The 57,671-nt window shown below is 61.0% G+C and carries 41 protein-coding genes and 1 pseudogene (2 of these 42 running past the window's edge); 10 read left to right on the forward strand and 32 right to left on the reverse strand.

The window, feature by feature from the left end; genetic code table 11:
* Positions 1-252, forward strand: the final stretch of a protein-coding gene (locus ACR0E6_RS13225) for an MmgE/PrpD family protein (protein ID WP_480584165.1). It extends 1,092 nt beyond the left edge of the window; only the last 252 of its 1,344 coding nucleotides appear in the window; its start codon lies off the left edge, out of view; it ends in the stop codon at positions 250-252.
* 288 nt (positions 253-540) lie between these two features.
* Here ACR0E6_RS13225 and ACR0E6_RS13230 read toward each other — a convergent pair whose 3' ends face one another.
* Both ACR0E6_RS13230 and ACR0E6_RS13235 read right to left on the reverse strand, forming a co-directional pair.
* On the reverse strand, positions 541-2,937 hold the full coding sequence (locus tag ACR0E6_RS13230; protein ID WP_480584167.1) for an FAD-dependent oxidoreductase: 2,397 nt from the start codon (positions 2,935-2,937) through the stop codon (positions 541-543).
* A 3-nt stretch (positions 2,938-2,940) separates the two neighbouring features.
* Positions 2,941-3,564, reverse strand: a complete 624-nt coding sequence (locus ACR0E6_RS13235; RefSeq protein ID WP_480584169.1) for a cupin domain-containing protein — start codon at positions 3,562-3,564, stop codon at positions 2,941-2,943.
* A gap of 59 nt (positions 3,565-3,623) precedes the next feature.
* Here ACR0E6_RS13235 and ACR0E6_RS13240 point away from each other — a divergent pair, with 59 nt between their 5' ends.
* Entirely contained in the window at positions 3,624-4,805 is a 1,182-nt protein-coding gene (locus ACR0E6_RS13240) for an aromatic ring-hydroxylating oxygenase subunit alpha (RefSeq protein WP_480584170.1), read from the forward strand.
* A 37-nt stretch (positions 4,806-4,842) separates the two neighbouring features.
* Here ACR0E6_RS13240 and ACR0E6_RS13245 read toward each other — a convergent pair whose 3' ends face one another.
* The 3 genes from ACR0E6_RS13245 to ACR0E6_RS13255 form a co-directional block, all read right to left on the reverse strand.
* A complete protein-coding gene (locus tag ACR0E6_RS13245; RefSeq protein ID WP_480584172.1) occupies positions 4,843-5,847 on the reverse strand; it encodes a carbohydrate kinase family protein in 1,005 nt (334 codons plus the stop codon).
* A 109-nt stretch (positions 5,848-5,956) separates the two neighbouring features.
* Positions 5,957-7,048, reverse strand: coding sequence for an aminomethyl transferase family protein (locus tag ACR0E6_RS13250; RefSeq protein WP_480584174.1), 1,092 nt, complete (start codon positions 7,046-7,048; stop codon positions 5,957-5,959).
* Positions 7,049-7,060: 12 nt separating this feature from the next.
* Complete coding sequence (locus ACR0E6_RS13255; RefSeq protein WP_480584176.1) at positions 7,061-8,566, reverse strand: trimethylamine methyltransferase family protein; 1,506 nt, start codon at positions 8,564-8,566, stop codon at positions 7,061-7,063.
* A 151-nt stretch (positions 8,567-8,717) separates the two neighbouring features.
* On the opposite strand from ACR0E6_RS13255, the gene ACR0E6_RS13260 reads away from it, so the two are divergent.
* Positions 8,718-9,590, forward strand: a complete 873-nt coding sequence (locus tag ACR0E6_RS13260; RefSeq protein ID WP_170622558.1) for a LysR substrate-binding domain-containing protein — start codon at positions 8,718-8,720, stop codon at positions 9,588-9,590.
* Positions 9,591-9,713: 123 nt separating this feature from the next.
* Here ACR0E6_RS13260 and ACR0E6_RS13265 read toward each other — a convergent pair whose 3' ends face one another.
* The 6 genes from ACR0E6_RS13265 to ACR0E6_RS13290 form a co-directional block, all read right to left on the reverse strand.
* Positions 9,714-11,384 carry a BCCT family transporter gene (locus ACR0E6_RS13265; protein ID WP_480584179.1) on the reverse strand — a complete coding sequence of 557 codons (1,671 nt, stop codon included), beginning with the start codon at positions 11,382-11,384 and terminating at the stop codon, positions 9,714-9,716.
* An 84-nt stretch (positions 11,385-11,468) separates the two neighbouring features.
* Positions 11,469-11,780: a non-heme iron oxygenase ferredoxin subunit gene (locus ACR0E6_RS13270; RefSeq protein ID WP_480584181.1), complete on the reverse strand. Its 312-nt coding sequence runs from the start codon at positions 11,778-11,780 to the stop codon at positions 11,469-11,471.
* Between the two features lie 4 nt (positions 11,781-11,784).
* The gene (locus tag ACR0E6_RS13275; RefSeq protein ID WP_480584183.1) at positions 11,785-13,086 is read right to left on the reverse strand and encodes a M24 family metallopeptidase; all 1,302 of its coding nucleotides are present in this window, start codon (positions 13,084-13,086) and stop codon (positions 11,785-11,787) included.
* Positions 13,083-13,931: a 3-methyl-2-oxobutanoate hydroxymethyltransferase gene (locus tag ACR0E6_RS13280; RefSeq protein WP_170622555.1), complete on the reverse strand. Its 849-nt coding sequence runs from the start codon at positions 13,929-13,931 to the stop codon at positions 13,083-13,085. Before ACR0E6_RS13280 ends, ACR0E6_RS13275 begins: the two co-directional genes overlap by 4 nt.
* Entirely contained in the window at positions 13,932-14,960 is a 1,029-nt protein-coding gene (locus ACR0E6_RS13285) for a fatty acid desaturase (RefSeq protein WP_480584185.1), read from the reverse strand.
* Positions 14,961-14,964: 4 nt separating this feature from the next.
* Positions 14,965-15,720: a class II aldolase and adducin N-terminal domain-containing protein gene (locus ACR0E6_RS13290; protein ID WP_480584187.1), complete on the reverse strand. Its 756-nt coding sequence runs from the start codon at positions 15,718-15,720 to the stop codon at positions 14,965-14,967.
* A 106-nt stretch (positions 15,721-15,826) separates the two neighbouring features.
* Here ACR0E6_RS13290 and ACR0E6_RS13295 point away from each other — a divergent pair, with 106 nt between their 5' ends.
* Both ACR0E6_RS13295 and ACR0E6_RS13300 read left to right on the forward strand, forming a co-directional pair.
* Entirely contained in the window at positions 15,827-16,708 is an 882-nt protein-coding gene (locus ACR0E6_RS13295; protein ID WP_480584189.1) for a LysR family transcriptional regulator, read from the forward strand.
* An 89-nt stretch (positions 16,709-16,797) separates the two neighbouring features.
* Positions 16,798-17,445 (forward strand): GntR family transcriptional regulator, encoded by a 648-nt coding sequence (locus ACR0E6_RS13300; RefSeq protein ID WP_170622551.1) that lies wholly within the window; start codon positions 16,798-16,800, stop codon positions 17,443-17,445.
* 91 nt (positions 17,446-17,536) lie between these two features.
* Here the strand turns inward: ACR0E6_RS13300 and ACR0E6_RS13305 are convergent, their stop codons facing one another.
* Positions 17,537-18,901, reverse strand: a complete 1,365-nt coding sequence (locus tag ACR0E6_RS13305) for an FAD-dependent oxidoreductase (protein WP_480584192.1) — start codon at positions 18,899-18,901, stop codon at positions 17,537-17,539.
* A 154-nt stretch (positions 18,902-19,055) separates the two neighbouring features.
* On the opposite strand from ACR0E6_RS13305, the gene ACR0E6_RS13310 reads away from it, so the two are divergent.
* Positions 19,056-20,198 carry a mandelate racemase/muconate lactonizing enzyme family protein gene (locus ACR0E6_RS13310; protein WP_170622549.1) on the forward strand — a complete coding sequence of 381 codons (1,143 nt, stop codon included), beginning with the start codon at positions 19,056-19,058 and terminating at the stop codon, positions 20,196-20,198.
* Between the two features lie 277 nt (positions 20,199-20,475).
* Here ACR0E6_RS13310 and ACR0E6_RS13315 read toward each other — a convergent pair whose 3' ends face one another.
* Positions 20,476-21,960, reverse strand: coding sequence for a caspase family protein (locus ACR0E6_RS13315; RefSeq protein ID WP_480584194.1), 1,485 nt, complete (start codon positions 21,958-21,960; stop codon positions 20,476-20,478).
* A gap of 151 nt (positions 21,961-22,111) precedes the next feature.
* On the opposite strand from ACR0E6_RS13315, the gene ACR0E6_RS13320 reads away from it, so the two are divergent.
* Positions 22,112-23,167, forward strand: coding sequence for an OmpA family protein (locus ACR0E6_RS13320; protein WP_170630601.1), 1,056 nt, complete (start codon positions 22,112-22,114; stop codon positions 23,165-23,167).
* A 28-nt stretch (positions 23,168-23,195) separates the two neighbouring features.
* Here the strand turns inward: ACR0E6_RS13320 and ACR0E6_RS13325 are convergent, their stop codons facing one another.
* From ACR0E6_RS13325 to ACR0E6_RS13340, 4 genes are all read right to left on the reverse strand, one after another.
* A complete protein-coding gene (locus tag ACR0E6_RS13325; protein WP_480584197.1) occupies positions 23,196-25,127 on the reverse strand; it encodes a caspase family protein in 1,932 nt (643 codons plus the stop codon).
* 19 nt (positions 25,128-25,146) lie between these two features.
* The gene (locus ACR0E6_RS13330) at positions 25,147-28,653 is read right to left on the reverse strand and encodes a two-partner secretion domain-containing protein (protein ID WP_480584199.1); all 3,507 of its coding nucleotides are present in this window, start codon (positions 28,651-28,653) and stop codon (positions 25,147-25,149) included.
* A 13-nt stretch (positions 28,654-28,666) separates the two neighbouring features.
* Positions 28,667-30,397, reverse strand: coding sequence for a ShlB/FhaC/HecB family hemolysin secretion/activation protein (locus ACR0E6_RS13335; protein WP_480584201.1), 1,731 nt, complete (start codon positions 30,395-30,397; stop codon positions 28,667-28,669).
* 188 nt (positions 30,398-30,585) lie between these two features.
* Complete coding sequence (locus ACR0E6_RS13340) at positions 30,586-31,425, reverse strand: M15 family metallopeptidase (protein ID WP_170630608.1); 840 nt, start codon at positions 31,423-31,425, stop codon at positions 30,586-30,588.
* Between the two features lie 166 nt (positions 31,426-31,591).
* Between ACR0E6_RS13340 and ACR0E6_RS13345 the strand changes: the two genes are divergently transcribed.
* Genes ACR0E6_RS13345 through ACR0E6_RS13355 form a run of 3 tightly spaced genes read left to right on the forward strand, consistent with a single transcriptional unit; the run spans position 31,592 to position 35,655 of the window.
* On the forward strand, positions 31,592-32,167 hold the full coding sequence (locus tag ACR0E6_RS13345) for an OmpA family protein (RefSeq protein WP_170622542.1): 576 nt from the start codon (positions 31,592-31,594) through the stop codon (positions 32,165-32,167).
* Between the two features lie 36 nt (positions 32,168-32,203).
* A complete protein-coding gene (locus tag ACR0E6_RS13350) occupies positions 32,204-34,411 on the forward strand; it encodes a protein kinase domain-containing protein (protein ID WP_480584204.1) in 2,208 nt (735 codons plus the stop codon).
* 8 nt (positions 34,412-34,419) lie between these two features.
* On the forward strand, positions 34,420-35,655 hold the full coding sequence (locus ACR0E6_RS13355; protein ID WP_480584206.1) for a hypothetical protein: 1,236 nt from the start codon (positions 34,420-34,422) through the stop codon (positions 35,653-35,655).
* Here the strand turns inward: ACR0E6_RS13355 and ACR0E6_RS13360 are convergent.
* The 15 genes and pseudogenes from ACR0E6_RS13360 to tssG all read right to left on the reverse strand — a co-directional run.
* Positions 35,652-36,374 carry a PP2C family protein-serine/threonine phosphatase gene (locus ACR0E6_RS13360; protein WP_480584208.1) on the reverse strand — a complete coding sequence of 241 codons (723 nt, stop codon included), beginning with the start codon at positions 36,372-36,374 and terminating at the stop codon, positions 35,652-35,654. The genes ACR0E6_RS13355 and ACR0E6_RS13360 overlap by 4 nt on opposite strands.
* Positions 36,371-37,057: a type VI secretion system-associated protein TagF gene (tagF, locus tag ACR0E6_RS13365; protein WP_480584210.1), complete on the reverse strand. Its 687-nt coding sequence runs from the start codon at positions 37,055-37,057 to the stop codon at positions 36,371-36,373. Before tagF ends, ACR0E6_RS13360 begins: the two co-directional genes overlap by 4 nt.
* The gene (tssM, locus tag ACR0E6_RS13370) at positions 37,057-40,629 is read right to left on the reverse strand and encodes a type VI secretion system membrane subunit TssM (RefSeq protein WP_480584211.1); all 3,573 of its coding nucleotides are present in this window, start codon (positions 40,627-40,629) and stop codon (positions 37,057-37,059) included. The genes tagF and tssM overlap by 1 nt, the downstream gene beginning before the upstream one ends.
* Positions 40,629-42,074 (reverse strand): type IVB secretion system protein IcmH/DotU, encoded by a 1,446-nt coding sequence (icmH, locus tag ACR0E6_RS13375; RefSeq protein WP_480584213.1) that lies wholly within the window; start codon positions 42,072-42,074, stop codon positions 40,629-40,631. The genes tssM and icmH overlap by 1 nt, the downstream gene beginning before the upstream one ends.
* 98 nt (positions 42,075-42,172) lie before the next feature.
* Positions 42,173-43,513, reverse strand: a complete 1,341-nt coding sequence (gene tssK, locus ACR0E6_RS13380) for a type VI secretion system baseplate subunit TssK (RefSeq protein WP_170630620.1) — start codon at positions 43,511-43,513, stop codon at positions 42,173-42,175.
* A 39-nt stretch (positions 43,514-43,552) separates the two neighbouring features.
* Positions 43,553-45,019 carry a type VI secretion system-associated FHA domain protein TagH gene (gene tagH, locus ACR0E6_RS13385; RefSeq protein WP_480584216.1) on the reverse strand — a complete coding sequence of 489 codons (1,467 nt, stop codon included), beginning with the start codon at positions 45,017-45,019 and terminating at the stop codon, positions 43,553-43,555.
* A gap of 10 nt (positions 45,020-45,029) precedes the next feature.
* Positions 45,030-45,338 carry a PAAR domain-containing protein gene (locus ACR0E6_RS13390; protein ID WP_170622533.1) on the reverse strand — a complete coding sequence of 103 codons (309 nt, stop codon included), beginning with the start codon at positions 45,336-45,338 and terminating at the stop codon, positions 45,030-45,032.
* Positions 45,339-45,340: 2 nt separating this feature from the next.
* Entirely contained in the window at positions 45,341-45,952 is a 612-nt protein-coding gene (locus ACR0E6_RS13395; RefSeq protein WP_480584218.1) for a DUF6931 family protein, read from the reverse strand.
* A gap of 12 nt (positions 45,953-45,964) precedes the next feature.
* Positions 45,965-48,097, reverse strand: a complete 2,133-nt coding sequence (locus ACR0E6_RS13400; RefSeq protein ID WP_480584220.1) for a type VI secretion system Vgr family protein — start codon at positions 48,095-48,097, stop codon at positions 45,965-45,967.
* Positions 48,098-48,131: 34 nt separating this feature from the next.
* Complete coding sequence (locus ACR0E6_RS13405) at positions 48,132-50,837, reverse strand: type VI secretion system contractile sheath domain-containing protein (protein WP_480584492.1); 2,706 nt, start codon at positions 50,835-50,837, stop codon at positions 48,132-48,134.
* 1,281 nt (positions 50,838-52,118) lie between these two features.
* Positions 52,119-52,619 (reverse strand): annotated as a pseudogene (gene tssB / locus ACR0E6_RS13410) (type VI secretion system contractile sheath small subunit); the annotation flags it as partial.
* A complete protein-coding gene (locus ACR0E6_RS13415) occupies positions 52,612-53,469 on the reverse strand; it encodes an ion transporter (protein WP_170622529.1) in 858 nt (285 codons plus the stop codon). The pseudogene tssB and the gene ACR0E6_RS13415, both read right to left, overlap by 8 nt.
* A 58-nt stretch (positions 53,470-53,527) precedes the next feature.
* Positions 53,528-54,745, reverse strand: a complete 1,218-nt coding sequence (locus ACR0E6_RS13420; RefSeq protein WP_170622528.1) for a hypothetical protein — start codon at positions 54,743-54,745, stop codon at positions 53,528-53,530.
* A gap of 61 nt (positions 54,746-54,806) precedes the next feature.
* Positions 54,807-57,524 carry a type VI secretion system ATPase TssH gene (gene tssH, locus ACR0E6_RS13425; RefSeq protein ID WP_480584222.1) on the reverse strand — a complete coding sequence of 906 codons (2,718 nt, stop codon included), beginning with the start codon at positions 57,522-57,524 and terminating at the stop codon, positions 54,807-54,809.
* Positions 57,525-57,526: 2 nt separating this feature from the next.
* On the reverse strand, positions 57,527-57,671 hold the end of the coding sequence (gene tssG / locus ACR0E6_RS13430) for a type VI secretion system baseplate subunit TssG (protein WP_480584224.1). The gene runs 926 nt beyond the window's last position; only the last 145 of its 1,071 coding nucleotides appear in the window; the start codon falls outside the window, past its right edge — the gene reads right to left on this strand; the stop codon is at positions 57,527-57,529.

Genomic DNA, 57,671 nt, shown 5'->3' on the forward strand with positions numbered 1-57,671 from the left:
GACAAACGCTGGGCTCAGGTGACGCTTATTCTGCGCGATGGCCGCCAGATCGCCGATGCACCCCGCACCCCCCGCGGTGATGCAGACATGCCGCTAAGCGACGCGGAAATTCACGAGAAATTCCACCTGCTCGCCGACCCCGTCCTTGGATCGGACCGCGCCGATGAAATGGCAGAGCTGGCGATGCAATTCGACAGTCTGGACAGCGTCCGTTTTGCTCGGCTTCTTGAGCTCTGTTGCCTGCCTGTCTGAACCACAGTCTTTCACCGTCCCGCAACGCCATTGAACCAAACCAGGCGACGGCCTCTCTGAATATCGGTTATCGCACCATCGCTAGAGCAAGAGCCGCACTACCCGGTCTGGGTCAGCCTGACGCGTGACTCTGTCAAGGAACTGAACAACGCCAACCTGTCCTTGTTGTCCGGCATGCAGGCCGAGGTCTACCTGATCACAGAAAACCGCACGCCTTTGAGTTACCTGACAAAACCACTGACCGATCAATTCGCACGCGCGTTCAGGTAAGAGGTCGCAGACATAGCTTCAGGCTTTTGCTCTGGCGTTGCTCCTGTCCCATGGGGCCTCGGACAGGACGGTCGCGTCGATCAATCGCCCGAGAAGCGAGACATGCACCAACGTCCCGGCGGCGCGTGCGTGATCTTTCAGGAAGGCAATGGCCAAAGATTGATCAACGCTGTGCCCATAGGCCGCCGAGGTGATCGAGCCGACCCGTTCACCGTTCAGAAACACCGCTTCGCCGATCAGAGCATCGGTGGTTTCACCCTGAAGCGCCAGCAGGGCGATGCGGCTTTGCGGTTGGCGGGCCAGCATGGCCGCGCGGCCCACGAAATCCTTGGCGGTGGCCGCAAACCGTTCCTGACAGACATCCTTGTGACTGGCATCGTTGGCCAATTCGTGGCCCCCACGATAGAATTTCTCGATCCGCAGACTGTCCAGCGCGCGGGTTCCGAACGGGGCCAAGCCGTAGGCCTGCCCAGCCTTCCACAGCACATCCCACAACGCACCCAATTGATCGTTGGGGGCGTGAAGCTCATAGGCCAGCTCTCCGGTAAAGCTGAGCCGCAGGGCGTGAACGGGAATACCCGCGATGGTGATCTGTTTGGTCGACAGCCACGGCAGGGCCTTGTTGCTGACATCGTCCGGGGTGACGGTCTCCAGAACCTCACGTGCTTTGGGACCGGCGAGGCACAGGATACCGATTGCATCGGTCTCGTTCCGGATTGTCACGCCCTCCATCGGCACACCGCAATGCAGGGTCAGCCAATCCCAAACCCGCCGTTCCGAGGGCGCGCCGGTGACAAAATAGAAACTCTCTGGCCCCGTGCGGGCGATGGTGGCCTCGCCTTCGATTGTGCCCTTATGGTTCAGAAGCAGTGTCAGACAGGTCCGCCCCACGCGCGGCATCCTGTTGGCGCAGACCGCGTTCAGCCAAGTTTCGGCCCCCGGCCCTTCGATCCGGAATTTGGCAAAGGCCGAAAGATCCGCAAGGCCCACATGGTTGCGGACTGCATGGCATTCCGCAGCGGTTTGCTGAAAGCTGCTGGTGCGTCGCCAGCCCATTGGCTCGGGCGCGTAAAGGCGGGGGCGTTCCCAACCTCCTGCCTCTTCGAACGTGGCCCCAAGTGCGGCGCTGCGGTCATGGGCGCCGGATCGTTTCACGTCGCGGCAGGTTTGGCGCTGGTGCTGCGGATAGGGCATGGCTTGGCGCAGCGTGTAATCCTCGGTCGCGCGCTGGCGGGCATATTCGGCGTCTGCCCAGATGCCGAACCGGCGCGGATCAAAGGCACGGGTCGAAATACCCGCGCTGCCTTCGATCATCCATTCGGCCAGCGCGCGCCCTGCCCCCGGCCCCCAGGCAATGCCCACGGTAGCCCCACACGCCAGCCAGAAATTCCGCAACCCCGGCGCAGGGCCAAGCAACATCGCGCCGTCAGGCGTATAGGTGATACCGCCATTCACCACCCGCTTGATCCCGCGATTCATCAGGGCGGGCATACGTTCGAAACAGTTTTCCAGCCACGGGGTGATACCGTCCCAGTTGGGCTCAAACAGCTCGTTCTCACTGTCCCAGGGGCAGCCATCGGGCCAGACCGATTGCGGGTCCTGCTTGTCGTAGAGACCGATCAGGGCAGACCCCTGTTCGCGCCGTGTATAGCCGCAGAAATAGTCGTCACGCGTGACGGGGATCTCATGCGTCATCGATGTAAATTCGGGCACCTCGTCGGTCACGACGTAGTGGTGCAGCATGGTGGTGATCGGCAGGTCCAGCCCGACCATCGCCCCCACCTGCCGGGCGTGATACCCCGCAGCATTGACCACATGCTGGGCGATGATCGTGCCCTGCTCGGTCTCGACCTGCCATTCGCCCGAGGGCAGCTGCGTCAGGCCTGTTACCCGGCAATTGCGCCGCACCTGCGCCCCCAACTGCCGTGCACCCTTGGCCATGGCCTGACAGGTGCCCGAGGGATCAACATGGCCGTCATCCGGCGTATGGATCGCGCCCAGAACACCCGCCGCCTCGACGTCATATAGCGGGTTCAGCCGCGCCACTTCGGCCGCGTCGATGATATGAGCCTCTTGCCCGCGCGCCAGCACCGCGTCGCGGATGTGGTTGATCCAGTCCACATGCGCGGGGCTGGTCGCCACCCGCAACGAGCCGCAATTGTGCCAACTGACGCCGACTTCGGTTTCACGCTCGATCCGTTTGTACAATTCCACGCCATAGTCATGGATCGACCCCAGCGCCTGCCCGCCGACCATGCGGCTGACCAGACCGGCGGCGTGCCAGGTCGCGCCGCTGGTCAGTTCGGATTTCTCGATCAGGATACAATCGGTCCAGCCCATATGGGCCAGGTGATACAGCACACCCGCACCGATATTGCCGCCGCCGATCACAACTACGCGCGCGTGTTCCGTCATTGCCTATCTTTTCAGTGTGACCGGCGTGTTGGCCCAGACGACCTGGGCCTCGACCTTGCCGGGATTGCGATACCTGTGTGGAATGTCGGCGGAAAAGCTGAAACTGTCGCCGGTTTTCAGGTGAAACACCTGATCGTCCAGCGTCAGTTCGATCTCGCCTCGCAGAACCATCCCGGCCTCTTCGCCTTCGTGGGTATAAAGGTCATCGCCGGTACTGCCGCCGGGTTCGTAGGTGGAAATGCCCATCGCGAGTTGCCGGTCCAGACTGGCCGACAAAAGATGGTCTGCGAACCCCATGTAATCCGTGCCCGACAGGCCCGAGTAAGTCAGCTTTCGCCGCCGGTCAGCGCGCACGATATAGGGGCGTTCCTCGGCGGGGGTGGGCATGTCGGTTTCGAAAAACCAGCCCACCGGAACGCCAAGCGCCTCGGCAATTTCCTGCAGCGCAGTAACCGAAGGGCGGGCCAGACCGCGTTCAATCTTGGACAGGAAGGACACCGATCGCCCCGACACCTCGGCCAGATCGTTCAACGTCATCTTCTGCGCCTTGCGCAATGCGCGCAGGTCTTCGCCCAGTTTGCCAAGCGAGTCTCGAGAACTTGTTTGATGATTTTTCTTGACGTTCATGAAAATTTACCGTGCATAATTTTCCTAGGCCCGCAAGAATTTTCTGAATGGAGCAGCAGATGGACGGACAATTCCCGGACACGCCAGTTTTGCAAAAGGTCAAGGAGTTGCTTGGCCCCGAAGGCTTTGCCCAGACCTTTGCCCCGATCGAAGAGGCCAGCGGGCTGCCCAATGCCGCCTATTGGTCTGACGATTGGCTGGCGCTTGAGAAAGAGCACTGTTTTCGCCGGTCCTGGGTGTTTGCGGGTGCGGCGGCCGAATTGCCCGAACCCGGCGACATGAAACCGCTGGAAATCGGAGGTGCCCCGCTGATCATTCTGCGCGATCAGGATGGGGAAATTCGGACGCTGCACAATGTCTGCCGCCATCGCGGGCTGAAACTGGTGACGGAACCTTGTAAAAGGTCAACCCTGACCTGCCCCTATCACGCATGGGTTTACGGGCTGAACGGCAAGCTGCGGGCGCGGCCGCATTTCAGCGGACCTGACGTGACCGACCGGTTCAAGGATGGTGGCGGCGACAAGCTGGATCTGGTGCCGGTGCGGTCCGAGGTCTGGAACGGTTGCATCTTCGTCAACGTCTCGGGCGATGCTGAACCGCTGCAGGAGTGGCTGGCACCGATGCTTGAACGGACGCCGGGATATGATTTCACGTCGATCCGCTGGGCCGGCAAGATCGATTTTGAGGTCGAGGCCAACTGGAAGCTGGTCTATGAAAACTACATGGAGGGCTATCACGTCTTTTCGGTACATCCCAAGCTGCTGAAATTCGCGCCCATGAACGTGCGCTGGTCCGGCGAATGGGACCGGCATGTGTTCTATAACGACTATATCTTCCCGGAACTGGGCGAAGGCCGAGGCGACCGCCTGCCCCATTATCCCGGCCTGTCGGAACAGGATGCCAAACGGGGCCTCTGGTTCCTGTGCTTCCCGCATTTCGCTGCCGAAGTCTTCCCCGATCAATTCACCGTGCTGGTCAGCTATCCGATTGCCCCGAACAAAACCCGCGAAGAGCTGCATGTCTTTCTGATCGGCGATGCCGCCACCTCGGACGACCATGCCGAAGCGCGGGCCGAACTGATGCAGATGTGGGACGATCTGAACCGCGAAGATCTGGGTATGCTGGAACTGTTGCAACAGGGCCGCCTGTCGCCGGCTTATGACGGAGGACGCCTCAGCCCGCATTGGGAAGGACCAACCCATGATTTCGGCCGCCGGGTGGTCGAGCGGATTTTGACCTGAGCCGCCGTCGCTGCCGGGCAAAACGCAATTGTCGCCCTTATGGCGGCTTTGTCGGTGCAACAAGATCGGTCAGACCTTCGGTTGCCGTATAGCCTGACAGGCACGCCACCGCCGCGCGCATCCCGAACCTGAGGCTGCTTTGAATGGGCCAATCCTCGTGCAGACCGTGAATGACACCGGCGGCAAAGGCATCCCCCGCGCCGACCGGGCTGATGATCTGGCTCACAGGGATGGGGTCCGGTTCAATCGAATACTCTGCGTCATTGCCACACCAAACGACCTGCTCCGGAGAATGCAGAACAACGGCCTTTTTCACACCGCCCGCCTTCAAAGCGCGGGCAGCCTGCATCATTGCATCGGCGGAACCGGCCACAGCCACTCCGGTCGCGTGCTCGGCCTCTTGTTCATTGGCAAACAGAACATCAATCGCGGGCAGCGTGGCTTCGACCACATCCCTGAACCTGTCCGACTTGAACGACACGAGGTCAACGCAGGTTTGAATGCCCTTTGCCCGAGCCTTTGACAAAACCTGCGCCGCAACGGTTTCGCCCCCGGGCAAAATGACGTCCAACTGATCAAGCAAGGTCAGGTAGCCAAGATACAGCAGCTTGACGCCAGACTCTGACAGATGCTCGATATTGATCGAGGATGCATCCAGATGGCTGTTGGTTCCCGGATAGTGAAAGAAGGTCCGACTGTCGCCCGGAACGTTCATCACGTGGGTCTGGGACGTGGCCGCTTGCGCCGTCCGCTGCAACCCGTCCAATGGCAACCCTGCCTCTTTGCACAGGCGCAGGACTTCGTCTCCCAACGCTCCGGCGCCTATGAGACCGATTGGCCAAATCGGGTAAGACACCTTCATCGCCTTCAAGCCCAACGCGACATTTGCCGGACCGCCTCCAAGGCCCACATGCTGCGTTTCAATGCGCGCAAGGTCCGATTTCTCGGGCCAATGCGAAATTGTGTGAACCGTGTCCAGGATCCAGTTGCCCGCACAGGCAACGCCTTGTCTTTCAACCTTCTTTTGGACGTGTTTGGGCATGAAAACCACCTGATGGAACCGGGTTCTGACGGCAACATTACCCGATCTTTGCCCAGATCATGCCTTTCAAGTGGCTTCTATCGCCTGATGCCATTGTTGGGTGGCGGTTCTAACCATGGGTTCGGGTCTTGTCGGGATCATAGACCGGGCTGGACACCAGCAAGGCCGATTTCTTCAAACCGTCGCCCGTCACTTCGAGTTTGGTGCCAATCGCAAGGCCCGGCCTGACATGCGCCAACGCAAGTGATTTTCCCATACGATGCGAGAAACACGGGCTGTTGATTACACCCACATCCTCGCCGTTCAGAAACAGTGTTTCACCGCCCGCAACCATGTCCGGGTGGTCGATATCGAGGCAAACATTGCAGACCTTTTCGTTCCCCCTGGCCGCCAACACGGCCGCCTTGCCCCGAAAGTCGCCCTTGGTTGTGCTGATCGTAAACCCCAACCCAACTTCCCAAGGCGTGTTTTCTTCGGTCATGTCGTAGCCGTAAAACAGCAGACCGGCTTCGATCCGAACCTTGTCCAGCGCAGTGAAGGAACAGGGCATCACGCCTGCATCGACCAGTTTGTCCCAGATGTCCCCAATCACTGCGCCATCCGCAAAAACCTCGTACCCGCGTTCGCCGGAATATCCGGTGCGCGAGATCCGGCAGGGATGGCCAAACAGATTTGCGATGGCGTGTTCGAAATAGGCCAGCCCGGTCAGGTCAATATCCGTATGGGCGTTCAGAATCTCCAGCGCGGCCGGACCCTGCACCGACAGGTCATGCAGATCGTCGGCAAACTCGACCTCGACGTCGCGCCCTTTGGCCGACGCCGCAAGCAAGGCCATCGTGTCGCCCGAGCCATGCACGATCATCCATTCGTCCCGGCCATTGTTCGACACGATCGCGTCGTCTGCGATCCCGCCCTGATCGGTCAGCACGCACAGATAGGCTGCCTTGCCCGGTGCAAGTTTGGACAAATCGCGCGTAGTCAGATGGTCCAGCGCCGCTTGCGCATCGGGGCCGCGCACAAAGACCTTTTTCAACGGCGACATGTCGAACATGCCTGCCCGTTCCCGTACCGCGTCATGTTCATCATTGGGGTCGGTGTCATAGGTCCAGGCGGTGCCCATGCCGTTCCAATCCTCCAACCCAGACCCAAGCGCCCTGTGTCGGGATGCCAGGGCAGATGTTCGGCTGAGCTCTTCGGTCATTTTCGGTCCTTTCTAGTGCCATTCATCCGGCATTGCCGCCTTGCGCTCGGAAACGAACGCCTCAAGCGCGGCGCGAATACCGGGTTTCATTTCAGGGTGTTGGTAGTCGTCCAGCATCTGCCGCCAGCGGGCCGAGGCGCGCTGATCCGCCGTCAACGCGCCGTTCTCGACCCAGGTCTCGTATGGGCCCGCATCCGCGATCTGCGGCTCGTAATTGGCCGAGGTGTAGTGGCGCAGCGTGTGACTGGTCGACAGGAAGTTTTTGCCCGGCCCGGTCTCGAAATAGGCATCGCGGCCAAATGCCTCGTCATCGGTATCAAACCCCTGCAACAGTTTCAGCATCGCGCCGCAGTGGTCGAGATCCATGATGAATTTCTCATAGGACATTACCAGCCCACCTTCGAGCCAGCCCGCTGCGTGCCAGACCTGATGCGCCCCCGACAACAGCGTCGCCCACATCGCGCCAACACTGTCCTGCATCGCCTGCCCGTCCGGTGCGTTTGAGGCCGTGATCTGACCGCCGCCGGACCGCACGGGCACGCCAAGCCTGCGGCCCAGCTGGCCAAGCGCCATTGTGGTCATGTTGGCCTCGGGCGAGCCGAAGGTCAGCGCACCGCTGCGCAGGTTCATTGTCGAGTGAAACGAGCCGAACACCACCGGGCAACCGGGCCGGACAAGCTGCGCCAGCGCAATCCCCACCATCGCCTCGGCCAAGGTCTGCGCCGCCACAGCCGCGGGGGAAAGCGGCCCCATGGCTCCGGCGAAGATCGCTGGTGAAACACAGACGCACTGGTTCGCCTCGGCATAGACGCGCAACGCGCCGGACATGGTGTGGTCGTAGATCAGCGGCGAGTTCACGTTGATATTGGCCTGCATCACCGCATGGCGATCCACCACGTCGCGCCCAAAGACCAGCCGCGCCATTTCGATACTGTCCTGGGCGCGCTCTGGTGCGGTGACCGATCCCATGAACGGTTTGGTCGAAAGGGTCAGATGCGCCAGCATCATGTCCAGATGACGCTTGTTGACCGGCACATCCGTCGGCTCGACCACTGTCCCGCCGGAATGGTGCAAAGCCTGAGAGCGATAGGCAAGCTTCACGAAGTTCCGGAAATCCTGCAGCGTGGCATAACGCCGACCGCTCGCCAGATCGCTGACGAAAGGTGAGCCATAGCCGGGCATCAGCACCACATTGTCACCGCCCAATGTGACGGTGTGCTTTGGGTCGCGGCCATGCAGCAGGAATTCTTCGGGGGCGGTGGCACACAGCGCGCGTGCATGACCCGGCTTGAACCGCACCCGCTCACCTTCCACCCGGGCACCCGCCTCGGAGAAGTAGGTCAGCGCCGTCTGGTCGCCGCGAAACTCGACCCCGATCCTGTCCAGAATCCAGTCTGCCTGATCCTCGATCCGGGCAAGCGCGGCTTCGTTCAGCAATGCGTATGGCGGAATCTTGCGTCCCTGAAACGGCTGAACCTGGGGCGGCGCGCTATGGCGCGACAGACGCCCGCGACGCATCCTGCCGCGATCGCCTGACAAACCCGATGGGTTCAACCTGCCCAACGACATCCCTCCGACCAGTAAGAACAGAACAAGCTATGCATGGCGATCAGGCTTTGAAAATCGAGTTTTTCTTTCCCATGCGTTCAAGAATTTTGTACGAAAAACTATGCGCACCCTGTTCCGTCATCACGATCTTCTCAGGCAGTTTGTCGAAATAGCCCGCTACCCAAGTTTCTCTGACGCCGCCGAGGCGCTCAACATGACCAAGGGGGCCATCAGTTATCAGATCAAAACGCTGGAAGGTGATCTGGGCATGGCCTTGTTTCGGCGCACGCCGCGCGGGGTGGTTTTGACCGGCGAAGGGCTAAAGGTCCTGGCCGCCTGTCAGACGCATTACGAGGGGATCGAGGCCGGATTGCTTGCCCTGAAGGGCACAACATCGAAAACCCTGACTGTGGGCGTTTCGACCTATTTCGCGGCACGCTGGCTGTCGCCCCGGCTGATGTCCTTCATGCAAAGCCATCAGGACGTCCAGCTGCGAATTCAACCCATGGTGCAGTTCTCGGGGCAAGAGTTGCAGGATGTCGATCTGGCCATTCGCTGGGGCAACGGAAACTGGCAGGACGGCGTGGTCACGCCTTTCATGCCCATCCGATCGTTCCCAGTTGGCAATGCGGAAGCCGCGCAACTGGTCGCTCAACTGGGCATCGGGAACGCAATCTCGCGTTTGACACTGCTGCGGGATCGCGACGACAGCAACGCCTGGTCCGAGTGGTTGACCCTGGCGGGCCTGCCCCTGCAAACCCGGCGGGACGCGCTGATCGTGCCGGACCCGAACGTGCGGGCGCAGGCTGTGATCGACGGTCAGGGCATCGCCTTGATGGATGATCTTGTCAGCGACGAACTGGGCACTGGCAGATTGGCCCGGCTGTCAGATATTGTGCTGTCCGACTACGGCTATTTCCTGTTCAGACCGCATCACGTTGTTGAGACCGAAACGGCGCGGCTGTTTTCCGATTGGTTGCAGGGTCAGACCTGAGGGGGCGTTTGCACTGGCTGGGATGAGAAGGCCATTCTCTGGCACCAAACGTTCGGACTATTGCCGCCCTTTAGCCGGGAAAAATGGGCCACCGAAACCGGCGGCCCATATCTTTATGCCGCGTTATTCGGCGGCAACTTCGTCGTTTACGGTGCTTTTCACACCTGCGGCCTGGCGTTTGCCGTCCTTGTAGATCGCCTTCAGGACCGAGATGCCCATCAGAACCATCACAAGGCTGAACGGAAGTGCTCCGATCACCATGGCCGTCTGGATCGCCGACAAGCCGCCCGCGATGATCAGACCGCCGACAACCAGCGCCATGGCAACACCCCAGAACAGGATATGCGGGCGGGCTTTCGGGCCTTCGTCACCGGCTGCGTTGATCGTGTTGATGATCAGAACGCCCGAGTCCGCCGTAGTGACCAGATAGGTCAGCAGCAGGACCATGACGACCAGGGACATGACCCAGGCCATACCCTCGCTCAGCATCACGCCCAGCATGGCGAACAGCTGATCCGCCTGACCGGCATCCAGAATGGCGCGGTTGGCGTCGCCGTTCAGTTCCAGATCAATGGCGGTGCCGCCAACCATCGAGAACCAGACAAAGCACATCAGGCCAGGGATGAACATCGCGCCAATCACGTATTCGCGCACGGTACGGCCGCGCGAAACGCGGGCAAGGAACAGGCCCACAAACGGCGCGAATGCGATCCACCACGCCCAGTAGAAGATGTTCCAGCCACCCTGCCAGCTGGCCAGCTGATCGGCCACCGAGCCTTCGACGCCATCGCTGCTCCAGACGTTGAACAAGATCCATGGCAAGTTGGTGATATAGTCGAAAATCCCGACAACCAGCGCCTGCAGACCAAAGAAGGTCGAGCCGAAGATCAGGAAGAAGGCCAACAGGAAGAAGCTGAGGCCCATGTTCAGGTTCGACAGCCACTTGATGCCTTTTCCCACACCGGACAGCGCCGACAGGGTCGAGGCGCCCATGATCACGAACAGCGAGAAGATGATCGCCGCCTTGGACACGGTGCGCGTTCCTTCGGCATCAACGGTATAAAGCCATTCGCCAAAGCCGATCCGGTACAGGCCGGACACGAACTGATCGACGCCAAAGCCCAGCGTTTGCGCCATACCCAGAATGGTTGCGACAACCGCCACAACGTCAACCAGGTGGCCCAGCGGACCGGACAGCGCCTTGCCAAAGATCGGGGTCAGACCCGACCGGATGGTCAGCGGCAGGCCGCGACGGTACGAGAAATAGCCCAGCGACAGGCCGACAACCGCGTAAGAGGCCCAAGCCGCCACGCCCCAATGGGTAAATGACCAGATATAGGCGTCACGGACGTTGCCCAGCGTTTCGCCTTCGGTCAGGCCCATGATGGTCGAGGGGTTGGATTTGAAGTGATAGATGGGCTCGGCTGTTGCAAAGGTCAGCATCCCGATACCGATCCCGGCACCGAACATCATCGAAAACCATGAGAAGTTCGAGAACTCGGGCTTGTCATCGTCCAGGCCCAGTTTCAGCCGCCCGGATGTGGGCCAGACCGCCAGCGCCAGACAGGTCAGCACGTAGAACGCCATGGCGTAGACGTACCAGTAGTTGAACGTGGACAGAATGAACGAGTTTATCCCACCAAGAAAGGCGGCAGCATTATCAGGGAAGGCCACAGCCCAGATGATAATGATGCCCACGATCAATTTGGCCGAGACGGTTACGTCCTTTGTAAACCCTCGATAAAAGCCGCTATCTGCGACCTTAATGGGCAGATCCATTAGGGGTGGTTTCATGTTTCTCCTCCTGTAGACTTAGTTTTCTTAGTTGCTGGCTGATGGACCCGCCGCATGGAAGCGACAGGTCATCAGCCGCGCGCGTCATCCGAGCTGCACAAAAACGTGACCGTTTTCGATTTTGACGGGATAGGTTTTCAGGTCTTCGGTACAGGGCGCGGACAGCGCCTTGCCGGTGCAGATGTCGAACCGTCCGCCATGCAGCGGGCACTCGATCACGCAGTCGATGACCAGACCGTCCTCAAGGTGCTGTTCTTCGTGGGTGCAGTGCCCATCGGTGGCAAAGAAGCCTTTTTCGGTGTTGTAGATCGCATAGGTCTGACCGCCGTGATCCCAGCGGATCAGGTCTTCCTCGTCGATGTCATCGGTGCTGCACGCTTCAATCCAGTTGCTCATGTGCCTAGACCTCTTTCGTCATCAGTTCTTCTTCAAAGGGATACCGCGACAGGGTTATGGGTCCGCTTTCCGTGACCAACACCATGTCTTCGAGTTTCACGCCCTCGACCCCGCCAACCTCGCCGATATAGCTTTCGACGCAGATCACCATGCCGGGCTCAAGCTCGCCGTCATAAAATTCCGGGTGATCGGGGGAATGCAGGATCACCGGCCATTCATCGGCCATACCCAGACCGTGCATCATGCAAGGGTAAGGCTGATCGCCAAAGCCCGCAGGCGGCAGGTGGCGGTTCAGCGCGATGTCGGAATAGGCCGCACCGCTTTGCACCAGCTTGGTGTTCTCCATCACCTCGGTATGGGCCATGGTATACAGGCTTTTCTGATAGTCAGACGGCCGCCCCGGCCCGCAGCGGAAGGCGCGTGAAATATCGGCGCCGTAGCTGAACGGCCCGACCATGCCGCAATCGAACACCACCAGATCACCGGCGCGGATCATGCGAGATGAGGCCTCTTGCTGCCACGGATTGGTCCGCTCGCCCGAGGCCAGCAGGCGGTAATCCAGCCATTCACCGCCTCCTTCGATCAGGGCCGACCACATATGCGCCCACAGTTCCTGCTCCATCACGCCGTTGCGCAGGTTGTCACGCATCCGGGTCATGCCATCCTCGGCCACCGCGATGGTCAGGTTCATCGCCAGAATTTCCTCGGGCGATTTGATCTTGCGGGCATGGGCCAGAACCGGGGCGACATCCGACACGATATGGCCCTTGTTGACCAAGGCCTGCTCGGCATGGAATCCGGCGCGTTCAATGGCGATTTTCCGTTTGCCTGGGCCGCAATGTTTCTGGATCAGATCATCCATCTGATCGGCCCATTTGCGTGTCCATTCGTCATGGCGCGGGCCTGCGAACATATAAGACAGCGGCAACAGATCGTCGCGGATCTCGTCAATGGTTTCCAGCGTGCTGCCGGTGTTCCGGCCCGGTTCCGAGTCGAAATACACCACCGGCCCCTCGGCGGGCATGAACAGATACCCGGCCTGAATATGCATCTGAAACAGGGTGCAGTTGCGCACGCCGGTGGCGTAGCGGATCGACAGCGGCTCGACCAGAATGATCGCATCAAGGCCTTGCGCCCTGATCTGTTCGCGCAGCCGGTTCTGGCGATACCGGCGCATCCGGGGCACGTCGATCATCCCTTCGGTATCGACGGCCTGCATCGGGGGGGTGATCCAGGCGGCTTGTTCAAGCGTCAGCGGCTGGGGCTTGGCGGCGAAGGCCTGGCTATAGTCGGTGGCGTCGTTCATTGATGGGTCGGCGTCCATTTATCGAGGGCTTCGAGGAATTTCTCTTTCTCGCCCGCATGCATTGAGATGTTGGTTTGCGGATAGGGGAAGTTGCCCGCCGTGACTTCGCGGTGGTATTCACCCAAGGCGGCCACGCGTTCTTCGTGGATCTGCTTGTGCAGACGGCCCACCTGTCCAAAGGCATAGGCGTGTTTCGGCGGCTTGTCCTCTTCGCTGGCCTCGCCACAGATATCCGCCACAAAGGAAAAGATCGCGTCGCCCGCCATGCCGGAGCCCAGCGAGAAGGTGACGACCGAGGTTTTGTCGTTCACCGCTTCCAGCACTTCCTCGGCCAGACATTCGACCTCGACCGCGAAGACGCCGACATCTTCCATGCGCTTCAGTGTGTTCCAGACCTGTATCGCCTCATCCGCTTTGCGGCCAAAGGCGCGCAGGCCGCCGCAATGGTGGCTGAAGGTGGGGATCAGGCCGATATGGCTTTGCACCGGGATGCCGTCGCTGGCCATACGCTCCATCACGTCGAAGGACCGCAGGGTATAGTACATATCCGCCCCGCGCCGCATCGCCTCATAGGCGTGGGCGACGATCTCATCATCTGATCCGAACTGCGCCCAGCTTGAGCCCGCGCCGGTGAAATGCGCCGGGGCCAGTTCGCGCACATCTTCCATCTGATCGGTGCCGACCACGAACAGGTCAATCCCCGCCTCGACACAGGCGGTGATCTGGTCCCGGTCCGCCGGGTTTGCCATCGACAGCTTTTTGCCCGACCCCTTGAGTGCCTTGAGGTCCGCAACCGTATAGTTGCGGACCGCAGGGTTACGACTGAAATCGTAGATGCGCTTCATTTACATTGTCCTTTCCGCGACACGCTCGATCGGCCCGCCGCTGGTGATCATATGAGGGGCCTGCCGGATGGAACCCGCCTTGGTCGACAGGCCCAGCGAACGGCGCAGCGTGACCACGAAGACCTCCCAATTGGTGCGCAGGAAACCGGGATCGGGTTCGGGCAGTTGGTCCTGCACCGCCTCGGCCAGCTTGGGCAGGGCGTGGAACGGCACCTGCGGATAGAGGTGATGTTCGACGTGGTTGTTCATGTTCATATACAGGAAGTTCGCCAGCCAGTGCCCCCTGAACGACCGGGTGCTGTCCAGGATCGAGGGCGAGTTTTCCTGCAATTCCACATGCTGGATCAGGGTGAACAGCAGCATGACGGGCGCGCCCATGATGCGCGGGATCACGATGAACCAGACCGGCCACCAGATGCCAACGAAGGGCGCGATTGCGATCAGCGCATAGATCGCCAGCATGATCCGCGCGTTGCGGGTCATTTTTGCGAACTCGTTCTCGGGCGTCACCATTTTCATGGTGTCGGTGTAGTGACCGATGGCCAGATGCCAGAACACCTGCATGTGAAAGCGCAGCAGGCCAAAGCCGGTGATCTCGGTCAGCCAACCGCCAAAGCCCATCGGCGTGTCGAACGGCATCTGGCTGTCTTTGCCCACATGCCATGTATGCGTGTGGTGGTTGGTGTGGGTGTAACGCCGGTGCAGCGGCTCTTCCATATACAGCAGCGATGTGACCCACAGCACGGTCTCGTTCAGCCAGCGGGTGCGGAAGGCGGTGCCATGCGCCGCTTCGTGGCTGAAGGAATAGGCGGGCACGGTCAGCACGATGCCATGCACGAACATGGCGGGCCACATCCACAGCGTCCCGAGGCTCAGCCAGACCAGCGCGCCGGTCAGGCCAAGGGCCACCGCCCATTTGGCCAGATAGATCAGGCCCGGACGATCAGACCGGGCAGCGATGGATTTCAGGGTCTTCTTGTCCAGCTTGACGCCGGAAGAAGCCGCATTCGTTGGGACGTAGTCTGGCATGATCTCAGCTCGCGTAGTCGTCGTTTTCGTGGTCCAGAATGGCTTTCAGTTCGGCCAGATGGCGTTCCGCCTGACCGGGATAGTCTTCCAGCTCCTGCGCGGTTTTCTCGGCGATCTCGTCCGACAGGACGCGCAGCGGCACATTGCATTGCAGCGCGCGGATATAGGTCTCGGCGGCGCGCTCGAAGTAATAGAGGCGGTTGAACGTGTCCGCGACGCTGTCGCCCATGACCAGAACGCCATGGTTGCCCATGATCATGACCTTTTTCTTCGGGTCCTGCAGGGCGGCGGCACAGCGCGCGCCCTCTTCGTCAAAGGCCAGCCCACCGAAATTTTCGTCGACCACATAGCGGTTGAAGAAGGTCGCGGTGTTCTGGTCGATCGGCGGCAGGGTGCTGTCGGCCAGACAGGCCAAAACGGTGGAATAGATCGAATGCACATGCATCAGGCAGCGGTGATGCGGGCAGCCGCGATGAACCGAACCATGCAGCCCCCACGCGGTCGGGTCCGGCGCGCCGGGACGGTCCAGCGTTTCGGGATCATTCGCATCCAGCAACAACAGGTCCGACGCCCGGATGCGGCTGAAATGCATCTGATTGGGGTTCATCAGGAACTGGGTTCCGTCCTCATTGACCGCCAGGGAAAAATGGTTGGCGACCGCCTCATGCATGTTCAGCCGCGCCGTCCAGCGGAACGTTGCCGCCAGATCCGCCCGTTCCGCCCAGTGTGATAGGTTTTCGCTATGCGCGGTTTGCAGCATTGGCCCTCTCCTCCTGAATTCAAAAAGAGATGCCTCAGGATGGGCTTTGGTGACAAATGATGAATCTTTGGCTATTCTATTAGAAAAATTAATGGAGTGATCGCGAATGATCGACCCGGCCTCGGGCCTTCCCCCGCTGACATGGCTGCGCGCCTTTGAAGAAAGCGCCCGTCATCTGAACTTCACCCGCGCGGCCAATGAACTTGGGCTGACGCAATCAGCGGTCAGCCAGCATGTGCGAAACCTCGAAGCTTATCTGGGCCGGGACTTGTTTATCCGCAAAACCAGAGTGTTAGAGCTGACCGAGGATGGCGCGAACTATCTGCCCAGCATCCGCGAGGCCTTTGCCCTGATCGCCAGCGGGACCCGTGCCTTTACCGGCTCTCCCAGCGGCGAGATCGTGCGCGTGCAGTGCAACATGGCGTTTTCCGTCTTCTGGCTGACCCCGCGCCTGCACCGGCTTTATGCGCGCTATCCGTGGCTTGTTCTCGATATTGTGACCCCGATCTGGGACCCCGAGCGCCACGCATCACAGGCGGCGATGGAAATCCGGTTTGGACGGCCCGAGGAAATGCTCGAGTCCGCCGAACGCTTGTCCACCGACAATTTCTTTCCGGTCTGCACACCCGGTTATCAAGGCGGAAACATCGACCTGAATACGGCGGTTCTGTTCGATTGCGCCGGAACAACCGGAACATGGGATGCCTGGAGCAAGGCCAGCAACATCCCGTTCAGCAGATCCGGAAATGTCAATCTGGCCTCGACCTACGTGATTTCGATCACGGCGGCGCTCAACAATGCCGGGATGGCAATGGCCCATGACACGTTGGTGTCCGATCTGCTGGCAAAGGGGCAGTTGGTCCGGCCTTTCGAGGCGTCGGTCAAACAGGTCGAAGGGTATTACCTGTTCCCTCCGTCCCCGCATGCGATGACCCCAGCGCGCGAGACTTTCCTGAGCTGGCTGCGCGAGGAAACCGAAAAGCCATGACTGCACGCCTTTGGACTCTGAACTGGCAGAAGAGGACGGCTTGGCATAATAAGGGCTGACCCTGATATATGAATTGATCGGAGTTTGGTGTGACAGATACGGAAAAGGCGTATGAAGCGCTGGAGGCGATGGTGGTTATCGGCCAGCTGACCCCCGGCGGCCTGTATACCGAACGCGAATTGGGCGAGATGTTGAACCTTGGGCGCACTCCGGTCCGCGAGGCGCTGCAGAAGCTGGCACATGAAGGTATGCTCGAGGTTCAGTCGCGCCGCGGCATTCAGGTTCCGCAGATCAGCGCGGGCGATCAGCTCAAACTGCTGAAGGTCCGCCGCGCGGTCGAGGCAATCTGTGTCGAATCCGCCTGTGACAACGCCTCGGACCATCAGCGCAAGGAACTGGCCGCGCTGGCCGACGACCTGCCCCGCATGGCGCAAAATGTGGAAAACCGGACCGATTTCCTGAAAACCCTGCGCACGGCGCATGAAGCACTGACGGATGCAGCCGAAAACCCCTATCTGATCCGCGCGATGCGCCCGGTTCAGGGCCTGTCGCGACGGTTTTGGTTCTTCAACGCGACCTTTGACGATTATCAGAAGGCCGCCGGTCTGCACGCCGCGATATTGCGCGCCGTCAGCTCTGGCGACCGGGCGGCAGCCTGCGCCGCATCACATGCGCTGATCGATTACCTTGAAGAATTTGCCAGGGCGACCATCGACCTGCGCCCTGCCATGGGCTGATCGCGGTACGCCTTGGTCAGCCGCCGTCCGGAATGCTTTGGCGCCAAACGACGGCCCCAAGGCGCATTCCGGGACGGCACCGAAGGCGCGGTTACAGGCGCGCGCCTTCGTGGTTCAGAAGGGTGCGGATATCGGCGCCCTTGATGTCGCGGATGGCGATACCTTCGTTGATCGACAGATCGGTCGCCAGCGCGGCAGCGTGGCCATAGCCAAAGCACTGCGCGGTCACCCGGGCCGAGGCCAGCGCCTCATGCTCGGCCGACAGGCAGCGGCCCGCGACGATGATGTTTTCGCCCTGCACCGGCACCAGCGTGCCATAGGGGATTTCGTAGGTGTCATCGAACAGCCACTCGACCTTGGGCTTGGTGCCGGAATGCAGCTCGATCGGCCACGGTGAGGCGGCGATGGCGTCGGGCGATTTGCCCCGGCCCAGCACATCGTCATTGGTCAGGGTGGCGATGCCGGTCACGGTGCGGGTCTGGCGGATGCCGATCTCGACCCCGGTGTCGTTGACATAGCCCTCTTCGCAGCCCGGAATGTGCTGACGCAGGAAGTTCGCGTATTCGCGCACTTGCAGGCGGGCAACCAACTCGCCCTCGGAATGGTCAACCGGGTTGGTCACATCCAGATCGCGCCCGTCAAAGCCCAGAATGCGGGTGGCGTTGATCATCAATTCGCCCGGACGGGTGGTCGGGAAGATCCAGATCTTCTTGCGCGGCAGGCGCGAACCTTCGTTGTCGGCGGCGATAAGCTTGTCGATCACCTTTTGCGGGCTGATCGTATCCTCGCCCCAATAGTCACAGAACCGATCCACGTCGATGCCCCCCATACGGAAGATCATGGTCGGGTTCTGGATCGCGCCATTGTTGCCCTTGGTGGTGGCAAAACCGGCGCGGTGGATCACGTCACCATCCCCCGAGGCGTCGATGATCCGCTTGGCCCGCACCTGCGCCAGCCCGGATTTCGAGTTCACGATGACGCCGCCAAACGCGTCGCCCTCCATCAGCACGCCGACGACTTGCGAGTGATACAGGATCTGAACGCCCGCCTCGCGCAGGAAACCGTCGGCAACCTCGCGCCAGACCAGCGGGTCGTGGGTGACGGTGAAGGTCTTGCCATAGCGCTGCGGCCCGCTGACGCCATTGCGGCTTTCCAGCGCGGCGCGGAATTTCTCGGCCCAACCAAAGACCGCCTGCTCGGGCGCGGCCTTTTCGTTTTCGGTTGACAGGAACATGCCGCAGATCGTGCCGGACAGGCCCGCCACGGCCCCGCCGCCACAGAACCCATAGCGTTCGATCACCAGAACCGAGCGCCCCTTGCGCCCCAGCGTTTCAGCAGCCGCAACACCGGCGGCCCCACCGCCCACGACAACAACATCGACATCGGCGAACACGGGAAGGTTGCTGTTTGCGGTGTCCTTATACGTGCTCTGCCACTGCGATTCAAAGCTGGCCATCTGCGGTCTCCTCTACAACTGACTGCCATTCGGGCGGTGATCGATTTTTGGCGCATTAACTGATATATCTATTGATCGTCAATAGTCTTTGACATAGTTGAGTAGAGCGTAGCAACGCAATTCAACCTCAACCCCCGCATCCGAGGGCGCGCAAATGACTGAAATGACAGAAGATCGTTTTGGTAAGATCGAAAGAATCCAGGTCTATGTGGTCAAGACCGGAATCCCCAAATTCTCATGGTCGCCGACCATGCCCGCACTGCTGACGACCAATACAATCGCCAGAATCACCACCTCGGACGGGTATGAGGGTGCAGGCGGTGTGTTTTCCTGCACCGAACATGATTTCGACCGCGCCGTGGCCGAAGGGATGCGACCGCTGCTCAAAGGCTTGCTGGGCCGTGCGGCGCTGCGCCGCGAGGACATCTGGAAATGGATGCAACTGCGCCGCCTGTCGATCCCCAACACCTCGATCGCCGGGCTGGACATTGCCATGTGGGATCTGGCCGCGAAACGGGCGGACATGCCGCTGTATATGTTCCTCGGCGGCGCGCGCGACCGGGTCAAGGCCTATGCCTCGACCCAGGTTTTCGACGGGCCCGAGCCTTATGTGGATCTGATCGACGAACTGCGCGAACAGGGTTTTGGCGCGTTCAAATTCCACTATAAATGCGAGCCCAACGCCGATATCGACATGATGCGCGCGGTCCATGCCGCCCATGGCGACAAGGGGCTGGATTTCATGTTCGACGCCGACGCCTATTACAGCCACAAGGGCGCGCTGAAAGTGGCCCGGGCGATGCACGAAATGGGCTATGTCTGGCTCGAAGCGCCCTTCCCCGATCACGATCTGGACGGCTATCGCGAGCTGCGCCGCCGCACCGAACTGCCGATCCTGCCGGGCGGCAACACCATCGTCGACCTGCCGAACATCGCCCACGCCATGCGGCACGATTGTTGGGACGGGGTGCGCATCGACGCCACCACCGCAGGCGGCATCACGCCGTCGCGCAAGGTCATGGCGCTGGCCGAGGCCAACAATTTCAACGTCGAGTTCCAAAGCTGGGGCTGCGCCCTGTCGATGGCGGCGAACCTGCACCTGATGCTGGCCTATGACAATTGCGACTATTTCGAAATGCCGGTGCCCTATGCCGACTTTCAGGTCGACGCGCTTGGCCGGATCGAGGTTGACGCTGACGGCTACATCAACGCCTCGGGCGGTGCCGGGCTGGGTCTTGAAATCGACTGGGATGAGGTCGAAGAGATGTCGATCTGCAAGATCGAGGTCCATAGCTGAGCGTTAGCAACCGAGACGTTGGCTTGCTGCGAAACCCATTACGGCAAGCCGGTCTCAAAAACCATCCAGCGGCAAGCGGCCCGTCGCGCCCAGACGGCCATCCGTCGGGGCGAAGGATGCAAGCGTCATAGGGCGCTCCTATCGCGCACCGGCTGATAGGCGGGCTGAGTTCGTAAAGGCCGGGCATGATTCCGAAGGATCTGACTAAGCCGTGGGTTATACGACTAATTTGCTCAGGATTTGCAAATGGTGTTTTTAGGGCGCAATCCAAGGACGCTCAGCCCTGGCACCCGTCAATGGCCCAACGGCGCAGATTGACCTTCAACCCGCCGCCGAACGGATGCTGTTTGGCCACGTTGCCTGCTGCCGGACGTTTGACATAGGTCTGCGCCTGTTCGCACAGCGCGTCAGCGGTCCATTGGTGACAGTTCGAACAGTTCTGGTTCTTCCACAGTTCATCCGGCAGCCCCTCGATAGGTGGGAATTGCGGTGAGCCTGCGACCAGCTCTTCAATCGTTTTGCCGCGCACATGCGAGTTTCCGAAGGTCAGGACCGACTGCATCGTCACCGCAGCCGAGGCGTCGATGGTGCCGGTGGTCTGGGTATCGGGGGCCTTCACGTTGGGCTCGGCCTTGCGAGTCATCGTCTCGCCCTGCAACTGCAGCGCCGCCAGCCGTTCGATGGCCTGATCCGAAAACGCGCCGTCCGGGAAGCTGTGCAGGTAAACCTCGTAGGAATGAATCGAATCGTCCACCTGTGCCAGTTCGAACATCAGACGGTCGGTTTCATTGGCATCGGCCACTTCGGGCTCCGCCTCGGGGGTTGGGGGCGTCAGGGCGGTGCCGAAGGATTCGGCCAGAACAACCTGCAACAGATCGCTGGCCTTGTCGGCGTGGACGCTTTCGGGAAAGCTGCGCATGAACAGCATGATCTGCACCGGATCGCGCGAGTTCACGGCCTGCTGCCACTGTTCCTCTTCGCTTTGCAGAGATTGAACGATCTGGGTTTCAGTCTCCAGCGAAAACGCGAAATCCTGCGTCAGGGACGAGGTATCCCACGGCGTCTGCAAGCCGCGTGTCTGGTCCAGAACCTCGACCCGGACCTTCTTGAACAGCTGCTCAATCGCCATGCCGGGCGTTTCGATATGTTTGGCCAGGCTCAGGGTAAAGGGACTGTTGCCCGTCTCACCATCCAGCGCGACACCGCCGGGATCGGTCGCATAGGCCAGAAAGGTGCCGGTGGGCGCCTTCATCTCGGCCAGACCATTGTCGTCCATATCGGCCAGATCTTCGAACGGGTTATTCCGGCAAGCGTCCAGAATCACGATGTTTGTCTTGTTGTTGGCCGAGGCCATCTGATGCAGGACCGAGCGCGCCTCGACCGCCATCAGGTCCAGATCCGCCGGGTCGTCCAGCGACACGTCCACCGGCAGCAGATAGTTCGACCCGAAGGACTGCACGCCATGGCCTGCGTAATAAAACAGACCGACCGCATCCTCACCACCGCGCCGCAGATCGCGCCCGAACTGGGAAATGGCGCGCTTCATATCGATCTGATTGCTGTCGGACAGGTGCCGGACCTCGAACCCCAGCCCTTCCAGCTTTTCGGCCATCAGACGCGCGTCGTTGACCGGGTTGTCCAGCGCGGAGACCGAACCATAGGCGGAATTGCCGACCACCAGCGCAATGCGTGGCTCGGCCACGGCATGCGCCGCCCACATCATCGCGAAGATCGCAATCAGTATTCTGCACAGTCCAAGCACGTCTGGTTCCTTGATCCTAATCTTCGGCCCTTGCCCGTGATCCGCGGGCATCATTTGACCCGGAAATCCCTTACAAACCTTTTTGGGCTTTCTTATGGCCACGCCCTGCCATATCCCGAAAAAGGTATCAAGAATAGGAAGAGGTTCACACATGCCGCATTCAACCCTGATGCGACTCGTTTCTGCGATAGCCGGGGTGCTGATCGCACAATCCGCGTGGGCACAAAACGTGGATCCGTTCGAACACGGCTGGAAACTGGATGCCGCAGCCTCGGAACTGCAATTCCTGTCGGTGAAAAAGAACTCGGTCGCCGAGAATTCCGGGTTTGCCACATTGTCGGGCGTGATCGGCCCGGACGGGGCGGCGGATATCCGGGTGCAGATGGACAGTGTCGATACCAAGATCGACCTGCGCAACGTGCGGATGCGGTTTCTGTTTTTCGAGACCTTCAACTTCCCCGAGGCCGTGATCACCGCCCAATTGCCGCCCGAACAACTGGTCGATCTGCATCAGTCCCGCCACAAGATCATCGATCTGCCCTATCGGCTGACCCTGCATGGCGTGACCAAGGACAGCGTGGCGCAGGTGGCGATCACTCTGGTCGATAATGACCGGGTGGCAGTGGCGAACACGACGCCGATTGCCATCGCCCTGCCCGATTTCAATCTGGAAGAAGGCCGTGGCAAGCTGCAAGAGGCTGCTGGCGTCGATATCCTGCCCTTTGGTTTTGTCAGCTTCGGCTTTGTCTTCGACCGCGCCAAGGCGGGTACACCGCCGCAACTGGAACTTGTGTCGGCCACGCCGGGTGCGGCCGCGCTGGAAACCAAGGGCGATCTGGACCGCACCGCCTGTGAGGGCCGGATGGAAATCCTGTCGCGCACCGGCAATATCTATTTCAATTCGGGCAGTGCGCGGCTGAAAACTGACTCGATCCCGCTGTTGACCAATCTCTATGACATCGTGGATCGCTGCCCCGAGCTGAAGATCGAAATCGGCGGTCATACGGACAGTGACGGATCGGATGCGGACAACCTGGCCCTCAGCGAGCGTCGCGCCCGTGCGGTGAACACCTACCTTGTCGAAAAAGGCATCGCGCCCGAACGTCTGGTGACAGTGGGCTATGGCGAAACCCGTCCCGTGGTCTCGAATGACACGGCAGAGGGCAAACGCCGCAACCGCCGGATCGAGTTTGTTCCGGTGAACTGATCCCACCCTGCCGGGCGGGGCTTGGCGTCTAGTTCGCGGCCAGAATGACCGGGTCGAACCCGCCACTGCGCCATTGGCGCAGAGCCTCGACAAAGTTCGGCCCCGGTACACCGTCAATGGTGCTGTTGTAGTAACCAGCGGTCTGCAAGAATTTCTGCACCTCCATCAGCGTGTCGCGTGACCACTGGTCCGAGGCGAGCGAGAGCTGATCGAGGATCGCGCCGTTATCCTCGGCCGCACCGCGCAGCAGCATACGCGCGGCCTCCTGCGGATCGCGCGGGATGCCGCGCCCTTCGTCCAGCAGAATGGCGGCGGCCAGATAACCCTGATACTCGCCGTTCTGTGCCGCCTTCTGGAAATAACCAAGCGCTTGCGCAGGTACGCCCGCCGCCCCATCTTGCGCCAAAACGCCCAGATTGAAAGTGGCCTTGGCCGAACCTCCGTCAGCGGCCTGTTGCAACAGGGCAATGGCGCGCGCCTCGTCCTTGGGCACGATCTGGCCTTCGAACAGGGTGACGGCCAGATTGATCATCGCATCGAAACTGCCCCCGGCGGCGGCCTGTTCATACAGGTCCAGCGCGCGGGTCATGTCCTGCGGCACGCCGGTGCCGCTTTCATGCAGTTGCGCCAGCGAGACCATGGCCCGCAAGTCGCCCTCATCCGCGGCCTGCTTATACAGGGTCACGGCCCGGTCAACATCCCCGGCGGCAATCGTGGCCCGCGCCAGCAAGGCGACGTAATGCGACAACTCCGGCGATTGTGCGGCGGCGGCGCTGCATGCCTGAATCGCGGTCAGGGCGTTTTCCTGCAACCGGGTGAAGGGCACGCCGGGAATGCTGGCGGTGCGGTCCCTTGGGTGGGTCGCCAAACGCTCGCAAATCCCGCCCGGCGTGCTGTCTTCGGGGCGCGGCACCGACGCGATCAACCGTCGCGCCTGATCGACATGGACACCATCGGGGTATTGCTCAAGGTAGAATTCCAGCAAAGGCCGCATCCGGCTGCGTTGGGCCAGTTTCCACAGACGCTCGGCCTGTTCATCCTCTTCCTCAACCGACAGCGCGCGGGTCTGCGGACCCGCCTGCCCGGCGCGGTCAAGAAAGGCCACAACCTCATTCACATGCGCGCCTTGCGGATAGCGGTCGACATAAAGCTGCATCAGCGACGGTTCCTGCGAGTTCGCCGCCACCTGCCACAACAGCGTCTCTTCCGAGGCCGTTACGGGGCTGTTGTCAAAACGGAACTGCCGCGTCAGCGACGAGTTGTCCCACGGAATCTGCCGCCCGCCCGTCGAGGTCAGCACATCCTTGCGGACCGAGATCAGCAGGTCAGAGATATCCTGTCCCGGCGTATAGATATGGCTCAGCAGAGCCTCGGTGAAGAAACTGTTCCGACCGGTGCCGTCATAAGCCACGTTGTCGGGCTGGGTGGCGTAGGCGAACAGGAAATCCGCTGCGCTGCCGACGCGGGCCAGACCGTTATCGACGCTGATCCCGGCATCCTCGAACGGGTTGTCGCGGCAGGCATCCAGAAACACCAGGCGAATACCGTCGGACCTTTCCATCCGGGTAACGAATTCTTCCATCGCAACGGTCTGTTCAGGGATGTCCGCCGCGCTGGTCAGGTTGGCATCGACCGGAACCAGATAGTTGCGCCCCCCCACCTGAAACCCGTGCCCGGCATAGAAAAACAGCGAAACATCCGAATCCGCCGCTGTCGCGCCATAGGATTCCGCCAGCGACAGCATCTCATCCCGTGTCAGATCCATCCCCAGAAACACGTCAAACCCCAACCCTTCCAGCGCAAGGGTCAGGTCCGAGGCATCGTTGATCGGGTTGTCCAGCGGGCTGACAGACGCATAGTCCGAATTGCCGATCACAAGGGCGACGCGTTTATCGGCCAGCGCCATGCAGGCACTGATCAGCGTCACCAGAAAGGCCGCACAAAGACGGATCACGAACATAGGCTATGCCTCCGAAGGATTACAGACCGATGGCGCGGCTCAGGCCGATTTCGGCTTGTCCAACGGCCGCCACAATCGACTCTACCTGCTGGTTCTGGACGCTGACAAGTTCCGGATCGGTCGCTCGTATCAATGTGATCGCCTTGCGGATTTCGCGCTGCGCCTGACGGATCTGGCGGCGGGCTTCCTGCACTGCTTCACGACGGATCGCGGCGCGCTCTTCGGCGGTGGTTGCAAGTGCCAGACGGCGGTTGGCGTCATTGCCGGCTTCGCGGATACCGGCGCTGGCGCCGCGAATAATGTCGCCCACGGATTCCAGCCCCGGCGGCAGACCGCTGACAATCGCATCCAGATCCGAGGCGTATTCGTCCATCGCCTCGGCCAGACAGGCCAGATAGGCGCTGACATCGGCCCCTTGCGAGGCACAGGCCGACAGCGTGGCGTCAAAATCCTGCGAGGCGTTGTCGACAGTACCAAGCGCGGTTTCAGCCTCGGTGACGGTGGTTGTGACCGTGCCACCGCTGCCACCGCCGGTAATTGTCGTGTCCACCGTCGGCGTGATCTTGATCGTCGGCGTCGGCGGGATGGTGACAATGGTGGTTCCGCCCCCGATCACAGCCGTACCGGGCAAGGCCGCCACCGTATAGACCTGCCCCCCGGAACTGGTTAGCGACGAGGTGTTCAGCGTAAAGGTCGTGGTCCCGGGCGACGTGCTGGCGAAATTCGGCGATCCAAAGATCGGCGATGTGTTCAGACTGTCCGAAGCCGGGCCAAAGCGATAAACCGACGGGCCGCCTGCCACGGTACCGGTAGCCGTTGCGCTGCCGGTTTGCCCCTGCGCCACGACCAGCGGGTTGGGGATGGCAAAGACCACCGGCGACGTGGTGTAGTTCGCCGGGTTCGTGCTGCCGGTGCCCGGTGCCCAGACATTGGCAAAATCCCAACCCTGCGCCGAGGCGCGGTTGTAGAAGCTTTGGGTGTTTTGCAACTGCGCGGTGGTCAGGCCCGTGCCCCCGGCGCTGGAACTTTGACCGGAGGTCTGCGTGTTCCAGAACGAGGCGCTGACCGACCCTGTATTGCTGCCGACCAGACCGCCAAACGTCGGAGTGTTTATTCCTGAAAAACCAAGACTACCGGTTGAGTACGTGCGGTTAATCGTTCCGCCGACATTCCTGCCGACCAACCCGCCCAATGTCGCTGTAAAGGTCTGCACATCTGTCAGATTGACGCCAAATACATCCGAGGTTGAGTAAGAATCGGTAATCGAGCCCGAGTTCACCCCGACCAGTCCCCCCATAGCATGTCCGCCGGCGGTTGTGCCCAGAACCGCACCCGAGCTGTTGGACCGGATGATCGAGCCCGAGTTGTCTCCGACAAGACCGCCCGCAACAACAAAGTCTGATTCAATTGTAAAGACACTCACAGAGGCAGTAGAAAAGCTGTCGATGATGGTCCCGGTATTGAACCCGGCAATGCCACCTGCCTCAAAATCGGTGCTGGTATAGCTGCCGGACACCATGACGCCGGAAATCGTGCCGTTGTTTGATCCCGCCAGAATGCCGCCCTCGGCCGAGGTGACATCGGCATTGGTAACGCTCAGGTTGCGAACGGTGCCGTTCAGATCACCAAAAATGCCACCAAAGGCAAATGCATCGTCGATGAACAGGCTATCAATCGCAAATCGGTTGCCGTCGAGCGTGCCGTCGAAGTCCATCGGCTCAAACCCTCGCGTCCAGCCTGAGGTCACCGAAGCATCGATGTTGTTTGCCAGCTCAAAGTTCTGACTGGACCCACCCAGCCCTTGCAATCCGTAAATGTCGGTCAGCCGGTACGGGTTGCCAGCCGTCCCTGCCCCGCCAAGAACCCGCAGGAAGGTGCCGCCGGATTCGATGGTGAAATCGGCGGCAAAGAAGGATGGCAGGGTGCTGGAAATCTGCTGCCACGATCCGTTCAGCAAGGTGAATGCGCCCACATTCACGATACCGCCGGCCCCGGTGGTGATCGTGCCCACTGCATCGATGATCAAGCCACCATTGGTGTTGATCGCGCCGTTCAGGACGACGTTGTTGTCTGCAAGCAGCGTCAGGTCGAAACCGGACGTCCAGTCGATATCAGCGTTGATCGTGATGTTGCCGACATCCGGGCCCGTCCCGGACGTATCCAGCGTCACGTCTCCATTCGCAAGGTTTGCCTCAAGCGTTGCTACGTCGATGGTGCCGGGAACCGTGATGTTCGTCGGGTCCAGCAACAGGTGTCCGACCGTTCCCTTTGGTGCGCGCAGATCGGCAAGCCCGCGATAGACCAGATCCTGCTTACCCGACACTTCGGCAAAACCGCCATTGCCGCCCTGCGCCCCGCCACGGGCCGAGATGTTGCCGTGGAACTCGGTCAGAACGTCCGACCAGATGATGATCTCACCGCCATTGCCGCGGTTGCCGCCGTCCGAGATAATCCGGGTGTCGCCATCCACATAGGTCGAATGGGCCGTCTGCAATCCAGCGCCGCCCTGATAGTTTCCACCGACCCGAATGTTGCCGCCCTCGCCATTACCTGACCCGCTGGCCTTAAGCGTCGCACCACGCAGTGCAATCGCCTCACCCGTGATGGTGATCGATCCGCCATCCTGACCGCGCGCCACCGGGCGGGGCGAACTGGCCACAAGGGTCTTGGCCGAGGTATCGATGCGACCGCTGACCTCAACCGCGCCGCCGCTGCCGCCCAGCACCACCGCCCCGGACACACCGCCGACCGTGCGCGCCTCAATCACGCCGGACATGTTGATCACCTGCCGCGCCGCATTGCGCGCGCTTGCTGCCTTGAGGTGGACGATCCCGCCATCCGCCTCGATCCGGCCCGAGTTGGACACCAGCGCCTCCATCGAGGCATCGTCGCTGTTCGACGGCACCGCAACCTGCAGGAATCCGTCGCCCGACACGTCCAGAGTGACCTTTTCACCGGCCCCAAGACCCACCTTGCCCAAAGGCACACGGATCAGGCCCGAATTGGACACTTTGCCCCCAATCAGCGCCGCATAGCCGCCGGGTACGACCGAGATCGTTCCGGCATTCTCAACCGCAGCCGAGTTGCCATTGCCGTTGTAGCGGTAGCGCCCGTTCAGGAAATCGTCATCCGAGATATTCAGGGTCGAGGCCACAAAGCCCGCCGTGTTCACATGCCCGTTCGGCCCGATAAAAATGCCGTTTGGATTCACCAGATGCACCTGACCGTTGGCGTTCAGTTGTCCGTGGATCTGACTGGTGGTGTCGCCCGTGACCCGGTTCAGGATCACGCTGTTCTTGCCCGGTTGGTTGATATTGACGGTCGAACCCTTGCCAATCGAGAACCCGTTCCAGTTCACGATGGCTGCGCCACTGTTCTGGTTGATGTTCAGTTGAGTGCCGTTGGGCTGGGTGATGACCACATTCCCGGCAGCCACCGTCCCGCCATTGGGCAGCGATTGCGCCATTGCGGTGGTGCCCCAAAGCAGGGCCGAGGCCGAGGCCAGTGCAAAAAGCCCGTGTTTCATAGCTGTCGCGCCGTCAGAACCGGCGGCTTGCAACAATGCTGAAGCGGTTTCCGTCTTCCCCCAGATCATCACGTTCACCTCTCCCATATTCAACTCGTACCGATCCGGACCGATAGGCCGAATCCTCAATCGTAAACACGTCAAAGCCGACGCCGTAAGAATAAGCCGTTGTTGTGCTTTGCTCAAAAAATGTGGGCTGTTCCACCCCAAGTTCACCATATGCGCCAAATACGTATGGTTTGAAAATAAACGGAAAATCGGCAACCTGAACCTGTTGCGAACGGCCAACCTCACCGCGCAGCACCCAACCATCATCGCCGCGCAGCTCGCCCGCGTCAAATGTGGACAGTTCGTTGCTGCTGGCAATGCTGAATTGTTCCGAGGTCACCAGCGGGTCGCCAAAGCTGGTCTGGACCCGGCCATTGACGTTCACCGACCAGTTTGCGTTCAGCGGGCGCTGATACTGCGCCGACAGTACCAGCTTGGTAAATTCGGCACTGGCCCCCTGCCGCGACAAGGGCGTATCGCCCGGCCCGACCGAGGCGCTGGCCCCAAAGGCATCCAGCCCGCGCGACAGCACGGCCCCGGCGGTCAGGAAACCGCCATTGGTCTGGTTCCAGCTGGCATCTACAGTCGCCCGCAGCACGCTGAGATCATCGTCATAAATCGGCAGGTTCAGCGAGCCCACCAGCAAATCCTGTGAATCGCTGACCCGGTCGAAGATCAGTTGCGAAGATACATTCAGTTTCCGCGTCCGGATCCACGGGTAATACAGCCGCAGCGACAGACGCTGGAACGTGCTTTCATTGGGCAGAAAATCCGAGTCCGGCTGCGCCACGCTGGATGTGACCTCGGCATTGAAGGTCAGCCCGTCATAGCCGATCGGGAACACGGCCCCCGCCGCCGCGATGCGATATTCCGGATCGCTGGAAAAGAACCGGGTCGGAGAGCCGCCGAGGTTGAAATAGAAGGTCTCGCCCATTTCCAGCGCGCCATTGACCTCAAGCCCCAGGCTCAGGTTCACCGGGCCAAGCTGATCCGACAGCGTGTTGTCGAACCCGTAAGAGCCGGTGATCTGCTTGAACTGGCCATCCAGTGTCAGAACCGTGCCGCCCCGCGCGTCGCCCGCCGACAGGGTCGAGGCCAGACGGATGCCAAACGTATCTCCCGCCAGCAGCAGGGCGCGTTCGATCTGTTGCAGCTTGATGCCACGTTTGCCGATCAGCGGCTTGGTGATCTCGACCACCCGCGCGCGGGCCTGTTCGGGCACTTTCTCGGTGTCGATCCGTTCGATGAACCCGTCGATCACCACGATGCGCAGGGTGCCGCCATCGCGCAGGGTCTGCTGTGGCAGCACAACCCGGCTGAGGACAAAGCCCGCATTGGTATACGCGCCTTCCAACTGGTTGGTGGCGGCAAAAATCTCGGACACGGCAACGCGTTTGCCGGTCAGCCGTTCGACAAAACCGGCATTTGCGGCCTCCATCTGCGGCAAAGCCCCCTCAATCCGGACGCTGCCGACGGTGACAAATAGCCGGTCGGCCCCTTCGGGCGCCGGTGCGCCGGGATCGCGCGCAACCGTAACCGGCCCGGTCCCACGTTGATTCTGCGGCTGAAATGTCGAGGGCGCAAGGTTCGACGCGCTTTGTGCCAGTGCCGTCTCTGCCGCGCCGAAAACACATAGCGCAGCAAGGGCTGCCAGACACACAAACTGTCGGACCCACATCATATTAAAGGTAACCATTACGCATTTTCCGACCTGCCCCACGCTGTCGTCTGCAAATAGCAAATCCCAATCAGGGGACCAAAGCAAGGTTGAACTCAAACTTCTCTGGCCACCGTTGAAATTGCCCCACAACCTGAACACAGTTATCCGGCACCCGTCTGTGTCTGACTTCACAATGTGCCGATTTTATTATCGTTTTTTCGAATTCAGAGCAGCCCGGCCTCAACCCATTCTTCGATCTTGTTGCGGCTGACCTCAAAATGCATCGAATCCTCGCGCCCCCAGGCAGCCCCCCAGACCCAGCCTTCATCGCGGAAGAAATCGGCCAAAATGGTCAGACCCAGCTGGGTTTTTCCATCGCCCAGCGTGTCCAGAACCCCGTCGATGTTCAGATCGACCGCCAAACCGTAAGCATGCGCCGACGCGGATGAGGTCGCCCCGCGAATGCGCCGCACACACAGCGATCCGGCGGTGTTGATACGGTCATACAGGTCCGGGTCGGTGCGCTGAATATTCTCGAACACATTGCGCAGGGAATCGACCGCAGGCTTCAGCATCCGCACCCGCACGGGACCCACCTCTTCCAGCACCAGCAGCTCTTCCAGTCGCGGGTTGGTCATCGACTGGCACTCATCCGTCAGATCCTCGCGCGGCAGGCCGAACGTGTCGCGCAGGAAGGACGAATTAGCCAGCTCTAACCCTTTGTTTACATTGTTGCGGTTGGCGATCAGCACGACCTGCGCATAGGCGTCGATGATGTCGTTCGGGCTGGACCGGTCAAACCCGTAATCATCAGCGGCCGAATTGTCCTGCGGCACAACGGCCGAGTTGTTTTGCGAGCGCGACAGCTCCAGCGACAGGCGTTCGATCTGGTCGCGCATATCCTCGACCTGCTGGCTTAGCATTTCGATCTCGATCCGGGCGCCCGAATCGATGGCGGGGCCTTCGAAATTCTCCTCGAGCGGGACAATCAAAGGGAAAACATACCAGATGATCGGGGCCAGGATGATGGCCACACCCAGAATTATCGCTGGAACGATGCGCATGTCTTTGGATTTTCCTATTTCCGCCGTCTTCTCACCCGAACCTAGAAGCCACCCGTCGGGATGTCACGTCATTGCACCAAAATGAACGTCAGAAGTGTGACTTTCTTCATTGTCGGTTGTCGGGCGCAGGGGTACTCTTTGCGTGAAACAGGTAAGGAATAGGTATATGTCCACGTTTTTTTCGCTGAAATTCATCGGGGCCACGGCTTTTGCCGCCCTGTGCACCACGCAGATCGCGCTCGCGCAATCCAATGATCTGACAGCCGACGAAATCACCGACGCGTTCAACAAGCAAAAGACACGCGGGCTGGTGATCGTGCCCTCGACCGGCGACGACGCCGCAGCAACGGATGATGCCGATACCACCGTCGCTGCCGCGCCGACAGAATACCAGCCGGTTGCCGCCGAAGATCAGGTGAATATCCAGGTCCGGTTCGACTTTGCCTCGGCCGCGCTGCGCGATGATGAAAAGCCCAAGCTGGCCGCCCTGTGCGAGGCGATGAAGGGCGTTGACGTCAACGTCTTCCAGATCATCGGCCACACCGACAGCGCCGGTTCCGCCGAATACAACCAGAACCTGTCGCTGCTGCGCGCCAAAGAGGTCAAGCGTTTCCTCGTCGGCGATTGCGGCATTGCCGATGAACGCCTCGAAGTGCTAGGCGTGGGTGAGGCGGAACCGCTGAACAAGGACAATCCGCGCGCCGATGAAAACCGTCGCGTCGAATTCCAGGCCCTCGGCTGATCGCCACACCACCTGACTAACAAGACTGAGGGCAGTATGACTGAATCCCGCGCAGGCGACCTGTTTCAGCCGGGCGATCTGGTGAACAATACCTATCGGATCGAAGCCATCCTTGGGCGGGGCGGTACTTCTGACGTCTATCGGGCCCGCTCGGAAATTTCCGGGCGGCTTGCCGCGCTGAAGGTGCTGAAGGCCGAGTTTTCCAGCAATGACGACTATCTTGTCCTTCTGACGCGCGAGGAAGAGATCCGCGACATCCGCCACGATGCGGTTGTCCGCTATTCCGAAAACAACCGCACCGCCGATGGCCATGTCTATCTGGTGATGGATTATGTCGATGGGCCGGGTCTGGACCAGAAGCTTCGCGAAGCTCCGATGCCCGCCGGTGACGTTCTGACCGTGTGCAAACGCGTGTGCGAAGGGCTGGAGGCCGCCCATGCCCGCAATATCGTCCACCGCGACCTGAGCCCCGACAACATCATCCTGCGCGACGGCGACCCGGCGCAGGCGGTGATCATCGATTTCGGCATCGCCAAAGACACCAATCCCGGTGCTGAAACCATCGTCGGTGGCGAGTTCGCCGGGAAATACGCCTATGCCGCGCCCGAACAACTGTCGGGCAAGACCGACCAGCGCACCGACATCTATTCACTGGGCGCGCTGCTGCTGGCCAATTTCCGCGGCCAGAAGGCCGATGCGGGTCGCAACCTGCTGGAAGTGGTCGAAAACAAGAAAGAGCCTTTGGATACCGAAGGCGTGCCCGAGCCGTTGAAATCGATCCTCGACAAGATGACGGCTCCGAACCCGGATGATCGGTACCAAACAGCCGGAGAAGTGTTGCGCGCCCTGGCCACGGCCCGCAATGGCGCGCCCGCACCGGCAACGGATGATCTGGACGATGCCACGGTGATCAAACCGCGCGGCGAGGCGGTCGCGCCGACCCCCGCCCCAAAACCAGCCCCCGCCTCCACCCCAAAGGCCGAGGTTGCAACTCCGAAACCGGTACAGGTGGACGAACCGACAAAATCTCGCGGCTGGCTGGTCGCGGTGTTTGGCGTGCTTGCCGTCGCAGGCGTCGGCGCAGGCGGGTATTTCGGCGGGGTCTTCGACGGGCTGACCGGGCCGCAATATCCCGTTGCCGCGCCCTATACTCTGGTCGCCGACAAGCGCGACGGCCTGCCGCCGCGCGCCGTGGGCTTTGTGCCATCGGAAACCGTGCGCGACGCGATGACCGGCGAGATCACCGGCGAAGGGGGCGAGGTTGATCTGACGCTGGCCTCGGGCGACATCTCGGACAGCTGGGGCACCGCCGTCGTCGATGTGATCGACGCCGCCATGCCGCTGGACGAATGGCGGCTGGTGGTCGAGGGCAATCAGGCCCGCCTGACCGGACAAACCACCGATCAGGCACTGCATGCGCAGTTGGAACAACTTTACTCGGCCGGTCTGCCTGCCGGGTTGCAGGGGTCGGCCGAAATCGAACTGGAATCCCTGTTCCTGTCCCCCGAGGAGGTCCGCCCGATCCTGTCAGGCATGGCCGATTGTGGCGCCCTGACGCTGGTCGACGTGCCAACCGCCGGATATGGCCCGGAAACTCCTATCGAAGTCAGCGGCACCCTGGCCTCGCGCGACAGTCTAGTGGGTCTGGACACCGCCCTGACCGCGCTGGCCGGGCCGCGCCCCATCGATCTGGATCAGGTGGCGCTGCTGAACCCGAGCCTGTGTCTGATCGAGAACTTCCTGCCCTCGGCTCCGACCAGCGATATCTCGATCGCCTTCTTCAACGGCGAACAAAACAACGCCCCCAATCCGACCGGCGATTTCATCGTTGGCCAGAACCCGGTGATCGACGTGGACCTTCCGGATGATGTTCAGGACGGCTATCTGTCGGTGTCGGTGCTGGATGTTTCGGGCAATGTGTTCCACCTGCTGCCCAACGTCATCCGCCCGGACAATTCCATTGCCGCGCTGCGCGACGGGGATACCGGGCCGATGTCCGTACGGGTGGCCTATTCCATCCCCGAAAGCCAGGACAATGGCGGCATTGCCTTTCAGGTCGATGACAGCGCCTTGGGTAAAAGCAAGGTGATCGTGCTGCACACCGATAATCAGCTGTTCAACACGATGCGCCCAACCACCGAGTCCGCTGCCGGTTACGCCGAGGCGCTGCGCGAACAGGACCGCAATGTCGAGACGCAGATCCTGTCGCTGGACAGCCGCATCCTGACGACCTTGGAGCAGTAGGCCGCGTCATGCCCTGTTTCTGCAAATCCAATGCCGCGACGCTGCCCGGTCTGAACGCAACGGCCAACCTGTCGGTACAGGCGGTGCCGCCGCAGATGATGAAACTGCTATCGCTGCTGGGCCTGCAGGGCACAGCCAGCGGACAGGCGCGCGCGGACCTCAAGCTGAACGCCATGTTGCCCGCGATGACGCCGGACATATACCTCAAGGCGACGATGAACGCGAAGGCGCCCAACATCGCCCTGCCCGCGATCCTTCCGCCCGGTGGCGGTGGAGCGATTTCGCTGATGATGAAACTGGCGGCGACCGGTTTCCCCTTGGCGGACCCGCGCGCCTTGCTGGCCGAAATCCAGCAAGCAGTGCTGAGCCTTGCCGCAAATGTCATGCCACAGGCACAGGCCATGCCTAAGATCCCCGGCCCGCAAATGCAGAACATCACGCTGGCCGCCAAGATGACCTTGGCCCTGCGGGCACAAGGTATCTGCCCTATGGCGCTGGCCGGGCTTGATTATTCCTTTGAATCGGAAATGGAACTGGGCGAGGCCGGAAGCTCTCGGGGGACCTGCTCGGCGGCGCTGAACTTTGCCGCCTCGCTGCCCCGGATCACGCTGCCGCCCTTTGCGCTGCCGCTGCCCAAGCTCAATCTGGCCAAGGAACTGGCGCTGCTGGCCCCGGCGGCAACCGCGCCGGGCGATCTGGGCCTGCCTGCCTTCTCGGACCCGAACCTGATGAAGGCGCTGATGGGCCAGTTGGCCGCCCTGTCCACGGTGCCAATCCCCAACCTGCCGATCTCGCTGGACGAATTGCAGGCGCTGGCGGATCAATTGTCGGATCTGGCCACGATCCAAGAGGCATTCGGCCCCGACGCCCTGACGCCTGCCGGCGTGGCCCGGATCAATGCGATGCTCAGCTATGTGGCCCGGTTGAATATTCCCGTACCGCTGGATTCTCAGGCGCTGCAAATGCAACTGGACGCCCTGCCCAAGATCGACGACATCACCCAAGGCGCACAGGCCGCACAAGGCGGCGCGGTGAACATGGCCATGTCCATGAGCGTTCAGGCCCCGCCCATGCCTGTGCTTCCAACCCTGCAATCCCTTGCGAAAATGGCAAAATCCCTGCCCGGCCTGCCGCTGGGGCCATGCAACGCCTGCAATTTCGACATTGGCGCGATCAAAGACAGCATCGCGGGGATGCAACTGCCCTCTCCGCCGCCGATCCCGGCGCTTCCATCCGTGTTTTAGAGAATATCCACCACCACAACGGTGATATTGTCGGCCCCGCCACCATCCAGGGCCACCTGCACAAGCTGGTCCGAGACTGTCTCGATCGGCATTTCCGACAGGGCTTTTTGTAGCATCGCAAATGTCGCGTATTTGCTGAGCCCGTCCGAGCAGATCAGGAATCGGTCGCCCGGCTGTACCTCGCCCCGGACCTTGTCCAGCTCCAGCTCCTCACCGACGCCCACCGCGCGGGTGATGGCGTTGGATTGCGGGTGTTGCTCGGCCTCATCCCAGGTCATCTGCCCGCCCAGAACCAGCTCGGCCACGACGGAATGATCCGAACTGAGCATCTGGATCTCGCCCCCGCGCAGCAGGTAAATCCGGCTGTCACCGGCCCAAAGCCCGACGAAATGCCCATTGGCCAGCATCAGACAGGCCACCGTGGTTCCAATAGTGCCGCCACCGCGCGCCGCCGCTTCCTGCCGGATCACCGCATGGGCGCGGGTCAGCGCATCGCGCAAAGCGCCCAGCCGATCCGACGGGGCCAGCCCGGGTTGGATCGAGGCCACCATGTCGGCCACCAGACGGCTGGCATAGTCACCGGCCTCGTGCCCGCCCATGCCATCGGCCACCAGCCAAAGGCTTTCCTCGGGCAGGGCCAGCACTGAATCTTCGTTGACTTTGCGCTTGTGACCGACATGGCTGCGTGCACTGTACCGAACGCGGTGACTTGAATTCATATTGGTCTTGCCTCGGTCCACAATGCGGCGTGAAGGTTGAACAAGCCTTGCATGTTTGCCCCAGCCGGTAAACCTTCGCAGACCATCATCCGCGGGACGCCACCAATTTCCGTGCTCCAAATGCTGGGAGTGCGATATCTTTGCGACATCAACCCGGCGGCCAGATCGGGCAGCACGCTGTCTGCGGCCTCGCCCCGTGTCAGAACCATCGTGCTTTCATAACCGCGGATCGGGGCGGTTGGTTGCTGCACCGGCACTGTCAGTTCGGCCAGGCTGGCAGCCAGCTTGTCGCGGGTCATATCATCTTCAAGCGCGGCCAAAGCGATGTCTTCCAACTGCCGAAAGGTCTGATCCGTGCGGAAATGGGTCAGGATCGCCGACCCCTCGTTCGAGACCGGGGCCACCAGCGTCAGCGGAAACCGCCGCCCGACACGATCCACCGAGGGCATCAGCACACCCAGCATCTTCTGCGGCCCGCTCAAGCCCGGCGACAGGCAAAACCGCCAGATCGGCGCGGACATGTAGTGCGCGTCCCACGCATCGCCCATCACCTGCGAAACCGCCAGCATGCCGCGTTGAATCCACTCGTCCCATGGCTGCACAAAGGCGGGTGAGACCCCAAGCCGGAAGAAATCCCCGACCGAGGGCATCTTGCCAAATGCGCCGAACCCGTCCTCTGGCATCAGAACGACTTTGGACAGCTGAAGTTCTGCAACGCCGGCAGCGCAAACGGGTTGATCACCGAGCCCGATTGCAGCTGAAAGATCGCGATCCGGCCACCGACGTTAAAGATCACCTTCTTGCGGTCCGACACATTGGTGCGCCGCACCTCGGCTGCGTCCAGCAACCTAAACCACGCCCATGGGCCGTCCTTGGACAACACGCTTTCGATATTGCGCTTTTCCGGCTCGAAGCTGACGCGCGCCAGCCCGACCGACCCCGGCCATGTCACCGCCAGGGGCGAGGGCAGCCCGCCGCGATGGCGGAATTCCAGCGACTGGCCATCAATCTCAAGTTTGACGCCCTTGGCCTTGGGATCCAGCGCCTCGGGCATGATCTGGAACTGAATCTGCGGCTGCGGACCACCGGCAAAGAACGCCTCTTTGATCTCGGCGGCGTTCTGGAACTGGGTCAGAACGGCCTGACTGATCCCCAGATCGGCCTCGTTCACACCCGATTTCCACGACCATGGCCGCGTGCGCATATCCACATGCTTGGCCAGATTCTCGTTGAAGAAGTTGTCGATCAGACCTTGCGGGCCAAACAGCTTGCCAAAATCGCCCATCGCCACATCCGCACCGGACCGGCGATTGAACGGATAGCGATCCGTCACCACCTGCTCGCAGAACGGCAGAACCGAGGCCTGCCAGCGCGCGTTGATCGACGACCGTGTGCTGTCCGAGGTGATCCCCGAGGACCCGTCGATGATCTGCACCGCCCAGCGTTCCATCGGGCCGGGAATGCGCGCGGCCTCTTGCTGGAACTGCTGCAAGGCTTGACCGGTCTGACCGTCCGAGACGCCGCTGAACGACATCTTGTTCAACTCCTGATACACACCCGTCAACGACCCCATCAGCAGATCAAGCTGCGAGGGCTGGCCCTCTTGCTGATCCACCAGATCATGCAGCCAGCTAAAGCGATCCTCGACATATTGACCGGGGGCCGCCACAGGCTCGGTCACGCTCGCACCGCTGGTTTTGGCCAGCGCCTCCAGCAGAATCTGCGTCTGGACCGAGGTAGCCGATTGCAGCTCCAGGCTGGCGGCGTCCGACAGCCCCTCGCTCAGCGCATCCGTGTCACCCAGAACCGAGCGGGTCTCGGTCAGCTTGGTCTCGTCCGAGATCGAATTCAGCACATTCACAATCGGCGAGGTGGGGCCGGACAGAACATTGGTCACTTCGACCGCGTGGCTCAGGCTTTCCATGGGCACGATATCGATATCGCCCAGCATCGCGTCATAGCGCGCGATATAGTCGTTGTAATACAGGTCAAGCACGTCCCGGCTGAGCGCGGCCAGCGCCTGTTCGGTCTGTTCCGCCTCGCCGCGCGGACCCAGAACCCAGCTTTCCTTTTGCACTCGTTTGGCAACACCAACGGCCTCGCCCACGAAGACGTTGTTGAACCCGTTATAGGTAAAGATGCCTTCAATACCGTCATTCAGCGGCTTGCCAGAGGAGCGCACCAGAACCCGGCCCACGGCAGGGCCGCCAACCTCGGTAATCCGCCATTCGGGCAGCGCGGTGGCGGCGGGGCTGGAGATGATGCCGTTATAAACCCGCTGCGCCAGCGGCAATTCGGACAGGATGCCTTGAATCTGCTCGACCATCGGGCCGTTCAGCGCGACCTCGCGCATCGGCTGGCTCAGCAACGCGTCCAGATGATCATTCAGATCGGCCCGGAACTCTTCCCGCGCCGGACCGGGGAACGAGACCGTCCAGTCGATATTCATCCATTCCTTGACCAGATCCTGATTCATCGGTCCCTGCAGGCCCAACATCAGATAGACCTTGAGCGCCTCATACAGCACATCCGCGTTGTTGATATTAGCGCTCATCTGCTCTTCCAGACGCAGCAGCAGACGCGGCAGGAAGCGCTGGTTTAATGCCGCGCGATAGGTCTGCGCCGCCTGAGTGCCGATGACATCGCCCTGATACAGACCATAGGTCAGGCGCGTTTCGGGGTCCGGGTCGGACAGGGTCGGGTTGGCCGGCAGATCGCGCAGCGTGTTCAGCGCCTGCACCACTGGCACCAGATCGGTATCGCCTACCGGGCTAGGCGGCAGGGTCGCGGCGGCGGCCTGATAGGCGGACACGCCCTCCTGCGCCTCGGCAATCAAATCAGAATTGCCCATGAAGCTGCGCACCAGCAACGCTCCAACGGTCACGGCGGCCACAACCGTTGCCGCCATCGAGGCCCATTTGGTGATCTTGTAGCGCCGCTCGACCTTGTCATCGGCGCTGACCAGACCGGCCTCGCGGAAAATCACCTGATCGAACAGACGGGTCAGGAAATAGGACCGGCCCGAGCCCTGCCCGGACCCGATGGCCTGACGCCCGATTCCGAAGGTGCGCGCCATGCCCAGCATCAGCCGGTCAATCGGCGTGCCTTCCTGCGTGCCAGAGGTGAAGTAGACCCCGCGCAGCATATGGCGGTGCTGATAACGGCTGTCCTGGAACACTTCGGTCAGGAACTCATGCGCCACCTTGCGGACCGAGGCGACCTGCATTGGGAAGCCCGCAATCAGCGCGCGGCGCTGTGGGTCGGTTTCCGTCTGCATCCGCTCCAGCGATTGCGCGTTCAGGCGGCCCAGAAGCTGGGCAAACTCGTCATCGAATGCCGCGACCGGAGATTGCTCGGATTTCGACTTGTCCAGCGGCAAGGTAAAGCCCCAGACCTGCTCGCGGTCTTCCTTACCCAGATTGTCGTGGAACTCGGCAAAGCCTGCGATCAGGTCGGCCTTGGTGAACAGGATGTAGACCGGGAAACGCACACCCAGCTTTTCGCGCAACTCCTCAAGGCGGCGGCGCACGGCTTTGGCGTGTTCTTTCTGCGTGATCTCGTCCTGCAAAGACAGATCGGACAGGGAAATCGCAATCATCGCGCCGTTTATGGGCTGGCGTTTGCGGTACTTTTTCAGCAGATTCAGGAACCCGATCCAGGCGGCATTGTCGACCTCGGCATCGCTTTCCTGCGTGGTATAACGCCCGGCGGTGTCGATCAGCACCGCGTTTTCCGTGAACCACCAATCGCAATTACGCGTGCCACCGACCCCGCCAACGGCGGTCTTGCCCAGCTCATCGGCCAGCGGGAAGTTCAGGCCCGAGTTCACGATGGCCGTGGTCTTGCCCGCACCCGGCGGGCCGATCATCACGTACCACGGCAACTCGTTCAGATGCCGCCGCCCGTTCTTGGACTTGCGCAGCGCCGCCATCGCGGTTTTCAGCTTACCGCGCAGCTCGGCAATCTCGCTGTCGATCATGTCGCCGCCATCGGCGACGGATTCCGTGATCTCTTCGGTCAGCTTCTTTTCACGCCTGCGCCGGATAAAGAATATGGTCAGCCCGATGATCAGGAAGATCAGATAGATGACGCCACACCAGATCAGGCGCGTGCCCGTACCGTCAAGTGGGCGCCACTCGTCGGACCCGATCAGCGGGCCAAAATAGAACAGGCTGAATGACAGCACCGTGGCCGTGAAGAACAGCACGGTGTAGATCGACAAGAACACGTATCTCAGAATTCGGCGGAAATACATCAGTTCTCCTCCTGAACCAGCAGGACTTCGATCCGGCGGTTGGTCGCGCGGCCTTCACGGGTTGAGTTATCGGCGATGGGCTCGCTATCGGCCCGGCCTTCGGCGCTCAGGCGGTCCGGGTCGCCCATCTCACCCGCCATCTGGTTCATCACCGATTTCGCCCGCGCCAGCGACAGCGCAAGGTTCGACGGGAACCGGGACGAGCGGATCGGCACATTGTCCGAATGCCCCGCCACAATGACCGAGCCGGGTTCTTCATTCAGGGCCACAGCCACCCGACGCACCGGTTCGCGGAACTTGTCCTGCAAATGGTCCGAGCCCGAGCCGAACATGCCCGAGCCTTTGATGCGGATGATCAGCGTGTTGCCCTTTTCAAAAACCTCGACCAGCCCTTCGTCGATCTCGGGCTGCAGGAAGGCCACCACCTTCTCGACCTGCGGCTGCGCCTGCGGGGGTGGAGGCGGCGGAGGCGGTGCGCGGCGCTGCAACTCGGCCACCGGACCTGCATCGATCACCGACATCTGACCCACCAGGTTTTCGGTCTTGTTGGACAGCAGGAAGGACAGCCCGCCAAACTCAATCATCAGCAGCAAGGCGGTGACGCCTACGGCGATCCAGACCGGCTTCCACATGCTGAGCGCGCGATAGGGTTTGTCGACCCCTTCCCAATGCGGGGACAGGTCGCGTTCAATCGCACCGCGCTGGCCGCGGATGATCCGGGCCAGACCCTGCCGGATTTGCAGATGCTTGTCCGAGCCACCCTGTTCGACGCGCAAACGCCCCTCGAACCCCAGCGAGAGGCACATATAGACGAATTCCAGCAACTCGATATTGTTGGCCGGGTCCTGTTCCAGACGCGCCAGAAGGTCATAGAAGCGGTCGCCGCCCACGGTTTCGCGGTGGAACGTACCGACCAGAGACTGCGTGGCCCAACTGGATTGCCCGCCCCATGGCGTGTTGAGAACCACATCGTCCAGCGTCGCGCATAGCGCATAGCGCGCCACCTTGACGGTTTGCGCCGCAATACCCGCCTGCAAGGCGGCGTTTTCGAATGCGCGCACCTCGGCCACGACGCTTTGGCGCAGCTTGTCCGGGTCCATATGCTGGGCGCGATTGCGGATGCGGCTGATCAGCGAAAACAGCGGCGCGGCGCAGGCGTTCAGCCGGTTCATGCCAGTGGTCGCCACCTCTTCCCCGCCGCCCGGCGCGGGCCGCGATTGCTGCGGTTGTGCCGTGGGCACGCCATACCCTGCGCCAGCCGGCGCAGCAGGTTCCGGCGCAAGCGAGGGTTGCGGGATCTGCATCGGGTCCGGATATCCGGCTGGTTGCTGAGGCGCAGCAGGCTGTTGCGGCGCACCGCCCGCCTGACGCCGCCCGCCCGGATTGGGTCGGATCACCGTCTTGTCGGTATCGTCCGGTTCGGCAAAAGGATCTTTGTCGGACATCGTTTGACCTGTTTCCTCAAGGCTCCCACGTCACAAGTGTGACCCACTTGGGAAGCCCTATCAAATTGTTTCGGCGCAGCCAGTGATCGCGTTCACTCTTACTGGTTGCGGATCGCCCAAAGCTCCATCTGCAGCCCCGGATACTGACCCGAGACATGCACTGCGATCCCGCCCGAGGTTGTCATCTTGCCCCAATAGGGGCTGGCTGCATCCAGCTCGAAATAGACGACGCCGGAATGATAGGGGATCTGGCGCGGCGCAACGGGCAGCGGGCGCAGCGTGATCCCCGGCAGGGCCGAGTTCACAAGCTGGCGGATTTCCTCGACCGGGCCGGTTTTGGCCTGACCTGCGAAATGCCGCCGCACGTCTTCGGCGGGGATGTCGGCATTGACCGCCAGCACGAAGCCCGCATTGCCGATCAGCTTGCGGTCGGCAATGACACCAACACTGATACCGTATTTTCGTGGCTCCAGTGGGATCGAAATCGCCGTCTGCTCGAGAACCGAGCTGAGGTATTGGCGCAGGGTGCGGATCACCGGTGCGAAGGACTCGGTCAGGTTGTCATGCTGATAGGCCGGGAACTGCACGGCCTCTTTCTCGGTGCTCATGAAGGTGGCCAGTTCCCCGGCCAGCGAGGCACAGACGCGATAGGCGTGTTCGGGATGCACATTCTCGATATTGGCGAAATGGCGCACCAGCGGCAGGTTGCGGTTGATGGTCATCAGCAGCAGGAAGTCCGAAATCTCGGCGGCACCCTTCGCGGGTCCACCTTCGGACAATCGCCCGGCCAGCGCCTGCATCCGGTGCGACAGCATCCCTTCCAATTCGTTCATGAACCCGGCCAGCGCGGGTGCTGCGCGCACATCCAGAACGGAGGGGATAAAGCCGCGATCCAGAATGATTTCCTTATCGGGGCGCACCTCGATAATCTTGGCAATTGGAATGGCCAGCTTGTCGGCCAGATCATCCACCGCCAACGCAAATTGCAGGCGCAGCTTGCCGATGCCCAGCGTCACCGGCTTTTTCTGCTGGCTCATCACGTCAGTGATTTCCTGTTCCGCCGGGCGCAACCGGCTGACCGATTGTTCGGCCCCGCTCAGATCAACTTCAGACGCACCCTGCCGCCGCTGCGGCACCGTCAAGTAGACCACGCAATCCTTGATCGTTTCGGGCACTTCCAGCGCGGGCGGGTGGTCTTCGGCTTGTGGCACGCGAAACACCTGCCCGTCCGGGGTAAGCCCCGAGCAGGATTTCAGTGCAAACTGCCCAACCTTCAGAACCTCGTCATCGATCTCCAGCGCGCTGACACCCCAGGCATAGGGCGTGACGCGCCGCGCAAGGCCAGCCACCAGCGCCTCGGTATACCGATCCGCCTGCTGGAAGTGATGGGGTTGCAGAAACAACCCTTCGGTCCAAAGCACCTTGCTGTCCCAGGACAATGGCTGCCCTCCCTTGTTCTTGCCGCCCTGATCGGGGCGTTATTTCAGCTTTTCCAGCTGTTCTTTATATGCGCGCGCGAATTCCCGGCTAAAGAGATCATGAAAATCGTTCTCTGCCTGATCCGAGATTTCAGCATACATCTTTTCATATACTTCCCAGTACTGGGCCTTTTTACCCTTGAAAAGTGACCCAAGTTTGCCCGAGCCTTCGATTTTTCCCGCCAGCACCTCGGGGTCCAGCCGGGCCAGCACGCCTTTCAGCGCGGCTTCCATGCCGGTGACCATCGCAACCTCATGCGCCTTGATGTCGTTCAGTGCCTGTTCGGTGGCCTCTTCAGCGGCCAGATAGCCTTTGACGCGCGGTTTGACCAAGGCCTCGATGGCCTGTTCCGGGCTGATCGAGAATTTCAGCGGGTTGTTCCCGCCCGCGCTGATCATGGTTTGATCGATGCGGAATTCCGACTTGATCGAAGTGCGGGTCATCAGAATTTCCCGCAGCCCCGTGATCATCGCGCGCAACACGCGGCCCATGCGGCCCATCGTGGCAGGCAGATCGGCATCGTCGATGCGCAGGTCGTCCACCTCAAGCGCCTCTAACAGCGCCCGCGCGGCGGCCTGATCACCTCCGGCCACAGGCGCAGGTGTTTCAGGCTTTGGCGGTTCCGGCGCAGGCGCGGCGGGGGTGGGTGGTGCAATATCAGCCTGACCGCCGGGCGTCGGTTTCGCGGGTGGCGGAGGCGCGGGTTCCGGCGGAGGGGCCGCAGGTTGCGGCGGCTCGGGCGCGGCAAACGGGTCCGACGGTGCGCCGCCCGAGGGTGACAACAGATCGTCATCATCCCAGTCATCGGGGATCAGGTTTGCCCCGCCTCCGGATTGCGGTGCCGAAAACGCATCGCTGGCCGAGGGGTTATGCATCGGATCGCTTGCGCCCATATCCGCGTGTACGTCCTTGGGCTTGGCAAAGAACGGGTCATCATCGTCCAACGGCGGCAACAGCTCGTCCATCGGGTCGGGCGTTGCAATCTGCCCCGGCCCCTTGGCATCGCCGCCCAGCAGGTCATCCAGAAAATCCCCGCCCGGCCCTGCATCGTCCAGCAAGGCCAGCGGATCGGGGGCATTCTGGGACTGGCCCGGGGACACCCCGGCCTGTTGCATCGGCTGCGGGATCATCTCCTCGAACGTGGGCAGATCGGCCCCTATCTCGACCACCATCTCATACCCGCCTGCGGTCAGCACATCGCCGTTGTTCAGCGGCGTCGGCGTGCGGCCCAAGGGGATTTTCGAGTAGTTCAGGAACGTACCGTTGGTCGACAGATCGACGATCACCACATTGCCATTGTGATCCTCGATCACGAAATGGCTTTTGCTCAGCGTGCGTTCGGGGTCTGGCAGTACCAGATCATTGGCCGGGCCACGCCCGACGGTCAAAGAGCCCCCCTGCATCGACACCGGGCGTCCGTCGCCCGGCACAACGCCGGTGGATTGGAATTTCAACGTGACCGTCATGCGTTTGTCTTCATCCTCCGACCAGTACGGTAGGGCAGCACGGCGGTATGATAAGACCGCCACAGGCGCAATTATCTGTAACCCGCGCCGCAGGAAGCTTGCTGATCAGCACAGTTGCAGACCCTTTGACAATCGGATGCGGGAAAGCGGGCGTGGCCAGATCCGACATACGCGCCGCAGGCAGTTTGGACACCAGAACTGTAGGGCAGCAGGGTGGCATGATCGGCATCGGAACCGGCGCAGGAGGCGGCGGCGCTGGCGGCGGGGCCGGCAGCGTGCACAAATGCATGTCAGTGACGCGGGCTTGTGGAAATCCCATGTCTACTCCTTCGTCTCCAGACCGCCTTCCGTGCGGTCCAGCTTACCATTCCCACCCCGAGCAATATCGACGCCGCGATCAATCAGCAACTGCACATAGGCATCAAAGTCATCTTCGTGCATATCCATTGCAACAACATTCATCGCAAATGCCATAATCTCGGCCGCGCCGGGCGGCGCTGGCATGGTTGCCAGATCCCCGGTGCCCAGCGTTCCGTCCGAGTATAACACGCCCATCGCGCAATTGATGGTCTCGTCATCGGGTTCGGCCAGATCGATCGTCTCTTCGGCCTTTTCGCGGTTCTCGGGCGTCGGGCGGAACACCCATTCCTCGGATGCCGCCAGCGCAGGCGTATTGTTGTCCGGCGCTTCGCCGATATAGTCGCGCGCGGCCAGACAGGACCACCAGACCCGTTCCCGCGCAGGCAAGGCAACGCCCAGCAGGCGCAACATGTCGACCACCGCGCCTTTTTCCTCTAGCTCGGTCAACACCACGTCCAACGGCGCGCTGGCGGGCGCGTCCAGCTTGGTGGCCAGCCGCGCATGGGCGTCCGCCAGCATCCGCGCAGCAGGGACCTGAGGCACCTTGGCCATTCCGGCAAATCTATCGCTCATCACTCGGCCCCCTTAGTTGATCATCGTCAGGCCGCCCTTGAGGGTCAGCATGGCATCGCCATTTACCGTGGTCATCGGGCTTTTCGCATCAAGCTTGGCATTGGCCTGAACCTTGATCATCGTGCTTTTGATCGTGATGCTTGTCGGGTCCAGTTTGATCGATGAGCCACCAACCTTCAATTCGATCGACTTCATGGCGGTCATGGTGATCTTGCCCATTTTGGCATCGACCTTGATGTCCCCCATCTTAACCGTCGTGGATTTGTCGCCCTGACTGACCTCGGTCGTCAGGTTGCCTTGCTTGATCGTCTCGGCATGGTTGCCGGTCACGGTGCGGGTGGACTTCCCTTCGATGGTTTCGGTCTGGTCGGTCTTGATGCTGACCTTCTGGCTGCCGGTCTCGATGGTGAAGGTGTGATCGCCTTCCTTGATCGTCTCGTCCACGTTTTTCTTGACCACCTGGCTCAGACAGCCATCACCGCCATTGCCGCCCTCATCCAGCTTGTCATAGCCGACCGTGATGGTGGACTTGTTCTTGACAAGTTTCTCGTGATCCCTCTGCGCCTGAAAGCGCACGAGTTCCTCGCCCTTCTTGTCCTCGAACATCAGCTCATTGAACATCTCGGCGCTACCGCCTTTCGAAGACCGCGTCTTGATGCCCGACTGGGTTTGATTGGCGGGCAGAGCGTAAGGCGGCATCGTATCGGCGTTATACAGCATACCGGTGCAGATCGGCCGATCCGGGTCGCCTTCTTCAAACTGAATCACAACCTCCTGCCCGATCCGGGGAATGCTGACCATGCCCCAGTTCTTGCCGGACCACGGGGTCACAACGCGGACCCAGCAGGTAGTGTTTTCATCCTTCTTGCCTTCGCGGTCCCAATGGAACTGCACCTTGATGCGGCCATGCTTGTCGGTCCAGATTTCCTCACCGCTTTTGCCGGTGACAATCGCCGTGTGCAGACCCGAGATCTCGGGCCACGGCGTCGTCAGGGCCGAGCGATACTTGACCGATTTCGGCTGCGCGTCGAACTCGACCATGAACATCTCGCCGCTGTCGTCGGGGAATTCCAGCGCACCGGTGTCCAGATCCTTTTCGTTCTTTTCGAACCCGTAACCTTCGGTCGTCTGCAGGTAATAGGTTGCGCCCGTGATCAGGTAATCATCGTTCTGATCCTTGTCAGGATGCTCCTTCAGCGTAAACGTCCGTCCGACCTCCATCGCGCGAACCGAGGCGCGGGCCCGGCGGCGGTCGAACCGGGCATCTTCAGCCTCCATCCGCACCTGAGCGCGGGTCGTGCCCAGTTTGGTTTCCTTGTAGTAATGCCCCGGCGCGTCATACAGCTCATGGCTTTTATGGTTGTGCGTGGCCTTGGTCTTGGTATTTGCCCGCACTTCCAGCTTGGCGTTGGGTGTATTGAAATCGAAATCCCGCAGCGACACGACACCCGGCACGATCTGCTGGGAACTGGCCCACTCGGACACGCAATCCGACAGGCGCTGCTTGTAATCGTCACCCGGTCGGTATTCGACTGACGAGTCCCCCTCGATCGGCTTGTGGGCCGAGACATCGTCGCACAGCACCAGCGTCTCAAGCTTGTCTTCGGCCTTTGAATAGTCGAAGTAGTAATAGATACCCTCTTCCTGCATCAGGCGCGAGATAAAGTCGAAATCCGTCTCGCGATACTGCACGCAATATTCGCGTGGCTGATACGTCGCGCTGAGGCTTTTCTTGAAGTCCGAGAACCCATATTCGCCAAAGATCTGCTCGATGATCTGCACGGCAGTCTTTTCCTGAAAGATGCGGCTGTCAGTGGTCTGATCCAGCATCCAGAACCAGGGCCGCAGTTCGACCAGCAGCTGCACGAACCCGTCCCGCAGCGCAAGGCGCTCGACCCGCACGATGGTACCGGTAAACTTGCGCTCGGCCCCTTCTGCGGCGGCCATGTGGATGGTCATGATCTTGCCCAGCAGCTTGTCCAGCGCGATGGACTTATCAGGCGAAAGCACCTCGACCTGAATATCCGTCAACTCACCCAGCTGTTCGGTCACGATGGCGCGGCGGATGACCAACTCATCCTCGTCATACGTATATGACCCGGTGATCCGAAGCGGCCATTCCTTGCTTTGCAAACTCTCAGCCATTTACCGTTCCTTCCACATCTTGTTCGCCATGCCGTCACAGATCAGCCAGCAAGGCAGCCAGTTCCGGGTCCATTTCTTCGTCGTCATCTTCATCGTCGTCGTCATCGCCAAATCCGGACAGGAAATCGTCCAAATCGCTGGACTCACCATCGCCCAGATCCAGATCAAAATCGTCGGTCCCAAGATCCAGCGCATCATCGCCGCCCAGATCCAGATCATCCGAGTCGTCGCCACCCAGATCCAGATCGAAATCATCCGCATCCGGCGTTTCTTCTGCCTCGGGCTCGGGCGGCACATCGGGCGAGGGTTCCGGCACCGGCACACCGGTCCACGGCCCCAGGATTTCCTGCCCCGCCACCGAGTTGAACGAACCCAGCCGGATCTCATCGCGACCCTTGACCGACAGCACCGGCATATAGCCGCGCTGGACCGAATGTTCGTGTTTGTCCAGCGTGATATTGCGTTCCGTGCAGGGCAGCGCCACCTGATCGCCATAGCGGTCATTGACATAGTGATAGGGCATGCCCCCAAGGCTCATGACCGAGCCCAGTTTCATCGCCTTGCCATTCTGTTTGAAGGACCGCGCCAGCAGGATCGTCACCAGAACCGCCGGGTTGGCCCAGAGCATGCCGCGCAGGCCCTCGGTCTCGGTGAATTCCTCGAAATCGAACTCGTAGATCGGTTCCGACTTGGCGCCATAGGGTCGGCGCAGCAGGAACCGGGGTGAGGCCAGACCCACATGCCCCGCCTCGGGCATAGCGCGGAATGTATCCCAGGCTTTGACCACTAGCGGGTGCCGGTCCTCTTTCTTGATGTCCAGATACGCCGGGGTAATGGCGCTGAGGAAGGGTGCATCCACATGGGCCGCGACCCGACCGATCCGGCCCAGCAGCTCGGCATGGGGCGGCGTTTCCTCGAACGTATAAAGCCCGATCATCGCCGAATATCCGCCGCGCCCGTTTTCTTCGTCCAGCGGTTCTTCGGTCAGCAAGCGCACCAGACCGGTCTTGGCCAGATCTTCTTCGGCGGCCAGATCGGCAGCGATTTCCTCGGCGGAGACATCATACAGGATCACATCCAGCGTATCGTCATCCTCGACACTGCGGGCAATCAGATCGAGGCTGCGCCATTGCGCCTCGACCGACTGGAATTCCGGGTGATGCAGCACCATCCGCATCGCCGCACTCAGCGCTTCATCCACCGCCGTCTGCATGGCGCTCACGTCCGGGCTGGGCAGCTTGCGGATATGCGGGCCAACCACCCGTTTCAGCAGATCATCCACCGGCGAGGCTTGCGCCAATTCGCCCGAGGTATCGCCGATCAGCTTCTGAAAATCGCTGAGTTTCAGGTCGGCGCGCACCGTATTGCCGCCCGAAGTCTTGCGCGGCGGCACCACCGCCTGACCGAATTCCTCACCCCAGGCAATCAACTGCTTGGCAGCATGATCTGCCGTCGCGCCGGAACTTAACTGGCTTTTCAGGCCCGACAGCCCGTCGAACAACTCGACCTTTTCATAAAGCTCATCGGGGTGCAGGTCGTCCAGCTCGTTCAGCTTGACCTCGATCCCGGCCCCGTCCTTGCCAATCGGCAGCACCAGCGTTGTGGCAAAGCTTTCGATCACATCCTCGACCGTATCGGGGTCCAGCAGGATCGGCTTGCGCGCGGCCAAGGCGTCCCCGGTTTCGATCTGCCCCCGCGCCGAACGGCCCGAGAAATCGCCGAATATGGCAATCCGGAACCGCGTACGCCTGAGACGTTCCGGGTCCGGCCGATCCGCGCTCATCCGCCCAAAGGCAAGCTGCGGTTCGCCTGATTGCTCGGCTCCTTCCGTGTCGGGCGCGGCCTCATCCGACTCCCCGCTTTCCGCATCATCGCCGCTCAGCAGATCGTCGAGGTCCAGATCCAGATCATCAGCCGTTTCGGAGTCATCCCCAGCCGGCGTGTCATCATTGAACAAATCATCCAGATCGAGGTCCAAGTCGTCCGCATCACCCTCGGTCGTGTCTTTATCATCCTCGGACGGCGTATCGTCATCGAACAAATCGTCGAGGTCCAGATCCAGATCGTCCGCGTCATCCTCGGCCGTGTCGGCGTCATCATCGGACGATGCGTCATCACTCAGCAGGTCGTCCAGATCGAGATCCAGGTCGTCGGCATCATCCTCCACCGTATCGGCATCATCATCGGACGATGCGTCATCACTCAGCAGGTCGTCCAGATCGAGGTCCAGATCGTTCGCATCATCCTCCGCCGTGTCGACGTCATCACCCGACGGAGCATCGTCACTCAGCAAGTCGTCCAGATCGAGATCCAGGTCGTCGGCATCATCCTCCGCCGTATAGGCGTCATCATCGGGCGGAGCATCGTCACTCAGCAAGTCGTCCAGATCGAGGTCCAGGTCGTCGGCATTATCCTCCGCCGTATCGGCATCATCATCGGACTGTGCATCGCCGCTCAGCAAGTCATCCAGATCGAGATCCAGGTCGTCCGCATCATCCTCCGCCGTATCGGCGTCATCACCGGACGGTGCATGGTCACTCAGCAAGTCGTCCAGATCGAGGTCCAGATCACCCTCATCACTCTCAGTCTCTTCTTCGCTCTCGGTGTCGCTGGTCAGATCGCCCAACACATCGTCGAGCGTATCACCCTCGTCGGCATCCTCTTGTGGCACGGCGTCGGAGAGATCTCCCAATATGTCATCCAACTCATCCAGCTCATCTTCGGCGTCCGCCTCAGGCATTGCCGCAAGGACGTCGTCCGCAGATGTACCTTCCTCGTCCTCAGGAGCAGCGTCGGCCAGATCGCCCAACAGATCATCCAGATCGGTGTCGTCTTCGGCCACCTCCTCTGGCGCTGCATCCGCAAGTTCACCCAGAATGTCGTCCGAACCGTCCTCTACCTCGGCAGCTTCAACCTCCGGAACGGTCGCAAGGATATCGTCGGCTGACGTATCCTCTTCGTCTTCAGGCGCGGCGTCGGCCAGATCGCCCAGCAAATCATCCAGATCGGTGTCGTCTTCCGTTTCCTCAGGCGCGGCATCCGCCAGGTCGGACAGAATACCCGAGTTGTCTTCCTCGATCGTTTCCGGCGCATCAGGGATCGAGGACAGCGCGTCTTCAAGCTCGGCACCGGCGTCGGCCTCTTCCGGGGCCGCATCCGCCAGTTCTGACAGAATATCGTCGCTTTGGTCGTCTTCCTCTGCCGCCTCCAATTCAGGCAAGGATGAAAGGGCGTCGTCCACGGATTGATCTTCGGGAGTATCCTCGGGGGCTGCGTCGGCCAGACCGGCCAGAACATCGCCGGATGAGTCCTCATCCTCGGGCAGGTCAATCTCGGGCAGGGACGACAGGGCGTCATCCGTCGCCGTGTCAGCGGCCTGCTCAGCGGGTGCGGCATCGGCGAGGTCAGCAAGAACATCCGCCGAACCGTCCTCCTCCTCCGAAATCTCAACCTCGGGGATTGAGGACAGGGCATCCGCGACCGAGGTATCCTCGGGCGTGTCCGTCGGAGCGGCCTCGGCCAAATCGGCCAGAACATCTGCCGAACCGTCCGCCTCTTCCGAAATCTCAACCTCGGGGATCGAGGACAGGGCGTCCGCGACCGAGGTATCCTCAGGCGTGCCCGTCGGAGCGGCCTCAGCCAAATCGGCTAGAACGTCTGCCGAATCGTCCGCCTCTTCCGACGCCTCAACCTCGGGGATCGAGGACAAGGCATCTGCGACCGATGTATCCTCGGGGGAGTCCGCCGGGGCGGCCTCAGCCAAATTGGCCAGAACATCCGCCGAGCCGTCAGATTCTTCTGACACCTCAACCTCGGGGATCGAAGACAGGGCGTCCGCGACCGATGTATCCTCGGGCGCACCGTCCGGAGCCGCTGCTGCCAGTCCTGACAGGATGTCATCGGACTGATCCTGTTCCTCAGCAGTTTCCGTCTCGGGCAGCGAGGCCAGCGCATCCTCGACAGACGTATCTTCGGGCGCGTCTTCGGGGGCCGCGTCGCGCAGGGCATCCAGTGTGGCCTGACTGTCCTGCTCGGGCACCGGGCTGTTGGCCAGCGCGCCCAATAGCGCCGGGTCGGCCAGGATCTTTTCGATCAAGGCCTCAGCCCCGGTTTTGCCGTCCATATAGGCCATCAGCGTGGACAATTGGGTCCGCGCCTCAAGCAGCTTGCGCAGCGGCTCGATCTTTGAGGCGATCTGGGCCGGGGTGAAATCGGCCATCTTTTCAAAGGTCAGATCAACGGCCAGATTGCCCTCGCCGGTCAGCGTGTTGGGCACGGCAAATTCGACCCGCGGGGCCATGGCCTTCATGCGGTCGTCGAAATTATCGACATCGATCTCAAGGAACTTGCGGTCCGACACCGACGGCGTTTCCACGGTGGATTTGCCGGACAGGTCGCTCATCACGCCCATGACAAAGGGTAGCTGAACCTTTTTCTCGGCCCCGTAAAGCTCGACATCATATTCAATCTGAACGCGCGGCGCGCGGTTGCGCGCGATGAATTTCTGGGAACTGTCAGCCATTGTTCTGCCCTTTTAAGTCGGCCACTTCACGGCGCAGGGCCCGGACCTCTTCCAGCAGTTCCTTAACGCGCTCATCGACGATATCCGTCTCGCTGCGCACCAGTTCGCGCAGATGTGAGAATTCTTCGACCGACTCGTCCTCCACCGCCGATTGCATGGTGTTGACCAGCAGACCGATGAACAGGTTCAGTACCGAAAACGCTGTGATGACGATAAAGGGCACAAAGAAGATCCAGGCGGTCGGGTGCGTCTCCATCACCGGGCGCACGATGCCCATCGACCAGCTTTCCAGCGTCATGATCTGGAACAGGGAATAGAGCGAGCGGCCAAGTGTTCCGAACCATTCCGGGAAGTCGGGCCCATACATCAGCGTCGCCATGACCGCGAAGACGTAGAACACGATCGAGATCATGATGATCACCGCCCCCATGCCGGGCAGCGCGTCCAGCAATGCCTGAACCACGGCGCGCATCTGAGGGATGACCGACAACAGGCGCATCGCCCGGATAACGCGCAGCCCCCGCAGGGCGGACAGACCATCGCGGTTGGGCAACAGGCCCAGGGTCACGACCACCAGGTCGAAGATATTCCATGCGTTTTTGAAGAAACTCAGACGATAGGCGTAAAACTTGACCAGCAGCTCGGCCACGAAAACGCCCAGCACGATCTTGTCGATCACCACAAGAACGTCGCCGATGCTGGATTGGATTGACGCGGACGTGGACAGGCCCAGCGTGATCGCGTTGAAGATGATCACGCCCAGAATGGTGTTGGTCACGGCCTTGCGCTCGACAAATTCGCGCGCGGTGTCGCGGAGCGTTTCGCTCTTCTCGATACCGGTCTCCAACACGCCCTCCTGTCACATAGGCACCGGGCGCAGCATCCTGCACCCGGCGCGTGTTTTTGTCTTAGCCGACGACGTCGCTAATGCCTTCAACCAGAGTAATGACACCCTTGACCGAGGTCACCATCTCTTTGGCCTCTTTCAGGACGGTCATTTTGTCCAGCTTCTTCAACTTGTCGATGATGGCGGTGTCATCCACCTTCAGACCGTTGCCTTCCATCAGCGCTTCCATTTCGGCCAGGAACTTCTGACGTTCTTCCAGCTTGGCGGCCATGGCGCTGGCCTCACGCTTGACGGCCATACATTCGGCGCCCAGCTTGATGCCTTCCTTCAGCGTTTTCTGGGATTTCGCGGCCTTCATCAGCTTGTCAGCGGCCTTGCCCAGCGAATCCACCTTTTGACGGGTCTTGGTGGTGTGCTCTCGGTACAGCTTGCGCTTTTTGTCCGAATCCTTCTGGTAGGACTGATAGCCCTTGATCGCAAAATCCATGATGTCCTTTGCGATGGCCTTCGGATCGCGGCCCTTGGTCACCTCGTCGCCCATGGCAACAGCCTTGGCGGTGAACTTCTTGATCGCTTCCATCGGCTTTTTGACCGAAATCCCCGACGTGTCGGTGATCCCCTGCCGTTCCGCCGCCTGCATGATCGAAGTGCCGCGCAGCGTGATATATTTCTGGATCGCGCTGTACAGATCCTTGCGCAACGCTTCTTCGCCCTTCAATTGCTGCTGAACCTCTTTGCCCAGATCATACACCTGCTTGACGATGGTCTTGTAGGCCATGACATCAGCGCCCGAGGTCGCCACCAGCCGGGTGATTGCAGTGCCGATCTTGATCACACCTGCGGTCACTTTCAGCGTGGTCTTGACCCGCGCCTCTTTCAGCAGCTTGTCTTTGTTGGCCTCAACCTTGATCTGCTTTTCGATCGCAACATTGGCCGCCCCTTCCGCAGACCTCAGCGCGTTCAAGATCATCTGGTTGGTCGCCTGGATCATCTTCTCGGCTTCGGCCTGAGCTTTCGGACCCGGCGTTTTCATCAGCTCGCCGACTTTCTTGTCGAGCTTGACCGCCTCTTGCGTGATGACCTTCTCGTAGCGTTCCAGCTCTTTCATGCCGGTCGCTTCAAGACGCTTCAGCGTGGTCGACGGGACCGGACCCTTGGCGGTGACGTCGAATTTGACGTCAACGCGGTAGCTGGGGATTTCGATATATTCCAGTTTGGGTTTCGACCGGATCAGATCGACGACATAGAATTTGTGGGATGTAACTTCTTTCTTGGCCATTTCAGCGTTCCTCCGCTATCGGGATTTTCTAGTTCCAGTTGCCCTTGTATTCAGGTCCCGCTCAGTCAAACCCATAAGTGAAGTCGCCGTCTGTGACATCGATCACGACTTTGGCAACTTCTTCGCCCTCCATCATTCTTTTTAGGAATTCAGCCGAAATATCCGGCAGCATTGTATTGGTTACGATCGCATCGATCATACGACCACCGCTATCCAGCTCCTGACAGCGGTTGACGATCTCGTCCACCACGGCGTCGGTGTATTCGAACGGCACGCCATGCGCGGATTCGACCCGCTTCTTGATTCGGCCCAGCTGCAGCTTGGTGATCTCGCCCAGCATTTCGGGGCTGAGCGGATAATAGGGAATTGTCACCAAACGCCCCAACAGCGCCGGCGGGAACACCTTCAGCAACGGATCGCGCAGCGCCTTGGCCATGCCTTCTGGGTCGGGCATCAGGTCCGGGTCGGCGCACATATCCATGATCATCTCGGTGCCGACATTCGAGGTCAGCAGGATCAGCGTGTTCTTGAAGTCGATCACGCGGCCTTCGCCATCCTCCATGACGCCCTTGTCGAAGACCTGGAAAAAGATCTCGTGCACGTCCGGGTGGGCCTTTTCGACCTCATCCAGCAGCACGACCGAATAGGGTTTACGCCGTACCGCTTCGGTCAGCACGCCGCCCTCGCCATAGCCGACATAGCCCGGAGGGGCCCCTTTCAGGCTGCTGACGGTATGCGCCTCTTGGTATTCGGACATATTGATGGTGATGACGTTCTGTTCGCCGCCATAGAGAACCTCGGCCAGAGCCAGCGCGGTCTCGGTTTTGCCAACGCCGCTGGTGCCCGCCAACATGAACACCCCGATGGGTTTGTTCGGGTTATCGAGCCCCGCGCGGCTGGTCTGAACCCGCTTGGCGATCATCTTCATCGCGTGGTCCTGACCGATCACGCGCTGCGCCAGACGGGTTTCCAGATTTAGAATGGTCTCGATCTCGTCCTTGACCATGCGGCCAACCGGGATACCGGTCCAGTCACCGACCACACTGGCCACCGCCTGATGATCGACGATGGGCAGAATCAGCGGGCTGTCGCCCTGCACCTCTTCCAGTTCGGCATTCTTGGCTTTGAGTTCCGCCAGCAAAGCCTCACGGTCGATGGGCTGAGCGTCTGGCGCTTCCTCGGTCGCGGCTTCGCCTTCGGCGGTGCCGGTGCCTTCGACCTCTTGCCCGCCTGCGCGCAGCTTGGCCCGCAGGTCGAGGATTTCTTCGACCACCTTCTTTTCAGCCTCCCAACGACCGTTGAGTTCGGCCAGCCGCGCCTCTTCCGCCTCCTTCGCGGCATTCACGGCCTCGCGCCGGTCGGCGACGTCATAGCCTGCGGTCTCGTCCCGTTCGATGATCTCCAATTCGGTGGTTAAGGCCTCAATCCGCCGTTGGCTGTCATCGACCTCGGCCGGAACCGCGTGCTGAGACACCGCGACCCGCGCGCAAGCCGTATCCAGCAAGCTGACCGATTTATCCGGCAATTGACGCGCCGGGATATAGCGTGCAGACAGCGTCACTGCCGCTTCGATCCCCTCGTCCAGCACCTGCACCCGGTGGTGTTTTTCCAGCATCGAGGCGATGCCGCGCATCATCAGTACCGCCTTCGGAATATCGGGTTCCTCGACATGCACCACCTGAAAACGCCGAGTCAGGGCCGGGTCTTTCTCGATGTATTTTTTGTACTCGGCCCATGTGGTCGCGCCGATGGTGCGCAGTGTGCCGCGCGCCAAGGCGGGTTTCAGCAGGTTGGCCGCATCGCCGGTTCCGGCGGCACCGCCTGCTCCTACCAGCGTATGGGTTTCATCTACGAACATGACAATCGGCGTCGGGCTGGCCTGAACCTCATCAATCACTTGACGCAGGCGGTTTTCGAACTCGCCCTTCATGGACGCCCCGGCCTGCAGCAGGCCCACATCCAGCACCAACAGGCGCACATCTTTCAGCGCGGGCGGCACGTCGCCCCGCGCGATCCGCAGCGCGAAACCTTCGACCACAGCCGTTTTACCAACACCCGCCTCGCCGGTCAGGATCGGGTTGTTCTGGCGACGGCGCATCAGCACATCGACGATCTGGCGGATTTCCTCGTCACGACCCACGATGGGATCAATCTCCCCATTGCGGGCCTGTTCCGTCAGGTCGGTGCAGAACTGCTCCAGCGCCTCACCCTTGCCCATCGCGCCGGGGGCCATAGCGCCGCTGGCCTCGCCGGGTTCAGCACCGCCACCCACGTTCGAGCCATCTTGCGCGCTCAGAGTATCCTCGGGCGAGCCATCGGTGGCCTCACCAAAGCTGTCGGCCAGATCATCGGCCCCGATCTTGGCCAGTTCCGGCGACATGCTGGCCAGAATGTTGCGCAGCGCGGGCGTCTTGAGCATCCCCAAAATCAGATAGCCCGTGCGCACCTTGCTGTCGGAATACAGCAGCGAGCCCCAGACCCAGCCCCGCTCCATCGCGTCCATCAAATGATCGCTGAGGTCCGAGATCGAGGACGCCCCACGCGGCAGCATGTCCAGGCTGCGGGTCAATTCCGAGGCGATCTTGCCCGGGTCCAGATCATAATGCCGAATGATGCGGTGAATGTCGCTGTCCTGACCGTTCAGGATCTGATGCAGCCAATGCTGGATCTCGACATACGGATTGCCCCGCATCTTGCAGAACACGGTGGCCCCTTCGATGGCCTGATAGCCCAGCTTGTTCAGCTTGCCGAATAGCGACACACGGCTGATTTCCGTCATCTTCAATACCTCTCGCTGTGGGCCAGTTCTTCGGCCTCGAATTCTTGTGTTACGTAACCGGGATACAGGATCAGATCATCCGCATCCGGGCGGTTCTTGTCAGGGTCATCACGGGTGCGGATCCAGCTGGTATGGCCCAACTGCGTC

Source organism: Ruegeria sp. AP12 (assembly GCF_056540025.1).

Coding starts and splice junctions, on each gene's coding strand:
- tagF (WP_480584210.1), bottom strand. CDS start 37,057: ATGCCAGAGGACGGGTTCGGCGCATTTGGCAAGATGCCCTCGGTCGGG.
- ACR0E6_RS13285 (WP_480584185.1), bottom strand. CDS start 14,960: ATGCCAGACTACGTCCCAACGAATGCGGCTTCTTCCGGCGTCAAGCTG.
- ACR0E6_RS13275 (WP_480584183.1), bottom strand. CDS start 13,086: ATGAACGACGCCACCGACTATAGCCAGGCCTTCGCCGCCAAGCCCCAG.
- ACR0E6_RS13230 (WP_480584167.1), bottom strand. CDS start 2,937: ATGACGGAACACGCGCGCGTAGTTGTGATCGGCGGCGGCAATATCGGT.
- ACR0E6_RS13325 (WP_480584197.1), bottom strand. CDS start 25,127: ATGTTCGTGATCCGTCTTTGTGCGGCCTTTCTGGTGACGCTGATCAGT.
- ACR0E6_RS13320 (WP_170630601.1), top strand. CDS start 22,112: ATGCCGCATTCAACCCTGATGCGACTCGTTTCTGCGATAGCCGGGGTG.
- ACR0E6_RS13310 (WP_170622549.1), top strand. CDS start 19,056: ATGACTGAAATGACAGAAGATCGTTTTGGTAAGATCGAAAGAATCCAG.
- ACR0E6_RS13350 (WP_480584204.1), top strand. CDS start 32,204: ATGACTGAATCCCGCGCAGGCGACCTGTTTCAGCCGGGCGATCTGGTG.
- icmH (WP_480584213.1), bottom strand. CDS start 42,074: ATGTCCGACAAAGATCCTTTTGCCGAACCGGACGATACCGACAAGACG.
- ACR0E6_RS13330 (WP_480584199.1), bottom strand. CDS start 28,653: ATGAAACACGGGCTTTTTGCACTGGCCTCGGCCTCGGCCCTGCTTTGG.
- ACR0E6_RS13245 (WP_480584172.1), bottom strand. CDS start 5,847: ATGCCCAAACACGTCCAAAAGAAGGTTGAAAGACAAGGCGTTGCCTGT.
- ACR0E6_RS13340 (WP_170630608.1), bottom strand. CDS start 31,425: ATGCGCATCGTTCCAGCGATAATTCTGGGTGTGGCCATCATCCTGGCC.
- ACR0E6_RS13395 (WP_480584218.1), bottom strand. CDS start 45,952: ATGAGCGATAGATTTGCCGGAATGGCCAAGGTGCCTCAGGTCCCTGCT.
- ACR0E6_RS13345 (WP_170622542.1), top strand. CDS start 31,592: ATGTCCACGTTTTTTTCGCTGAAATTCATCGGGGCCACGGCTTTTGCC.
- ACR0E6_RS13290 (WP_480584187.1), bottom strand. CDS start 15,720: ATGCTGCAAACCGCGCATAGCGAAAACCTATCACACTGGGCGGAACGG.
- ACR0E6_RS13400 (WP_480584220.1), bottom strand. CDS start 48,097: ATGGCTGAGAGTTTGCAAAGCAAGGAATGGCCGCTTCGGATCACCGGG.
- ACR0E6_RS13235 (WP_480584169.1), bottom strand. CDS start 3,564: ATGAACGTCAAGAAAAATCATCAAACAAGTTCTCGAGACTCGCTTGGC.
- tssH (WP_480584222.1), bottom strand. CDS start 57,524: ATGACGGAAATCAGCCGTGTGTCGCTATTCGGCAAGCTGAACAAGCTG.
- ACR0E6_RS13280 (WP_170622555.1), bottom strand. CDS start 13,931: ATGAAGCGCATCTACGATTTCAGTCGTAACCCTGCGGTCCGCAACTAT.
- ACR0E6_RS13295 (WP_480584189.1), top strand. CDS start 15,827: ATGATCGACCCGGCCTCGGGCCTTCCCCCGCTGACATGGCTGCGCGCC.
- ACR0E6_RS13360 (WP_480584208.1), bottom strand. CDS start 36,374: ATGAATTCAAGTCACCGCGTTCGGTACAGTGCACGCAGCCATGTCGGT.
- ACR0E6_RS13335 (WP_480584201.1), bottom strand. CDS start 30,397: ATGGTTACCTTTAATATGATGTGGGTCCGACAGTTTGTGTGTCTGGCA.
- ACR0E6_RS13390 (WP_170622533.1), bottom strand. CDS start 45,338: ATGGGATTTCCACAAGCCCGCGTCACTGACATGCATTTGTGCACGCTG.
- ACR0E6_RS13405 (WP_480584492.1), bottom strand. CDS start 50,837: ATGCCTGAGGCGGACGCCGAAGATGAGCTGGATGAGTTGGATGACATA.
- ACR0E6_RS13250 (WP_480584174.1), bottom strand. CDS start 7,048: ATGACCGAAGAGCTCAGCCGAACATCTGCCCTGGCATCCCGACACAGG.
- ACR0E6_RS13255 (WP_480584176.1), bottom strand. CDS start 8,566: ATGCGTCGCGGGCGTCTGTCGCGCCATAGCGCGCCGCCCCAGGTTCAG.
- tssM (WP_480584211.1), bottom strand. CDS start 40,629: ATGTATTTCCGCCGAATTCTGAGATACGTGTTCTTGTCGATCTACACC.
- ACR0E6_RS13260 (WP_170622558.1), top strand. CDS start 8,718: ATGCGCACCCTGTTCCGTCATCACGATCTTCTCAGGCAGTTTGTCGAA.
- tagH (WP_480584216.1), bottom strand. CDS start 45,019: ATGACGGTCACGTTGAAATTCCAATCCACCGGCGTTGTGCCGGGCGAC.
- ACR0E6_RS13265 (WP_480584179.1), bottom strand. CDS start 11,384: ATGAAACCACCCCTAATGGATCTGCCCATTAAGGTCGCAGATAGCGGC.
- ACR0E6_RS13240 (WP_480584170.1), top strand. CDS start 3,624: ATGGACGGACAATTCCCGGACACGCCAGTTTTGCAAAAGGTCAAGGAG.
- ACR0E6_RS13355 (WP_480584206.1), top strand. CDS start 34,420: ATGCCCTGTTTCTGCAAATCCAATGCCGCGACGCTGCCCGGTCTGAAC.
- ACR0E6_RS13420 (WP_170622528.1), bottom strand. CDS start 54,745: ATGGCCAAGAAAGAAGTTACATCCCACAAATTCTATGTCGTCGATCTG.
- ACR0E6_RS13305 (WP_480584192.1), bottom strand. CDS start 18,901: ATGGCCAGCTTTGAATCGCAGTGGCAGAGCACGTATAAGGACACCGCA.
- ACR0E6_RS13270 (WP_480584181.1), bottom strand. CDS start 11,780: ATGAGCAACTGGATTGAAGCGTGCAGCACCGATGACATCGACGAGGAA.